Source organism: Larkinella arboricola, assembly GCF_003259745.1.
GTDB classification, from domain to species: Bacteria; Bacteroidota; Bacteroidia; order Cytophagales; family Spirosomataceae; genus Larkinella; species Larkinella arboricola.
The window spans coordinates 1-57671 of sequence record NZ_QLMC01000011.1 but is presented as its reverse complement, the minus strand read 5'-3'; the positions used below and the strand labels follow the sequence as shown (position 1 = coordinate 57671).

At 50.8% G+C, this 57671-nt stretch carries 34 protein-coding genes (1 of these 34 running past the window's edge); 19 read left to right on the top strand and 15 right to left on the bottom strand.

What is annotated here, in order from left to right; genetic code table 11:
- From ggt to LX87_RS26965, 8 genes are all read left to right on the top strand, one after another.
- Positions 1-1121: the 3' portion of a gamma-glutamyltransferase gene (gene ggt, locus LX87_RS27005; RefSeq protein ID WP_111631434.1), read on the top strand. Its footprint begins 649 nt before the window's first position; the window shows 1121 of its 1770 coding nt (coding positions 650-1770); the start codon falls outside the window, past its left edge; it ends in the stop codon at positions 1119-1121.
- Positions 1122-1151: 30 nt separating this feature from the next.
- The gene (locus LX87_RS27000) at positions 1152-2519 is read left to right on the top strand and encodes a hypothetical protein (protein ID WP_111631433.1); all 1368 of its coding nucleotides are present in this window, start codon (positions 1152-1154) and stop codon (positions 2517-2519) included.
- A gap of 57 nt (positions 2520-2576) precedes the next feature.
- Positions 2577-3785 (top strand): aminotransferase class V-fold PLP-dependent enzyme, encoded by a 1209-nt coding sequence (locus LX87_RS26995; RefSeq protein WP_111631432.1) that lies wholly within the window; start codon positions 2577-2579, stop codon positions 3783-3785.
- Positions 3786-3836: 51 nt separating this feature from the next.
- Positions 3837-5090, top strand: a complete 1254-nt coding sequence (locus LX87_RS26990) for an amidohydrolase/deacetylase family metallohydrolase (protein ID WP_111631431.1) — start codon at positions 3837-3839, stop codon at positions 5088-5090.
- Between the two features lie 38 nt (positions 5091-5128).
- Positions 5129-6904: a PQQ-dependent sugar dehydrogenase gene (locus LX87_RS26985; protein WP_111631430.1), complete on the top strand. Its 1776-nt coding sequence runs from the start codon at positions 5129-5131 to the stop codon at positions 6902-6904.
- A 487-nt stretch (positions 6905-7391) separates the two neighbouring features.
- Complete coding sequence (locus LX87_RS26975) at positions 7392-10403, top strand: SusC/RagA family TonB-linked outer membrane protein (RefSeq protein WP_229310837.1); 3012 nt, start codon at positions 7392-7394, stop codon at positions 10401-10403.
- A gap of 39 nt (positions 10404-10442) precedes the next feature.
- Positions 10443-12023, top strand: coding sequence for a SusD/RagB family nutrient-binding outer membrane lipoprotein (locus LX87_RS26970; protein ID WP_111631427.1), 1581 nt, complete (start codon positions 10443-10445; stop codon positions 12021-12023).
- Between the two features lie 205 nt (positions 12024-12228).
- Complete coding sequence (locus LX87_RS26965) at positions 12229-13461, top strand: sugar MFS transporter (RefSeq protein ID WP_229310836.1); 1233 nt, start codon at positions 12229-12231, stop codon at positions 13459-13461.
- Positions 13462-13631: 170 nt separating this feature from the next.
- Here LX87_RS26965 and LX87_RS26960 read toward each other — a convergent pair whose 3' ends face one another.
- Positions 13632-16421: a S8 family serine peptidase gene (locus LX87_RS26960; RefSeq protein WP_111631425.1), complete on the bottom strand. Its 2790-nt coding sequence runs from the start codon at positions 16419-16421 to the stop codon at positions 13632-13634.
- A gap of 711 nt (positions 16422-17132) precedes the next feature.
- Here LX87_RS26960 and LX87_RS26955 point away from each other — a divergent pair.
- Entirely contained in the window at positions 17133-17729 is a 597-nt protein-coding gene (locus LX87_RS26955) for an RNA polymerase sigma factor (protein WP_111631424.1), read from the top strand.
- 356 nt (positions 17730-18085) lie between these two features.
- Positions 18086-19279, top strand: a complete 1194-nt coding sequence (locus LX87_RS26950) for an MFS transporter (protein WP_111631423.1) — start codon at positions 18086-18088, stop codon at positions 19277-19279.
- Positions 19280-19548: 269 nt separating this feature from the next.
- Here the strand turns inward: LX87_RS26950 and LX87_RS26945 are convergent, their stop codons facing one another.
- The 3 genes from LX87_RS26945 to LX87_RS26930 all read right to left on the bottom strand — a co-directional run bounded on the left by LX87_RS26945 (position 19549) and on the right by LX87_RS26930 (position 24321).
- On the bottom strand, positions 19549-20625 hold the full coding sequence (locus LX87_RS26945) for a hypothetical protein (protein WP_111631422.1): 1077 nt from the start codon (positions 20623-20625) through the stop codon (positions 19549-19551).
- Between the two features lie 1019 nt (positions 20626-21644).
- Positions 21645-23297, bottom strand: a complete 1653-nt coding sequence (locus tag LX87_RS26935) for a hypothetical protein (RefSeq protein ID WP_111631445.1) — start codon at positions 23295-23297, stop codon at positions 21645-21647.
- 58 nt (positions 23298-23355) lie between these two features.
- A complete protein-coding gene (locus LX87_RS26930; protein ID WP_111631420.1) occupies positions 23356-24321 on the bottom strand; it encodes an amidohydrolase family protein in 966 nt (321 codons plus the stop codon).
- 530 nt (positions 24322-24851) lie between these two features.
- Between LX87_RS26930 and LX87_RS26925 the strand changes: the two genes are divergently transcribed.
- On the top strand, positions 24852-28040 hold the full coding sequence (locus tag LX87_RS26925) for a putative Ig domain-containing protein (protein WP_170139483.1): 3189 nt from the start codon (positions 24852-24854) through the stop codon (positions 28038-28040).
- A gap of 356 nt (positions 28041-28396) precedes the next feature.
- Here LX87_RS26925 and LX87_RS26920 read toward each other — a convergent pair whose 3' ends face one another.
- The 5 genes from LX87_RS26920 to LX87_RS26900 all read right to left on the bottom strand — a co-directional run bounded on the left by LX87_RS26920 (position 28397) and on the right by LX87_RS26900 (position 33967).
- The gene (locus tag LX87_RS26920) at positions 28397-28828 is read right to left on the bottom strand and encodes a response regulator (protein ID WP_111631418.1); all 432 of its coding nucleotides are present in this window, start codon (positions 28826-28828) and stop codon (positions 28397-28399) included.
- A gap of 294 nt (positions 28829-29122) precedes the next feature.
- Positions 29123-30244, bottom strand: a complete 1122-nt coding sequence (locus LX87_RS26915; RefSeq protein WP_111631417.1) for a hybrid sensor histidine kinase/response regulator — start codon at positions 30242-30244, stop codon at positions 29123-29125.
- Between the two features lie 58 nt (positions 30245-30302).
- Positions 30303-31364 (bottom strand): sensor histidine kinase, encoded by a 1062-nt coding sequence (locus LX87_RS26910; protein ID WP_111631416.1) that lies wholly within the window; start codon positions 31362-31364, stop codon positions 30303-30305.
- A gap of 3 nt (positions 31365-31367) precedes the next feature.
- On the bottom strand, positions 31368-33290 hold the full coding sequence (locus LX87_RS26905) for a PAS domain S-box protein (protein WP_111631415.1): 1923 nt from the start codon (positions 33288-33290) through the stop codon (positions 31368-31370).
- 227 nt (positions 33291-33517) lie between these two features.
- Positions 33518-33967, bottom strand: coding sequence for a hypothetical protein (locus tag LX87_RS26900; protein WP_146624574.1), 450 nt, complete (start codon positions 33965-33967; stop codon positions 33518-33520).
- A 455-nt stretch (positions 33968-34422) separates the two neighbouring features.
- Between LX87_RS26900 and LX87_RS26895 the strand changes: the two genes are divergently transcribed.
- Together LX87_RS26895 and LX87_RS26890 are read left to right on the top strand one after the other, a co-directional pair.
- Positions 34423-34926 (top strand): RNA polymerase sigma factor, encoded by a 504-nt coding sequence (locus LX87_RS26895; RefSeq protein ID WP_111631413.1) that lies wholly within the window; start codon positions 34423-34425, stop codon positions 34924-34926.
- Between the two features lie 2 nt (positions 34927-34928).
- Positions 34929-35549 carry a hypothetical protein gene (locus LX87_RS26890; RefSeq protein ID WP_111631412.1) on the top strand — a complete coding sequence of 207 codons (621 nt, stop codon included), beginning with the start codon at positions 34929-34931 and terminating at the stop codon, positions 35547-35549.
- 200 nt (positions 35550-35749) lie between these two features.
- Here the strand turns inward: LX87_RS26890 and LX87_RS26885 are convergent, their stop codons facing one another.
- Together LX87_RS26885 and LX87_RS26880 are read right to left on the bottom strand one after the other, a co-directional pair.
- Positions 35750-37204: a RagB/SusD family nutrient uptake outer membrane protein gene (locus LX87_RS26885; RefSeq protein ID WP_111631411.1), complete on the bottom strand. Its 1455-nt coding sequence runs from the start codon at positions 37202-37204 to the stop codon at positions 35750-35752.
- A gap of 20 nt (positions 37205-37224) precedes the next feature.
- Positions 37225-40245, bottom strand: a complete 3021-nt coding sequence (locus LX87_RS26880; protein WP_170139482.1) for a SusC/RagA family TonB-linked outer membrane protein — start codon at positions 40243-40245, stop codon at positions 37225-37227.
- A gap of 1401 nt (positions 40246-41646) precedes the next feature.
- Here LX87_RS26880 and LX87_RS26875 point away from each other — a divergent pair.
- A complete protein-coding gene (locus LX87_RS26875) occupies positions 41647-43035 on the top strand; it encodes a replication initiation protein (RefSeq protein WP_170139481.1) in 1389 nt (462 codons plus the stop codon).
- A 1599-nt stretch (positions 43036-44634) separates the two neighbouring features.
- On the top strand, positions 44635-47622 hold the full coding sequence (locus LX87_RS26870; RefSeq protein WP_211325382.1) for a DUF5060 domain-containing protein: 2988 nt from the start codon (positions 44635-44637) through the stop codon (positions 47620-47622).
- A 228-nt stretch (positions 47623-47850) separates the two neighbouring features.
- Here the strand turns inward: LX87_RS26870 and LX87_RS26865 are convergent, their stop codons facing one another.
- Positions 47851-48765 (bottom strand): SDR family oxidoreductase, encoded by a 915-nt coding sequence (locus LX87_RS26865; RefSeq protein WP_111631407.1) that lies wholly within the window; start codon positions 48763-48765, stop codon positions 47851-47853.
- A 122-nt stretch (positions 48766-48887) separates the two neighbouring features.
- Entirely contained in the window at positions 48888-49658 is a 771-nt protein-coding gene (locus LX87_RS26860) for a helix-turn-helix transcriptional regulator (RefSeq protein ID WP_111631406.1), read from the bottom strand.
- A 535-nt stretch (positions 49659-50193) separates the two neighbouring features.
- Here LX87_RS26860 and LX87_RS26855 point away from each other — a divergent pair.
- Positions 50194-53229 (top strand): SusC/RagA family TonB-linked outer membrane protein, encoded by a 3036-nt coding sequence (locus tag LX87_RS26855; protein ID WP_111631444.1) that lies wholly within the window; start codon positions 50194-50196, stop codon positions 53227-53229.
- A gap of 17 nt (positions 53230-53246) precedes the next feature.
- The gene (locus LX87_RS26850) at positions 53247-54914 is read left to right on the top strand and encodes a RagB/SusD family nutrient uptake outer membrane protein (RefSeq protein WP_111631405.1); all 1668 of its coding nucleotides are present in this window, start codon (positions 53247-53249) and stop codon (positions 54912-54914) included.
- A 223-nt stretch (positions 54915-55137) separates the two neighbouring features.
- Here LX87_RS26850 and LX87_RS26845 read toward each other — a convergent pair whose 3' ends face one another.
- Positions 55138-55794, bottom strand: a complete 657-nt coding sequence (locus LX87_RS26845) for a recombinase family protein (protein WP_111631404.1) — start codon at positions 55792-55794, stop codon at positions 55138-55140.
- A gap of 754 nt (positions 55795-56548) precedes the next feature.
- Between LX87_RS26845 and LX87_RS26840 the strand changes: the two genes are divergently transcribed.
- Together LX87_RS26840 and LX87_RS26835 are read left to right on the top strand one after the other, a co-directional pair.
- On the top strand, positions 56549-56887 hold the full coding sequence (locus LX87_RS26840; protein WP_146624573.1) for a hypothetical protein: 339 nt from the start codon (positions 56549-56551) through the stop codon (positions 56885-56887).
- Positions 56888-57052: 165 nt separating this feature from the next.
- Positions 57053-57346, top strand: coding sequence for a hypothetical protein (locus tag LX87_RS26835; RefSeq protein ID WP_111631402.1), 294 nt, complete (start codon positions 57053-57055; stop codon positions 57344-57346).
- A 21-nt stretch (positions 57347-57367) separates the two neighbouring features.
- Here LX87_RS26835 and LX87_RS26830 read toward each other — a convergent pair.
- Positions 57368-57671, bottom strand: a 304-nt coding sequence (locus LX87_RS26830; RefSeq protein WP_146624572.1) for an integrase core domain-containing protein, incomplete at its 5' end; no start/stop codon positions are given.

The window sequence follows — 57671 nt, the reverse complement described above, 5'->3', positions numbered from 1 at the left end:
TTAGCAACAAACCGCTGGCGAAAACGATGCGACGGATTGCCAAAGACGGTATTGATGTGTTCTACAAGGGCGAAATTGCCCGGGAAATTGCTGCGGCTTTTCAAAAAGACGGTGGATTTATCACCCTCGAAGACCTGGCCTCCGTACCCGATAAAGTGCAGTGGACCACCCCGCTTTCGGTGCAATACCGCGGGTATACGGTTTACAACAACCCTCCGCCGGGCATGGGCCTGCAACAGCTTCAGACGCTGAAAATCATGGAAGGGTTTGACGTGAAAAAGATGGGCCACAACAGCGCCGAATACCTGGCGCACCTGATGGAAGCTATCGCCCTGAGCCGTCTGGATTCGGATAAATACATCGGTGATCCGGCGTTTGTGAAGGTCCCGGTTAACGAACTGCTGTCGGACGAATACATCCAGAAACAGCGCGAAAAGGTGGTGGCCAATGTGAAAGCACGGTTTGCCAACCAGAAGAAACAGTCCTTTCTGCTGCGTCCGGAGCCGGTCATGGACGTTGCCAACAACGACAAATACCGGTACGCGACGACCAGCCTCTCGGCGGTGGATAAGTGGGGCAACGTGGTGGTGATTACCCAAACCCACGGGGGCGGTTTTGGCTCCGGGTATGTGGCCGGTAAGACGGGCCTGGTGTTCAACAATGCGCTGGAGTGGATGAGCCTCCAGAAAGGACTCGCCAGCAGTTTCGAGCCGGGCAAAGGCGTTAGCTGGTGCATTGGCGGGATGATGCAGTTCCACAAGGACGGAAAACCGTACCTGGTTGTCGGGTCGCCGGGCAGCTTCGGGATTTTGCAGTCGGTGCCCCAGGTCGCCATGAACGTCATTGATTTTGGCATGAACATTCAGGATGCCATCAGTGCGCCCCGGTTTCGCTGGAAAGACGAAATGGGCAGCGTTCCCGCCAAAGAATTAATCATCGAAACCCGTATACCGCCGAAAACGCTCCAGACCCTGAAAGAACTGGGTTTCAAACTGGATACGAGCCTGGGCGACTGGACGATGACGGTAGGAGGGGCGCAGGGCGTCACCATCGACCCCGCATCGGGCTGGCTCATGGGCGGGGCCGACCCCCGACGCAACGGATACGCCATTGGATTCTAAGTGCTGACTAACCCTTTATCACCGAAAAACGTGGAAAAATCAAATACAAATCAGCGTAGAGACTTTCTGAAAAAATCAATCGGGTTTGCGGGCCTGAGCTTAGTGCCTTTGTGGGATAAGGACCCCGAAAGCGGTACGAAGCTGGAGGACTTTTTTACCACCGGACCCAAAACCGGCGCGGGACCCAAGAAGAAAATTGCTTTTCTGACCAATACGTACCGCAACAGTGCCCACGCCGACGTCATCGGCACCAAGTTATTTGTCGGAATTCCGACCGATGACGGCATGGTGGAACCCGACGTGGAAATTGTTTCGGTCTGGATTGATCAGATTGGCGACAATGATACGGGCGTGCGCATTGCCAAAATGAACAACGTCAAGGTTTATCCGACCATTGCGGAGGCCCTGACGCTGGGAACGGACAAACTAGCCGTTGATGCCGTCATTTATGTGGGCGAACACGGCGAATACCCCAAAAGCCGGTACGGTATCAAGATGTACCCGCGCATGAATTACCTGGAGCAGATTTTCCGGGTATTTGATGCGTCAAACCGGTCGGTTCCGGTCTTTACGGACAAACACCTGGCGTATAGCTGGCTCGACAGCAAGTGGGTGTACGACCGGGCTCAGGAACTGAAGGTGCCAATGATGGCCGGGTCTTCGCTGCCCTACTGCTGGCGCGATCCCCTGCTGGTGCATCCGCTGGGTGTCAAAATTAAAGAAGCCGTTGCCATTGGGTATGCTTCGCTTGACGCCTACGGTTTTCACGTCTGCGAAATTCTGCAATGCATGGTGGAACGCCGGGCGGGGGGCGAAACCGGCGTAGCCAGTGTGCAGGGGCTAATTGGCGATTCGGTCTGGAAAGCCATCGATGCCGGTAAAATATCGGGCGAGCTGGTCACGGCGGCCTGTAACCGCATCAAAGGCCACGCAACCGGCAACATGCGCGAACTGGTGAAACAACCGCGAGCAGTGATTATCAAATACAATGACGGTACGAAAGGCGCCATTGTCATGCTGGATGAGTACGTCAATGAAGGGTGGGCGTATGCCGCTCACGCCGACGGAAAAGTGGTTTCCACGGAGTTTGTGCTGGACCACAGCATGAGCTACTCCCATTTTAGCTACCTGACCCTGAACATTCAGAAGTTTCTCGTCACCGAAAAACCGCAGGGGCCGGTCGAGCGCACCCTCCTGACAAGCGGGGTGATTGACATGGGAATTCGTTCATCCGTAGACGGGCAGAAAGAAATCAAAACGCCCTTCCTGAATATTGCCTACAACGTCAAAGGGATAACGCCGATTTTACCGCCCAACCCCCGGCCCACGGGCCAGAGCATCGGACCGTGGCCACCCAAAGGATACGAGTTTATCATACCGGATAAATTTAAGAAATAAGCAGACTCCCAACGGATTAGGAAGTATTTTAGAGCGTACAATCAAACGAAATAGACCATGCGTAGAAGAGAGGTTTTGAAAAGCATCTCGGCGTTGCCGGTTATCGGTGGAGCGGCCGAATCCCTGACGGGCGCAGGCCTAAAACCCGATGCAACACCCGACTATTTCAAAGAACTGGGCCTGCGGACCTTTATCAATGCCGCCGGTAACTATACAACCATGACGGCCTCGCTGATGCCGCCCGAAGTGTTGCAGGCCATCCACAGCAGTGCGCAGCAGTACGCCATGCTCGACGATGTGCAGGACAAAGTGGGCGAGCGCATTGCAAAATTATGCCGGGCTGAAGCCGCGATGGTGACGGCGGGTTGCTGGTCGGCGCTGGTGATCGGGATGGCGGGCGTTCTGACGGGGATTGACTCGAAGAAGGCGGCCAAGCTGCCCTTTCTGGAAGGCTCGGGCATGAAATCGGAAGTGATTGTTCAGAAAACGCACGCCAACGGCTATCATAACGCCCTGACCAATACAGGGGTTAAAATCATCCTGGTTGAAACCGTTGAGGAATTACGAAAAGCCGTCAACGAAAAAACCGCCCTGCTCTGGTTCCTGAACCGGGAAGCGCCGGTTGGCAAAATCAAACAGGAAGAGTGGGTAAAACTCGGAAAAGAGCTCAATATCCCTACCATGATTGACATTGCCGCCGATGTGCCGCCGGTCGAAAACCTGTGGAAATTCAACGAAATGGGGTTTGATCTGGCCTGTATTTCGGGCGGAAAGGCCATGATGGGACCGCAGAGCGCCGGGATTCTGATGGGCCGGAAAGACCTGATTGCAGCTGCCCGGCTGAACGCTCCCCCGCGTTCGGGAATCGCCCGGGGGCATAAAGTCAATAAGGAAGAGATCATCGGGATGTGGGTCGCCCTGGACCAGTACATCAAGCGCGATCACAAGAAAGACTGGGAAACCTGGGAAAAAAGCATTGCGCTGGTTGAGAAAGAAGTGAAGTCGGTCCGGGGCGTGTATACCGAAACGATTATTCCGCCGGTTGCCAACCACAACCCTTCGCTGAAAATTGGCTGGGACCCCAAGGTGATTAAGCTGTCGCGGGATGAATTGGGCAAGCGGCTCCGGGAAGGTTCGCCGTCCATCGAAGTGATTTCGTGGGAAGATCCCGACAGCATCCGGATTACGGTTTTCATGCTGAAGCCCGGACAGGACCGCATCGTTGCCAGCCGGATCCGGGAAGAACTGAAACGGTCGGTCGTTTAAACAGGCCCTACGGTTTTGCCGGAATACCGTAGGGTGTAACCTTCTATTGTCATGATGAGATTGATCGTTTTTATAAGTGCCCTGTTTTTGAGCGGTTACGTAACCGCTCAGGATTATGACCTGCTGCTGAAGGGCGGCCACGTGATTGACCCGAAAAACAGGATAAACCGGGTGATCGACGTTGCCATCAAAGATGGTAAAATTGCCGCCGTCGCACCGAAGATTGATGCCAAAAAAGCCGCTGAGGTTGTCGATGTATCGGGCTTGTATGTGATGCCGGGTTTGATTGATATTCACGGGCACGTTTTTGCCGGAACGGCCGCTTTTGGCGCGTTGAGCAACGGTTTCAGTTCCTTAAGCCCCGACGGTTTTACCTTTCGGGTGGGCGTAACCACCATTGTCGATGCCGGTGGACCGGGCGGCAAGGAGTTTCTCGTATTCAAGAGAAACATCATCGACAGGTCGCGGACGCGGGTGTTATCGTTTCTGAATATCTCCCGGGCGGGGATGTACGGCGATGAGTATTCAGATGAACAGCAGAACGTTAATTACATGGACCCGAAGGTGGCCGCCGAAATGGCCTTACAGCACAAGGAACACATTGTCGGGTTCAAGGTGGCGCATTTTCACAAGCCGGATTTTGTGGCGGTTGACCGGGTTGTTGAAGCCGGAAAGCTGGCCGGATTGCCCGTGATGATCGATTTTGGCGGCAGCAAGCCCCGGTTATCGCTGGAAGAATTACTGATGCGTAAACTCCGGCCGGGTGATATTTTTACGCATACCTACGGCGAACTGCTGGAAACGAAGGAATCCATTGTGGATGTCGAAACCAAAACCCTGAAACCGTATGTATTAGCCGCCCGCGAGCGGGGAATCATTTTTGACGTGGGACACGGTGGCGGCAGTTTTCGGTATACGCAGGCCCTTCCGGCCACCAAAGCCGGTCTTTTCCCGCATACCATCAGCACCGACCTGCATACGGGCAGCATGAACGGAGCCATGAAAGATATGCTGAATGTCATGTCGAAATTTCTGGCGCTGGGAATGCCGCTGGAAGACGTCATTCAGGCCAGTACCTGGAAACCCGCTCAGGTGATCAACCGGACGGAACTGGGGCATTTGTCGGTCGGGGCCATTGCCGATGTGACGGTACTGAATCTGCGGAAGGGCAAGTTCGGCTTTTTCGATGTCAACCGGGATAAAATGGTCGGTACGCAGAAGCTGGAATGCGAACTCACCCTGAAGGATGGTAAACCGGTCTACGACACCAATGGGATTATGATACCCACCGCACTAACCAAGTAACGCCTGACTAACCCACTACTCATTATCATTTTCTATTCATGCACAAATTTTATGCGCGTAAGAGCCTGAAAGGTAAATCGTTATTTTCAGCGACAGTCCTTGCGGGGGTGAGTGTCTTGTTCTGGGCTTTTTCGAGTTCTTCGGATCGATTGCCAGCCGGTGACGCCGACAACGGAAAGTTATTTTTGCCCGACGGTTTTCAGGCCGTCGTTGTCGTCGACAGCGTTGGCAAAGGCCGTCACATTGCCGTCAACGACAATGGGGATATTTACATGAAGCTCCGGGGTGTAACGCCGGAAGGAGGCAGTGTGGCCCTGCGGGATACCAACGGCGACGGAAAAGCGGACATTATCCGTCATTTCGGCGACTATAAAGACCCGCAAAGCTACGGTACAGCCATGCGAATTCACAACGGCTACCTCTATTATTCGACGGCGACCACGGTTTACCGGAACAAACTGGTGAAGGGTCAACTGGTGCCCAACAGCAAAACAGAAGTGGTCTTGACGGATGATTACCCTTCTAAACCGTACCGGGTCGAGCACGTGGCCAAGCCCGTCACCTTCGATGATAAAGGGTTCATGTATGTGCCGTTTGGCGCACCGGGCGACGTGTGTCAGGTGGAAAGCCGGAAACCGGGTTCACCCGGAAAAATGCCCTGCGAAGAACTGGATTGGCATGGCGGGGTCTGGAAGTTTGACGCCAATAAACTGAATCAGGTCCAGAAGGACGGGGTTCGGTATGCGACCGGTATCCGGAGTATTGTGGCAATGGACTGGAACAAGCAGGACGGCAATCTGTTTGCCCTGCAACACGGCCGCGACAGTTTCACCCGAATCTGGCCCGATCTGTATTCGCCCTGGCAAAGTGCGGTTTTGCCTTCCGAGGAGTTTTTCAAAGTGACCGAAGGCATGGACGGCGGCTGGCCGTATTATTACTATGACCAGATTCAGGGTAAAAAAGTCCTGAATCCGGAGTATGGTGGCGATGGCAAAAAAGAAGGAAAGGCCAGTGAGGTAGCCAAACCGATTATCGGTTTTCCGGGTCACTGGGCGCCCAACGATCTGGTTTTCTATACCGGCAACCAATTTCCGGAGCGGTATAAAAACGGAGCGTTCATTGCCTTCCACGGTTCCACGATTCGCGCCCCTTATCCGCAATCGGGTTATTTCGTGTGTTTTGTTCCCTTCAAAAACGGCCTTCCGAGCGGTCCCTGGGAGGTGTTTGCCGACGGTTTTGCCCAACTGGAAACCATTGTCAGTACCGCCGATGCCCACGCCCGTCCGGTGGGTTTGTCCATCGGCCCGGATGGCTCCCTGTACGTCAGCGAAAGCGTGCGCGGTAAAATCTGGCGGATCATGTACAAAGGCGACAAAAAGAAATTCGGCGCCCGGCAACTGGCGGCTATGGAGAAACGTAAGCTGACCAGCAACAACATCCGGATGCCGGATGAGATCAAAGACAATTTGCAGAAAGATAACCTACAGGCCGGTGCCAAACTGTATAATACCTATTGTGGCCCCTGCCACCTGAATGACGGCAACGGAGACGGGAACCGGTTTCCGCCGTTGGTGGCGTCGGAGTGGGTGAGCGGAAACAGCCGAAAACTCATTGAGGTGGTTTTAAAGGGCCTGTCGGGTCCGATTACGGTAAAAGGAAAACCGTACAGTGGAGTGATGCCCGCCCATGATTTCCTGAATGATGAAGATGCCGCCCAGATTCTGACGTATATCCGTATGGGTTTCAAAAATAACGCATCGGCCATTTCGGCGGCAGAAGTAAAAAGTGTCAGAAGCAGCCTGACGGGTAAATAACCGCGTCATAAGAAAAAAGCTGAAATCGGGGAGCTGGTTTGGTGGACGTTTTGCCAACCGGCTCCCCGAATTTTTACGGGATTTTCCGTAGCCGTCTGCCCTGTTTTTCCTGATTGGGTCTGTCGGTACTGGTTTTCGGCAAAATGAAAACTGGCGTACAGTATAAGTGACTGCTGGGCTTTTGACCTTGTAAAAATTACATATTCCATCTATTGAATTATATGCTTTCCGGACGGCTCTACCGATTCCGGTTATAAATCCAGATCTCCGAAAAATAGTAGAAGAAATATAAAAAAAAGTATCAGATAAGGAGTAGTGCCAGTACTATATTTGATCGCCTTCTTCGGAATTAAATTCTAAAACCACTAACCCATGCAAAACAATGGATAGACAAAATCCTAAAAAGCCAAATTTTAATAGAATACGGCTTTCCTTCACTAGCAACTCCGGCCGCAGAAGCGCCAGCGCCTGGAGAATCCTGAGTTGTATGATGCTCATTGCCCTGTTTATGGGGTCAACGGTGTCGTCGGTATCTGCGCAAAACCATAGAGTAACCGGTAAAGTAGTCGGTAAGGACGGCGCATCCTTACCCGGCGTCAATGTCATTATAAAAGGTACCACCACGGGGGCCTCAACGGATTCGGAAGGCAAATATACCGTGAACGCGCCCTCCGGGAATGCAACCCTGACGTTCTCGTTCATTGGCTACGTCTCGCAGGATATTGAATTGGGGGGCAAGACGGTGGTTAATGTAACCTTGCTGGAAGATGTAACCCAACTGAATGAAGTGGTTGTAACCGCACTGGGTATCGAACGAAGTGCCAAGACGCTTACGTATTCGACGCAACAGGTTTCGGGAAAACAACTGGTAGATGTACGGGATGCCAACTTTGTCAATACCCTTTCCGGTAAAGTAGCGGGTATGGTGGTGAGCCAGGGTTCATCGGGGCCGGGTTCGGCAGCCCGGGTTACCCTGCGCGGAAACCGCTCCATTGCCGGAAACAACAACGCCCTGTTTGTGGTGGACGGTGTGCCGATCGACAACTCGGTGCGCAGTCAGGTCAACTCGGATTTTGGAGGCACCAACCGCAGCGACGGAGCGGCCAACATCAACCCGGACGATATTGAGTCGATGAACGTCCTGAAGGGAGCAGCCGCAGCCGCCCTGTACGGCAGCCGGGCCGCCAACGGGGTTATCATGATTACGACCAAAAAAGGAAAAGCCGGTAAAATTACCACGGACATTAACTCCGGTGTCGTGGTGGAAACGCCTTTCCTGTTGCCTAAATTCCAGAATAGCTACGGACAGGGAGCGGGCGGAGTGTCAAGTGAAAATGCCACCGGGAGCTGGGGCGCTTCCGCGACGACCTACCCCAACAACATTCGGGATTTTTACCGGAACGGGGTTTCGACCAACAACTCAATCGGGATTTCGGGGGGAACCGACAAGGTGCAGACCTATCTTTCCTATACCCACAATATGAATCAGGGAATTATCCCGAACAATGAACTGCTGCGGCATACCATCAACCTGCGGATCAATGCCCAGCCGGTTAAAGGTCTTTCGGTCGATGGAAAAATAACCTATGTCAATCAGGATATTAAGAATAAACCGTATTCGGGAGAGAACAGCGGCCCTATCATGAACCTGCTGAAAGTGCCCCGCAGTGTTGATCTGAACGAATACAAAAACTACCAGACTGACAGAGGCACACCGACGTACTGGACAAGTTCGGGGATTTACATGAACCCTTACTGGACCATAAATAAAACCTTTGCCAACGAGAAACGCGACCGGGCCATCATTCTGGGCTCCGCCAAGTATGAGCTGACCAACTGGCTGAATGTACAGGGCCGGATCAGCTACGATACCTATGTTGACGATTATGATCGGGGCTGGGCTAACGGCACGCTGCTGTACGCTGCCGCTGGCGGAAACTACGAGGCTTTTATCGGTAAGACGCTGGAGCGTAACCTGGACCTGATCTTTTCGGGGAATAACAAAATAGGCAAGGATTTTGGCATCACCTATAACTTTGGCGCGGGCTCCACGTACAACAAATACTCGGAAGTAGGCGCCATTGCAACCGGTTTGTCGGTGGTTGATAAATTTGACCTGACCTTTGCCACCAACCTCACCAAGGTGTCTACCTTCTCGGAAAAAGAACTGCAATACGTGTTTGGTGCGGCTTCGGTTTCATTCCGGGATTACCTGACATTCGACGCATCCCTGCGGAATGACTGGTCGTCTACACTGCCGAGTCCGCACTCGTATATGTACGCGTCGTTTGGAGGAAATTTCATTCTGTCGGATGCCGTCAAGCTTCCCAACTGGCTCAATTTCGCGAAAGTTCGCGGCTCCTGGGCGCAGGTCGGTAACGATACCAGTCCGTACCAGCTGGACCCGACGTACGGTTTCACGGTGGGTGGCACCACGGGTTACATTTCCAGAACAACCACGCTGCCGAACGTCAACCTGAAACCGGAAATTTCTTCTTCAACCGAGTTCGGGTTGGATTTAAGGACCCTCAACGGACGTCTTGGGCTGGACTTCACCTATTACAACAGCAACACGGTAAACCAGATTCTGACCCTGGCGCTCGCCAATGCTTCGGGCTATAACTCGCAGCTAATCAACGCCGGTAAAATCAATAACCGTGGTTTTGAAATCGTGCTGACGGGCAAACCGCTCCGAGAAGGAAAGATAGACTGGCAGACAACGGTAAACGTTGCCCGCAACATCAACAAGGTAGTTTCGCTGCACGAAAGCATCAAAAAAGCGACCCTCGGAAGCGGTATCCGGAGCGCCGGGCCGGTGGTAGCCGAAGGCGGTTCGTACGGGGATATGGAAGGGTATACCTGGCAGCGGGATGGTCAGGGGCGCTACGTGGTGAATAACGCAGGTTTGCCCGTGGTTGGCCCCATCGCCAAAATTGGCAATTTCAACCCCAGATTTACGATAGGCTGGAACAACACGTTCAATTATAAGAACTTCCTGCTGTCATTCCTGGTGGATGGCCGCATTGGCGGAACGATGACCTCCGGTACGGAAGCCAACCTGGCTTTCGACGGCAATGCTGATTACACCACGGCACACCGGGAAGGCGGCTGGGTGCTGGATGCGGTGAAAGCCGATGGTACGCCCAACACAACGGCCATTAAAGCCGAGCAGTTCTGGCAAACCGTATCACAGGGACGGTATTCGTGGGGTGAATTCTTTACCTATGACGCAACGAACATCCGGTTGAGAGAGATTTCGCTGGGGTACAACATTCCGTTGGCTTCCAAATTCTTCACCAATGCCCGGGTTTCCCTAACGGCGCGCAACCTGTTCTTCCTTTACCGGGGGTATACGACCCTGGACATTCCCGGCCTGGAAAAACGCAAAATGCAGTTTGATCCGGATATGAACCTGGGAGCCGGTAACTTCCAGGGCCTGGATTACGGCAACCTGCCTTCAACCCGGACACTTGGTCTGAACCTGAAACTGAGTTTCTAATCTGGAAAACAAGCGTAGCCCATTAAGTCACGAACAATCATGAATACTATTATAAATCAATCCATTAGAAAAACGCTCCAGTTTGTCGGGCTGGGCGTCCTGGGCATCGTAGCAACATCCTGCACGGAGGATTTTGTCGAGATGAACAAGAGTAAAACGGCGGTGGTGGTCCTTAGCCCGAATGAATTTCCCAAGTTGTTTTCGCAGGCATTATCGCAGGGTTCTCACCATCCTTCCTACCAGACGGGACAAAATCTCTTTTCTGATTTATACGCCCAGTATTTTGCCACGACCACCCCGAACTTCCTGTCGGACCGTTATTTCATCAATATGTCATGGATTAACTCCCACTGGAATCCGATTTATACGCAGGTCGTACCGCAACTGAAAACCCTGTTTGAGAATTATCAGCCCAATACCGCTGAATACGCCCTGTCGAGCATCTGGTGGGTGTTTTCGTTTCACCGCATGACGGACCACTACGGCCCCATCCCGTATTTTGATGCGGGTATACCGGCCCAAAGTGTAAAATACGATGCGCAGGACAAGATATACGACGACTTCTTTAAGCGGCTGGATGCGGCTGTTACGGTTTTAAAAGGTAAAACCACTGAAAAACCGTTTGGGGTTGCCGATATCATCTACGCGGGCGATGTCAACAAGTGGATCAAGTTTGCCAATACGCTTCGGCTGCGGCTGGCGCTGCGGATTTCGAAAGTGGATCCTGCCCGGGCGAAAACGGAAGCCGAAGCGGCAGTAGCCGGTGGCGTATTAACCAGCGCGGCTGAAGATGCCATGATGGTCCGGACGGCCGTCAGCAGTGCGGATGCCAACGGTTTGTCCCGGATTGCGGCCTGGGGCGAATTCCGGATGAGCGCCACAATGGAATCGTTCCTGAAAGGTTATAACGATCCACGGATGACGGAATTTTTCCAACCGGCCTTTGCCACCAAAACCTACGAAGGACTGCGCAACGGACTGAGTCCGGCCCAGTTAATCGAGCCGTTGAATACCAACGACAACAACTCGAATATCGGGGCACGCTGGGTCCGGAATACCGGTACCGGGTCGGGCTGGGAGAACATTTTTGCCGTCAAAGCCGATATTATGCACGCAGCAGAGGCTTATTTCCTGCGGGTCGAAGGTGCCCTGAACGGCTGGAACATGGGCGGAGGTACGGCCAAATCGTTCTATGAAGACGGTATTCGGGCTTCGATGGCTACCTGGGGGTTCAGTGGCGCGGCTGTCGACGCGTACATTAACGGAACGACCCCGCCGGTTGCGCCCGGCGATTCGCAGAAATCCCCCGCCATCAGTAACATTCCGGTCAAATGGGGCGCTACCGAAGCGGTACAGAGGGAGCAGATCGGCACGCAGAAATGGCTGGCGCTTTACCCGGATGGGATGGAAGCCTGGGCGGAGGTCCGGCGGTCGGGTTATCCCAAATTATACAATGTGGTAAACTCCGTAAACGCGGATGTGCCCACGACCGAATTCATCAAACGAATTCCATTCATTGATGCGGAGAGACAAAACAATAAAGCGGCTGTCGAAGCTGCGGTTTCCCTGCTGGGTGGCCCCGATAAGGCTAGCACACCGCTCTGGTGGGATAAGGACTAGTATGCTGTAGAGCGTATGAGTTAAAAAGTACATCCTGGGATACTGATTAGGTATACTCCGGGATGTACTTTTTGGTTATGAAGTGTCAGAAAACACGTACCATATTCGCCATAACGGTTTCTTACAGGCTTGTGAAACAGAACCCCGTCCAGGCGTTTCGTAAATCAACATCAGAATGGTAAAGGAGAGATCTGGTTTATATCCAATGATGATCATTGGAATTCTTTTTTTTGTTTTTGGCTTTATTACCTGGGTAAATGGCGTACTGATTCCCTACTTTCAGATCTGCCTGGAACTCACCAACTTTCAGTCATTCTGGGTGGCCTTTGCGGCTTACATCGCCTACTTTGTCATGGCTCTTCCATCGGCCTATATCCTGAAATCGACGGGTTATAAAAAAGGGATGGTGATCGGCTTGCTGATCATGGCGGTGGGGACGTTATCGTTTCTGCCCGCGGCTTATGTGCGGAATTATGCCCTTTTTCTGGTCGGATTATTTATTACGGGTACTGGGCTTGCGCTTTTGCAAACAGCCGCGAATCCCTACGTTGCCGTCATTGGCCCCGCCGAAAGTACGGCCCAACGAATTGGTTTTATGGGCGTTGCAAACAAAACCGCCGGTATTTTGAGTCAGCAGATTCTGGGCGCCATCTTTTTAGTAAATGCCGATTCGATTATTGCTGCGGTAAAGCAGGCCAGTTCTGCCGAAAAAATAGCTATCCTGGATGAATATGTCCTTAAAGTCGTCAATCCCTATCTGGTCATTACGCTAATCCTGCTGGGATTAGCGGTTTTGGTCCGTTTTTCCAGGTTGCCCGAGGTGAAGGAGTCGGCAGAGACCGGTGATGATGCGAGTGGCGATGTGCCCAAAACGTCAATCTGGCAGTTTCCCTACCTGATTCTGGGCGTGGCCGCGTTATTTATGGCATCGGCCTGCGAGGTCATTCCCATTGATTGCATCATTGTCTACAGCCGTTCGCTGGGCATTCCCCTGAATGAAGCCCGGCATTTTACCGAATATACGCTGTATGCCATGCTGGGCGGATATGTGTTAAGCACGATTGTTATTCCCAGATACATTTCCCAGCAAACCGCCCTGCTGACAGTTTCGTGTCTGGGATTACTGCTGACCGCCGGGGCTTATTTTTCTTCGGGTCTGGTTTCGGTCTATTTTCTGGCTTCGCTGGGGTTTGGTGCTGCCCTGCTGTGGGGAACAATCTGGGGGTTGGCCGTGCGTGGGCTAGGCACCTTTACCAAGGTGGGGGCGGCCCTGTTGTTGATGTCGGTTGTCGGTGGGGGCATTTTTCCGCTGCTTTTCGGAAAATTAATTGATAGTTCCCCGGCCCACCCGCAACAGGCGCTGCTGGTCCTGATTCCGTGTTACGTCTATTTAATTTTTTACAGTACGAAAGGGTACAAACTACTCAACTGGGTCTGAATCGAAGGGCTGTTTCTGATAATCCTAAGGTCAAACTACGAGTTGAACCGGGGCAGGCCAGCCGAAAACGTATGGGCGGTACTTGTTGAGGACGGTTTTTAACTAGCTTCCCCGCACCTGCCGAAGCAAATGCGGGGAAGCCTGACTTGAATGAACCGTAGAGCCGGTTGTTAGTGGGTTTTCATGAGCTTGTAGCGTTGCATAGTAGGGCCTTCTCCTACCTGCAACAGATACAGGCCCGGCGCCAGACCGTTGCCCAGCCGAATTACCTGCTCTGGCTGAGCGGCCCGGGACTGCCACACCCGTCGGCCGTAGGCATCGAAGATCGCTACCGGCGATTGGCCCACTCCTTTCGTTTGCAGGGTAAACGACTCGGCAAAGGGGTTCGGAAAAACTCGGATGGAACCGGTGTTTAACTCCGTTTCTGCGGTAAGTCGGGCCGCAGGCGAAGATTTCGAATTCACGAATTGGAAACTGATGGTTAAGGGAATACCCGCCGGGCCCGTGCCGTCCCGTCCGGGATATGGCGTTGCCGTCAGCGTATACGACCCGAGGGCCGGTTTCCAGGTGCGGTAGTTACCCGTACCATCATCCTTGAACAGCGCATAGGGCGCATTATTCTCTACCTGCGTGCGCGTTTGCGAGCCGTCTAGCTGCAAGACAACCGAGGCAACCGTGTCGGGATTGGTGGTGGCCCGAATGTTAAACATAGGGCTGGGCAGGCTGGCCAGATCCAGCACCTGACCATCGGTTATCTGCTGAATGGGTTGCTGGTTTACTGCATCGATCAACGTGAAACTGACCGTTTTCAGGTGATCTACCACCGTAAAGCTGACGGTATAGGGTGTACCAGCCGCCCCCGTGCCGTCAGGGCCGGTGTAAGGCGTGGCCGTCAGTGTATAAGAGCCTACTTCCGGTTTCCAGCCCTTGTAATCTCCGTTGTTGTCTTCAAACAAGGCGTAGGGAGCCACATTTTCGATCTGGGTGCGGGACTGTTGCCCACTGAGTTCCAACACCACCGAGCCGACGATGGCTGGATCGGTAGTGGCCCCTATGGCCAGGTTCCGGGTGGGGAGGCCCGCCAGGTTGATCTCTTCACCCGTTTTCAGCTCCCGGATTGGTTTGTCGGTATGGGCATTGATTAAACTGATACGCTGCACCGCCTGTGGAAACAGATCGCTCACCTGCTGTAAGGCCTTGTCAGCCTGGATCAATCCATACCCCGTCCGGAAATCAAAGCCGGTATCGAAGGCTGGCGTCAGGGGGTCGTCCATATCCATAGCGGTCTGCTGTAAGATCGACAGGAGGGACTGTCTGGATAGCGTATTTCTTGCTTTCTCCTGCAACAAAGCTCCCACGGCTGCGGCATGGGGCGCGGAGGCCGAGGTGCCAAAGAAATTAGGCCAGCCGTCACGCTCAACATCACGGCCAAAAAACGTATTGTTCCCCCCATCAGGCGCTACAATTTCGGGCTTCTGGCGAACTTCGGAGGGGATCCGATTTCCGGCCGGATCAAACAGAACCGGGGTACCGCCCGCCGAGGAAAAGGACTCAATGACCGCCGTGGGTAACGTGGCGTCAAAGGCTGGCGTTTGGTAATACGCAGCAGCGCCTACCGTGATCGCGGTGGCTTCATTGCTGTGCCCAATATTGGAGGAACTTTTCGTATCGTGTTCAATTTGTAAAGGGGAGGAGTTGAGGTTAACCCACTTAATTAGCGTAGGATCAGGCCCGGATGCTTTAACCAGCACCACTTCAATATCCACGGGCGCACTGGTGTTGTTGACAAGACTAATCAGTTCTACGGGGTCATTGCCTCGGTTTACAGCATAAGACGAGAGATTCCATTGTAATATACCCCTGTAATACACCAGTAAATCCATATCTGTCCGGGCTCCCGCCCCTCGGTTCACCGAGTAGAATTGATCATCCCATTGAAAGTCAAGGATGATCCGGCCATTGGCTGGAATTGTTACTCGTTGAAACAAGTCGCCACCTCCAAAATCATGGGCGAAGCCTAAAGGGCCGTAAAACGGATCGACGAGCAAACCGCCTGATCGAAAGGAACTTTGATAGGAAGACCGTTCATTGTTGCCCGCCGAGGTAAAATAAGTGACCTGCTTGTTGGTAACTACCTCACGAATGGCCTGGGAAATGATGCCATCCTGAAAAAACGGTTCATTAGAATAATACACATCATCCGTAATAATCTGGCAGCCAGCGGCCGCTAAATCGCGAATCCCCTTGGCAAAACCGGCTTGTCCTTTAAAAGCCGTATGAAAGGCAATGGCTGCTCCAGGAGCCACATCGTGAATGATTTCGGCCATGGCCCGGCCTTCGTCGGAGGCCGTGGTTGCAAAATAATCATCAATAACCTCCACATTAGGCAAGTCTCCCGAAGCCACGCCCTTCGGAGCACCGCCCAGGGCGTTGAAGGAATCGGATAAGACCCCTACTTTGACGCCCGCTCCAGTAACCCCAAAGTTTTGCCGGCCCACATCCGCCCGCATGGCCCGATCTCCCTGCGAATGAACGGCCCCCAACGTGAGTTGGGGCTTGTAGGCTGGGCGGGCTACGTGAAGGGCGACAATCTCCCGAAGAGCCCCTAACTTGTCAATCGGCAGGTACCCGAATATAAGTTCCTTGTAGACAACACCCTCGGTAAGACCCAGTTGCTGCAATTGATCCAGTAATGCCTGGCCGGTCCAGCCGGGGGCTGCCATCGCTTCCAGGGCAATCCGGTTGTCCGAAAATTGAAACAAGTCCATTTTTTGTAAGTCGCCTGCCAGGCCGGCTATGCCAGGCATTCTGCCCCGTTGCAGGGCTAATAGATCGGGGGTGATCTTAGCCTCCTGGGCGGCTTGTTTGTCAGGAATCTGGGCCATCGTTCGTTCATGAGCGCCCAACAGGAATAGCACGGCCAGACCGCCTACCCACCAAGTGTGTAGTGATTTTGTCATAAATAGGATTGTTAAAGAAAAGAAAGAGAGTAGGCTACGGTTTAAAGCAGCCCCGGTAAACGTATGTGTAAAGCGGTAGGTAAGGGCTAGTTTTCATTTTATATTGGCATAATCAACGGGAAAATTCCCGTATTGACGCAGTCATAGTGGATGGAAAGCCTGACCGGAAATCAGACGCAGAACTTCTTGACCCCTCCGCGTCCCCGCTCCCTAACCACGGTTTCTTTTAGGCTGGCACAAGCGCCGGATACCTTGAATCGATTCAGAGATTTTTATATCTTGGAGCGGATCCATCTTGGGCTGCGCTGCCGACGTCATATCCATTCTTTTTATGATAGGCAGAGCCAGAAAAGCAGGAAACGTTTTAACAATTCTGTCCGGCAATCAGGGACAGTATGGATGTGTAAGACTTAAAATGATACCCTTCGTTGAACCTAGCCGAAGTGGTCTATCAAAAATCTTTTGCAGAGAAAGGGGTTGACTATACAGGCAAGCGGACATGAATAAAGAAGACACTGCTTAGACAGTCCAGTCGGTCGGGGTGATCACGCTACCGTCGAAAAGAGCATACAAAGTAATCCTCGGTTAAAAAGAGCTTTTACCAACTTTAGAGGAGTTTTGGGACTTATTTATCCTATGTTCAGACGATTTAATAGGAGCCATAAGCCATACTCATATACCATTTATTGTACCCTATAACTAAATTTCCTCATGAAAGTAATTGCGCTGTACAATGAAGAGGATCTGCTCGCTCGAATCGTCATGGGTGATGAAAGTGCTTTTGTTACCCTATTCCACCATTATAAGGATAAAATTTATTCAGTCGCATTACGGCTTACGGAATCGACCTTCATAGCCGAAGAAGTTGTTCAGGACATTTTCTTAAAGCTTTGGTTAAAGAGGGAGGCACTTTCCATGATCAAAGATTTTGAAAGCTATTTGTTTATTATGGCCCGAAATCAGGTTTTCTCTGCGCTGAAAAAAAGTGCCCGCCAAAAGCAGTTGGCCGATGACCTGGCGCTGGAAATACCCACTTCAGAAAATGCTACCTATAACGCATTGTTCGGCCAGGAATGTGAAAAAATTATTGGAGAGGCTGTGGATCTTCTGCCCCCGCAACAAAAACAAATCTATTTGCTCAGTAAGGAACAGGAGTTGAAACGAGAAGAAATAGCCAAGCTTCTACAAATTTCTCCAGATACCGTAAAAGCGCATCTATCCAAAGCGATCAAACGCATTCGTGCCTATAGAAACTCTCAGCTCGGCACCCATTTTTTCTGGCTTGTTTTTTTATTCCTGAAGGACTAGCAGCCCTGCACGTTATAGGTCAGCACGCGTGGGCCGACTTCCCAAAATGTATCGTATTCCATAGATTCTTTCCGGTTATGTTGTGGCGTCACTGAGCCAGTAGACCGGTGAAGTCGCTTGCGATGGTAATGAGCAAAGAACCGGTGTAAGGTTTCTTTCGCGTCGTAATACCTACTAAATCCGTGATGCTCCAAAACCTTCTCTTATAGAGACTAATCGCGCCGGCACACCGGCTATTTTTACAATTTTGTCCAACCATTCATTGAGGGGATAAGTGAAACCCGCATTATTGAAGTTAGAATTGAATCCTCCTTTAGTATATATTTGGCTGCACCCCTATTTACCCTTTTTTTTTAATGACTGTAGCAATACCAGTAGGGCAGGTTTTAAAAGCCCGCCTAGCCACTCAATTGATTTTTCTGGTTTGCGGCCTTGGAATGTCCAGTTGGGCACCGATGGTTCCCTTTGCCAAAGACCGCTTAGCCTTGAATGACGCCGACCTGGGCTTTTTACTGCTGATGTTGGGCGGTGGATCTATGCTGATGATGCCCACCTCGGGTTGGCTGGTAGGGCGCTTTGGAAGCCGCATCGTCATGGCCGGTTCCGCGCTGGTTATGGCTCTGGCCTTACCACTGCTGCTCATCCTCTCCTCCACGGCGGCAATGGCCACTACGCTATTTATTTTTGGGGCTAGCATTGGCACCATTGACGTAGCAATGAACGCGCATGGCCTACAAGTGCAGAACCTCTCTGAAAGGCCCATCATGTCGTCCCTGCATGGCCTCTTTAGCGTGGGTGGTTTGCTGGGTTCCTTAGGCTTGGGCTTTTTGATTAAGCTGGGACTCAATCCGGTCTATGCCGCCGTCAGTATTGCCAGCTTGATGATTCTGATCACGCTCACTCAATACCAATCCTTATTCCCTTTAAAAGTTGAGCAACAGGCGGTCGCTCACTTCTCGCTAACCAATGATAAACCAACACCGGGTAACCAGCGGTTGAGTTGGATAGATAGCAGAGTTATCTTTCTGGGGCTGATGTGCTTTGCTATTTTTCTAGCCGAAGGGGCCGTCCTGGATTGGAGTGCCATCTTTCTACGGGATCATAAAGGAATCGACGCGGAGTTTGCTGGCGTGGGCTATTCGGCCTTTTCAATTGCCATGGCCGCGATGCGGTTAGTGGGCGATAAGCTAGTAGCCCGTTTGAAGAGTAAAATGATTGTAGTGGGAGGCTGTTTGCTAGGAGCGGTGGGGCTGGGCATGGCCGTCCTGAGTCCCTGGGCCGTGGGGGCGGTGGTCGGCTTCGTCCTGTTAGGCTTAGGAGCGGCCAATATTGTGCCTGTATTTTTCAGCCAGGCGGGTAAGCTGCCGGGTATTTCGCCGACGGTAAGCCTACCCGCTATTACGACCATGGGCTATACCGGAATGCTGGCAGGTCCGGCGTTATTGGGTTTTATCGCTCAACATTTTTCGTTGGGTATCGCTTTAGGGTGCTTAGCCGGACTGTTGGTAGTGGTGGCACTGAGTTATAGCATGAAAAGAAAAGCGGCTTAACAAGGAGCGGTTTCACTGGTCAGCTTATATTATTCTTTATAAGTATGAAACAAACCTCTTTCGTTTGATACGAACAAACATGCATCGATACGCTTCTTAAAATGGGGTGTTTTAAGAAACATCTGTTAATCATTACGATTCATGAAAAACGTAGGGACTTACCTATAACGCCAACTACGTCTATGTATTCATGCGGTCGTTTCACCTATTACTCCACATGTGTAACACAATTTCGCTTCTTATTCGAATCGAACAATACGCCACTGGCTTCATATGATCGCTCTTTGAGGAAATGACGCTTTCTTTACCAACCGGCTCCTCACCCTGGCTGCATCAACACCGACCGCAATTTTAAGATTAAGCTGCGTCCCGCTGTATTTTTTGATGAAGTTAGAAGGATTGACCGAGGCCCGGATGCGGTAAAAAAAGAAGACATGACCCTTCGGGTTGCTGTTGGTTTTGAAGATTCGATTGAGCTCCAAACCGACGACGGGACTATACCCATCAACTCGGCGTCTGTCATCCTGGCTGGATCGGGCCGGGGAAAATTCGTTGATCCCCAAGCCGACATAAGGCACGGAAAGCCATTTACCTCTGGGAATTTTTATGCCATAGGTTAGTTCTATCGAGGTCCAATGAGTTTTCATTGCGGCTGGCCAGTCCCCTCTACTTTCAAGTCTTTTTCTTGTTTGGTTTAAACCTAAATTCATATCCAGGCCAAATCTAGATCTTTTTAGATCCAGATTGAACCCATAATTAACTCCGGTTGCATCGGTAAAATGGTCCTTCGTTTTTCCGGCGAATATACTCCGGGTGATCCCCGCGAAAAGCCCGATCTGGAAGTTACCGACCGTTTTTTCTTCCATTACTTCCGGCGTAGCGTGCAACAGATCGGCTATTTTGGTTTCCCATTCCGCCATTCTCTGAGCGTAATCCCGTCCGGAAAGCTGTTCAATCATATCTTTTCTGAGTCGCGAAATTTCATTCTCTGCTTCAAAAAAAATACGGTCCATAGCCGTTTTAATGGAAGCATCTTTCCCGCTCAGCTCGCCAAGTTCAAATGCCTTCCATTCAATCAACCTGCTCTGATAACCCGATAGATCAAAAATAAGCTGGGCATAGCGAAGTGACCACTCACTGGAATCGGGCAGTGAAGCGGTTGCTCGGTTCAATATCGCAAAGGAATGAACGATCGGTAGGTATTTTCCTGCTTTTAAAGGCTGAACGGTATATTCGTAGTGGATTACCACATCAGCAAACACCTGTGTTGTAGCAGGATTGATCGAAAAATGGCTAGACTTGAGTTTTAATCCTTGATGCCATCGCAAGGTATCCGATTGAGCCATGCAGAGGTTAAGGACGAACAGAAGGAGAAAGGTTGAAAGCGTATTTTTTTTTATCACAGGCCTGTAATGGGTTGATGGGATGAAAGTCGCCCAGGAGATGGCTACTTTTCAGCCGACTATTTTCGTGGTGCAATTTAGCTCCGTTTACCTAGCTTTACACAATCGGCTTGTATTCTCTTACCAGTATCGTTATAGCTGTCAGCATGCGTGGGCCGACTTGTCTGCCTAACTCCTGATTTCCGCATTAGACAAACTCAAAAAGGCTCAACTTCATTCTATTAGTCAATCACTAAACCAATACCCACGCCACCCCAGGGAGCCAGTTTGCCCGAAACAAGGGGCGTAAGCTGAACTTTCCAGAAACCAGTGGCACGATGATTACAGGCATAGTAGCCTCGAAGCCCTAAAAGTGGACTCCAGCGATAAACCACTTCGTCTATAGCTCCTGCCAAGTAGGAGCCACCAAGCCCAACTTCGGCCATTAATGAGTTGCGAGGATTTCGGGGAGGGCACCCTTTCACTTTCCCGTTGAGCACCCGATTCCACGTCAGCGAATGAGGTAAGGTCAGCAGGCTATACCCCGTGAATAAGTGTCCTACTCCGGCTCTGGCTATAAAAAAGCTCTTCCTGGATTGGAGCAGAGCCCATTCGGCATTGATGGAGAAAACAGGACTAACTCCTCCTACCTCAGCGGTCACAGCCCATTGGCTAGGCTTTCCATAGGGCTTACGAAGTTGAGCTACTGCTACCAAAGGCAGCAGTAGGAGAATGGAGATAAATCGGGCGAGTGACAAAGCAAACCATCTTTTATCGTCTCAACGCTTCATAGAACAAAACAGTATATTTCTGTCAACCCAAGTCCTGCTTTTCACAGGTTAAAAATAACCTTACAATTCGCACTATTAATTTTTCTGAACCTGTACAGTGGAGCAGGCAAGTCCAAAATAAATCAGTCAGAAAAAGGTCCCGACCGATTGCCGGAACCGCGAAGGGCCCCAACGTCGGCAAAGATGGATACCTCACTGAGCGGTAGTAACCTTTACATCCCGGAACATAAACGGGTTGTCGCTGATTCTCAGCGCCTTGCCACTGGCAGTTGTTATGTTTTTGAGAATCACCTCTTTCGTAATGACATAGGGAAATTTTTCCCGGTAAGAAGCGTCTGTCATTCCCGGATTGAAATTGGCGAAAATGGCCGGACCCCGGTAATTTTCCGGATGTCGGGAGTCGTCGATACGGAGATTTTCAATCGTGATTCGTTCCGGCATATAGCAGGTGTAACCGAAGTCGTGCTGACCGGAATTGGAGCCGCCGATCAGATCGGCACTGACGGGTTTACCACCTGCGGGTACGAAAACACAGTTGCGAATGACGAGCTCTCCCTGCCAGGTACTGCCGTAGTCGGAGCGCAGGTTGACAAGGCTCCTGCCGCGAATGGTCGAATTTTCTATCAGTAAGACCCCGCTGCCAATGGCATTGATTCCCATGTGCCCCAGGGTCGAATTACGGATGGTGGCATTGGCAACCCCCTGGTGGGCATCAAACCGCGAGAGGGTACAATGATCATAAAGCAGATTTTTGCAGAAGTTAGAACCCAGAATGCCCCAGTACGTATTGTCGTTGATGTCATTGGTCTGGCTGCAATTCACGAACGACACGTTCAGCGCGCGGTTGACAGAAAGATCGTATGTACCCATAGAAACCGGCTTACCGGCTGCGCCAATGGTGCTATAGGTCCGGTGTCCGGTCAGGATGGTGTTTTTCACCGTTATATAGGAGCAGTCACCGACGTTGATAAAACCGCCATAGGGCGCACCGTGGTCTTCTTCGCCCGTGATGCGGTGTTCCAGCCCGTCAACCAGCACATTGGACCGCCGGATGGCGATATTCCGGTTATAATACGTATACTTTGATTCGGCTTTATTGGCCATGGTGGTAAAACGCCCGCCGGTGATTTTCAGCGGTTTCTCGTCGATGGGCAGAGCGTTTATCTCCGTGATCTGGTCGAAATCCCAGATGATCGGGGCGTTTTTATCTACGTTGCCATTTTTATCCACGACAAAGATATCGGTCTGCGCAGATCCATTGTTTTGGTTAAGTCCAAACCGGATGTAGTGCTTTACGTTGGTATTCGTCACCGTGATCAGGCATGGCCCCGGCAAAGCCGCATCGATTTTCTGCTGGTTCTTCTTCAGAGACGGTATCGTTTCGAGCCTGAACGGTTTGAGGTCTGAACTAACCGTAAAAACAGAAGCATTGCGATTTTGCACCTCCGTGTCGTCAATCAGGAAAGCGGCCGTGCCGAAATCCGTGTCAGTCTGGATAAAAGCCGTGCGCTCCTTTCCTCCAATATAGTAGGTGGCACCCTCATCGGCTTTCACCAGCAGGCCGTGCCGGTTGGCAAAGGCATGGGTGGCCGCGATGGCGTCGATATCGTCCGTTTTGCCGTCGCCTTTGGCCCCGAAATCGCGGTAACGAACCAATCCGGCGGCTTTGTACCTCGCCACATCCTTCGGGGATACATTCACCTGCAACGCCCCGTTTTCGTTCGTGTATACCCGCGTCTTTCCCTTTTCGGATGTGATCACTACCGGGTCAAGTGGGCTTTTAGGCTGCCCGTTGGTCACCAATGCAAAAATTACCAGGAGGAATGTCAGGAGCGTATACTTCATCATACTCTGAGTTGGGTTAGGAGTCCTTACCTTCCGAAAAGTCAGTGGAGCCCCGTCTCTACTCAGGCTGTAAAGGGTCGCGCTTTTGCCACTTGTAAGCAGCAACGGAGTTTTTCCAAAAGTACTTTTCGGCTACCCTTCGACTTTTTGCGTTGAAGTATTCTTTAACCAGGCCCAATCCGGCGTGAAAAGGCAGCCACCGGTCACTATTGGGCCAATCGCTTCCGTACAGCAACCGATCTTCTCCGAAGATACCAAAAAGCTCATCCAGCCGCGCCCGGTAGAAACTAAGGTCCCGGGGAATCGTTCCGTTGTCCACTCGGCGCAGGACTTCCGAAATTTTCACATACACCTGGGGCCGCTGGCCTAACGCCTTCAGGTGGGCTTCCGTGGCCCTTCGTTGCGCAGCCGCTTGCGAAGGGTTCATTTGGGGTAGATGATCAATAATCACCCGCAAATCCGGCACCTGATCGGTGACCCGCACCAGAGAAGCAAGCAGGGCGGGATTGGGGTTTGCCGCGTCCAGCGTTAGCCCGGCCTGGGCCAGAAAACGAAGGTCCGATACAAATTGCGGATTCGACAGTTGCTGACCAAGATCACGTTCCCAGAGATTTCCGTTCCGGATTCCACGAAACAGCGGGTTGCGCTGGAAGCGTTCGAGTTGTGGGCGAAAATCGCGCTGGCCGGGTTCGAGATTACCCACTGTTCCAACAATAATTTTGTCCCGGGCAGCCACATCGAGTACCCACTGGTTGTCTTCCAGCCAGGGACTGGCTTCCACAACAATGGCCCCCACCACGCCCAGCGGTGCCGCGATCTGGCGATACCGTTCTGGCAAGGCAGGTTGGTAAAGAACGGTATCTTGTTTGGTCGGCCACGGCACCCCCTCGGGGCGATTTGTGTCGAACAAGTGAATGTGGGTGTCAATAATGGGAATGGCCGTTTTATCCCCCTGGTTCAGGGAGGTCAGCCCGGTTGCAGCAGAAGCACCGGCGGCTATGGCTAGAAAATTCCTGCGGTTCATTGGCCTGAAATTAGTGATTCCGAACAAACTTAAAAGGATTGTCCAGTACTCTTTTAATCAGCTAAGCAGGCACCGCTCCTGCACAACCTGAACTAGTTGAATTAACCGACAAAGGGACTGTAGCGCTAAAATAAAGCGATTAACGGCTATGGGCACACGATCAATACCGAGTTAGACAACGCACGTGAGAACCAGTTTTTTACCGGGACGTCAGTAACCGTCGATTGAATTCGTCTTTCAGTACCGGAATTGGTACACCTAAAGCGTGAAAACGCTAAAATTATCATTCTATTTTCAGCACATCTTTTAGCGTACTAAATAAAAAAGAGCGTATGAGATTAACTTTTTACCAGACTAAACGGATTGCTCTCATTTTAGCCTTATTCTTTCTTCATTTAAAAGCCTGGCCGCAGCTAATCCTCACGTCCCCCAGCCACCGGATCGTTTATCAACGGAATCAAAATAACACAGCCTATATTCCCATACGCGGAAATTGGCCAGACAACACAAGGCGTATTGACGCCCGGGCAGTGGCCCGGGATGGACAGGGCCAGACAACGGGCTGGTTTACCATTGCAACCAGTTCACAAAACGGACAATTCCAGGGTAGCTTGCCGACCACAGGCGGATGGTATAATGTGGAAGTACGCGCCGTGGCCGAAAACGGGCAGTCTGGAGCGGCCATGATCGAGCGCGTGGGGGTTGGTGAAGTCTTTCTGATTTCGGGCCACTCGGTTGCGCAGGGGCAGGACCTCAACCTGGGCGGCAGTGATGATGATCGGGTCAACACCGCACCGGTTTTGCCGGGTACCCAGACCTACGCCGACTATGAGAGAACCGCAAATCAGGATTATTTGCCCCGTAATTTTAGTCATTATAGCTCCGGCGTAGCACCAGCCCCATTTGCGCATGGTACGTACTTTTGGGCCAAAACGGGCCAATACCTGGCGCAACGGCTCAATGTACCCATTCTGATTTTTAATGCCGGTTTTGGCGGCACGAATCTGGAACAATGGGCAAAATCGGCGCTTGGACAGCAGTTTGACCATCCATTCGTCAATTCCTCGATCGGTATGCCCTACCGTAATGTACGGAATGCGATTGAGCTTTACATTCGCCAAACCGGTATTCGCGGTATTCTCTCTGATCACGGACAAAACGACTGGGCCAATACCAATGAAGACCAGGTACTGCAATACTACCAGACCTGGGTTAATCAGGCCCGTTCAGATCTGAATTTCCCGTCGCTAGCCGTTGTGGTCAACCGCAAGACCCCGTTTAATAATGCGCCCGTAATCCGGCGGGTTCAGGAACGGATGAGCCGTCTGGAAAACAGTTTTCCGGGTCCCGATTATGATTTGTTATCGGCAAGCGACTTTAGCGACGGCATTCACCTGAGCTGGTCGGGCACGGAGAAAGCGGCCCGTTATTGGTCGGATGCCCTAAACGATGCGTTCTTTGCCAATGCGCGTCCGTATGTCCTGACAGCACTTTCTTCTGCCCAGCCGGTTGACGAAAACCCGCCTACTGATCCCGGAAATCAGCCCCCCGTAGCACCCACGGTTTCGGCCCTGTCCGCTACGGTCAATTCCTTTTACACCTCACCGGCTTTACCTCATTTCACGGACCCGAACAACGATCGGCTGACCTATTCGCTGACGGGTCTACCTGCCGGATTAAACTTCGACAGCGGCACGCGGATTATCTCGGGCACCCCTTCCCAACAGGGCACGTTTACACTGACGTATACCGCCGATGATGAAAAAGTCAGAAGCAGCGTAAATGTCACCCTGACTGTGAATGGTGGCACAACGGCTCCGGCGGCTAATTTTGACGGTTATCTGACGCAGGAAGCCAATTGTAGTACGCTTTCGGGATGGGCTTTTAATCGCAATGAGGTCAATGCGCACGTAACCATCGATTTTTTTGAAGGCCCAAGCATTGCCGCTGGAGTGCCAATCGGTTCTATTTTAGCCAGCAGTTTCCGCCAGCATTTGAAAGACGCCGGCAAGGGCAATGGTGAACACTGGTTTGATTTTCCGATTCTCGAAAGCCTGAAGGATAACCAGCGGCACACGATCTGGGCCCGTGTGCAGGGGTCTGAGTTTGTCTTAAAGTGGGCTCCCAAAACCATCCAGTGTGCGGGCAGCGGTACACCCCCGCCAACAGGCAATGCCGCCCCCGTCGCCCCGGCGCTGTCGCCCTTATCAGCCACGATCAATGTGGAGCTCCCAACCACGGTTTTAGCCGCCTTCACCGATGCGGAAAATGATCCGCTGACGTACACACTCACGGGCTTACCCGAAGGCTTAAGCTTCAATGCCAGCAACCGCACGCTGTCCGGTACACCCCGCAACAGCGGGAGCTTTACGCTCACGTATGCCGCCAAAGACCCGACCCATGCACCGGTCAGCGTCAGTTTCAGCCTGATCGTAGCACCGGCAGACGGAGGCCCTGGTCCAATTGTTAGCGGCAATTTCGATGGTTATCTGGATGGCGTTAACTGCAATTCACTTTCCGGCTGGGTCTGGGATCGTGACAAACCCAACACGCCCATAACCGTTGAATTCCTCGATGGGGCCACTGTGGCGACGGCCGTTTCCTTTGGTACCGTTGTCGCTGATATTTACCGGGACGATCTGAAAAACGCGGGCAAGGGTAACGGGGCACACGGATACAGCTTCGCAACGCCCGAACACCTGAAGGACAACCAGCGCCATACGATCTGGGCCCGTGTGCAGGGGTCTGAGTTTGTCTTAAAGTGGGCTCCCAAAACCATCCAGTGCGCGGGCAGCGGTACACCACCGCCAGCAGGCAATGCCGCCCCCGTCGCACCGGCGCTTTCGCCTTTATCGGCCACCATCAATGTGGAGCTTCCAACCACGGTTTTAGCCGCCTTCACCGATGCCGAAAACGATCCGCTGACGTACACGCTCACGGGCTTACCCGAGGGCTTAAGCTTCAATGCCAACAACCGCACGCTGTCCGGTACGCCCCGCAACAGCAGTACTTTTACGCTCACGTATGCTGCCAAAGACCCTACCCATGCGCCGGTTGCGGTCACTCTACTGCTGACGGTGGGTACTGATACCGGCACACCACCACCCGCCAATGGCGGCAGTGGACCTGGTAATTACGAAGGTTTTCTGGATGTAGTGGAATGCAGCAGCATCGGGGGCTGGGTTTGGGATCGTAACCGGCCTACCACGCCGATTCGGGTCGAATTTGTGGAAGGTAATACGGTCATTGGCAGCACGGAAGCCAATATTTACCGGGATGATCTGAAAAACGCTGGCAAAGGCAACGGAGTGCATGGATATAGCTTCGAAGTACCCGCTTCTTTGAAGGATGGTCAGCCTCACTCAATCAGTGGACGTGTGCCGGGCAGTAATTATACCTTAAAGTGGTCCCCGAAAGGATTAGTCTGTCCTAGCGGAGCACGGAAAGGGGTTGAAAGTGCCGCTCTTAACTTTGTAAATGTAAGCCCTAACCCCAGTAAAGGCCAGACGCAGATCCAATACCGCATCAATACGGGTCAGCAGGGTGAAATTCATGTAATCGACATAATGGGTCGATCAGTCTGGAAGAAATCGGTAATCGGCACGAGCAAAACCGAGCATGAAACCATCGATTTAAGTGCGTTTGGAGCTGATAATTATTTGATTCAGTTACAGACCGATCAACAAATCTTTTTCAAGCGCCTTCTGATCAATCGCTAAGTTTGTTGAGCCTCCTCAGCCGGGGCTATTCATTAAAAGGTGTCAGGAGTAAGGTTAACGCTTTACTCCTGACACCTTTTTTTGTCCGTTGAAACCACACATCTGACGGGTATTTAGGCCAAAGGCAACCGGCAAATCCGGCAAAGGTATTTCACGGAAAAACCAGGGCTGGTTTACAAGGTTAATCGCTCGGTCAGGACGGGTTAGCAGAAGTAACGGAAAGCCGTGTAATCGGATGAAGCTGGTGAATATCCGATTAAGGGCCGTCCAGCTTGACAAGTCCTGAGCGGTATCTGCTTTCCGTAGTGGAAGAAATGGGGGTGGGTGCGTTAAACACTCACGGTTCATGGGTCTGTTTACTGACCTATGCCAGCAATCCGGACCGTATCTAACCAGTAGCTGCTCGTAACCTCAATCAGCCGGGCCAACTCCTCAAATGAGCCCGGTTTGCGAATATAGGAGCTGGAGCCAGCCTGATAACACTCGACCATCCTCCCATTCGAGTTAGCCTGGGTAAAAATTACAACAGGAACCTGATTAAGCGCGGGATTGCTGCGAATTTGTTGCAGCAGGAGCAGGCCATCCATTTGAGGCATCAATAAATCCAGCAGAATCAGGTTCGGAATCGGCGCATTCTTTTGCATCAACCGGTTTACTACTTCCCGACCACGGGTGTAGCATTCCAATTGACAATCCGGGCGTACTTTCGAAAACGCAATCAGCAGTATGGTGCAGTCGTCGTCATCATCGTCCACGATAAAGACAAGCTTTTTTGAACCGGTATGCATATAGTGACAGAGTTTGGAGATGTCTGATAAAGATAACCTTTCTTTGACACTCTTGTAGCTGCCGCTTAATAAGTTAGCGTTTTACAGTTGCCGTGTACCTCGGCCAGAACGCTCTTCAAGAACCGCTTGAGCAAGCCCGTTACCCGCGCCGTTCAGGCTTTTTAGCGCTATACAGCAGCAATACGGTTTGCGAAACAGCTTCAATACGCAATCCGTCACTTCGAGTGAAAGCCGTTTCTTGCCGAACGGTTTTATTTGCCATTTGCATACGTCAGCGATTAGCCAGGTAACCGACTATCTCGACCCGAAGGCCGCCTGTTCAGTAATTCCCTGAAAAGTCACCGTAACCGCAGTGGTTGCGTCAGGCCGGGTTTCAATTGCCAGCGTGCCTTGATTTAATTCCAGCAGCTTGTTGACGATGGCCAGACCCAGACCATCTCCTTGCTGGTCATACTGCTGGCGGTCAACCTGGAGAAAAGACAAAATATGGGTCCTGTCTTCCGGCGTAAACGGCAGCCCCTGATTCAAAACCGTCAGTTGGTAATTCGTTCCCTGCGGGTGACCGATGATTTCGATGGGATGGAAACCCTCCGAGAACTTGTGAGCATTGTCAATCAGTTCGGCTAAAATAATGTTCAGGCTCCATTCCGGAAGTGCAAGCCGGGTTGTTTCCACCGCCAGCCGGACCGTAATTTCCTGATCGTACCGTTCATTGACACTGCGGATCGACTGCTCAATCACCCGGGTATCCAGTTGAGTCGTTCCCAACGTATAAAAAGAGTAGGCAGAATGCGCAGGTTCCAGATTCCGCAACTCATCCATTAACCTCCGGTTATCCAACGACCGCTTTAAGCGTAAACCATTGACTTTAATCATCGTCAGCATGAACAGGTTGTCTTCCTGATCGTACTCGTGATAATGGTTGATCAACAGCGAAACGAGCCCCAGAATCCCATTGAGAGCCGTGTTGTATTCATTACTGGTTACGCTGGCGATCATCTGGCTGATTGCTTCCAGCCGATTTTTCAGGTCGGTTTTTCGCTGGGCTTCGCGCTCCAATCGGCCCTCAATAGCCTGCAACAGGCTGTCCATTGTAAAAGGCTTTTTCAGGTAGTCATCCGCTCCTGAAACCATTCCCCGGCGTACATCCAGTTCTTCGGTACGGGCCGTCAGAAAAATAAACGGAATCGTAGCCAGCGAACGGTTTGAACGAATGACCTCCAGTACCTGGTAACCATCCATCTCGGGCATTCGAATATCGCAAATAATCAAATCCGGCGGGTCTAGTATCGCTTGGATAATGCCATCCCGACCATTGCCGGCCGTTGCCACCTCATAGCCGTACAACCCCAGAATATCCGAAACATTGTCCCGAATCTTGGTCTCATCTTCAATATACAAGATTTTAAGAGCCATGCGATCAAACGGTTTTTAAACGTAAAATCAGAAGAATAGGCTTAACTTCATCGTTTACTTAGTCGGATTGATTACGGGGTAATCTGATGGTAAAAGTAGACCCTTTGGCTTCCTGGCTCTGCACCGTCAGCGTCCCACCGTGCAACTCTACATACTGACGGGCGATGACCAGCCCCAGACCGGTGCCCTGAATGGTGGTCGTATTGCAAGCCCGGAAAAACGGTTCAAATAACTTCGGAAGGTCACTGGCCGGTATGCCAATGCCGGTATCAATAATTTCCATGACCAACCTCTCGGGTTCAAATCGAATTACCAGACGGGGTTCTTCCTGAGCGAATTTAAAGGCATTAGCCAGCAAATTGACCAGTACCTGAGTGATCAGTTTTTCGTCCAGGTAAGCACAATACGGTTGGCCTTCAAACGAAGTCTGAACCTTTCGACCATCGGGCCGGTGGCTAAAATGGCTGCCAATAACCTGCTGACACAGGGTTGGCACATCGACCCGGTGCGGATGGAAAGAAACCTTTCCTGCTTCAAGGGCACCGATGCTGAGCAAGTCCGAAAGCAGCTCGTTGACGTTCTGAACCTGCTGTTCAATCAGATTCAGGTGCTTATCCATATGGGGTCGGGCAATTTCTGATGGTTTATCCAGATACAGTTTCATCAGATAGACGCTGGTAACGATTGTTGTCAGGGGCGTCCGGAATTCGTGCGAAGCCGTCGAGACAAACTGCGATTTGAGTCCGTTCAACTCCTGCTCCCGCTGCAACGCTTGTTGCAGCGCTTGCTCGGCCTGCTTGCGCTCGGTTACATCCCAGGCCACACCAATAACCCGAACTGGCTCCCCTTGCGGGTTCCGCACCACCAGCGCCTGGTGTTCGACGTAGATCAGCCTTCCATCAGGCCGGATAATGCGGCTCACATTCGCCAGCCGGTCCTCGGGCGAGACATGGTGCGTACCGGCCAGAAAACTCGCCCGATCGTCGGGGTGAACCAGGTTTATATACTCCCGCAGGCTCCAGTCAGGTCCCTGGGGTTCAATACCGTGCAATTCCCACAGCCGGTCATCCCAGATCAGTTTACCCTGCTCCAGATCATCCTCCCAGATTCCCTGACCCACGGCCTAGGTGGCCAGCTCAAACCGCTGATTCAGGTTCCGTAGCTGGATTTCAGCCGCTTTCAGAGCGGATATATCCGTAACGATCCCCACATACCCAATCAGCGCCCCACGGAAATCCTTTAAACTACTGATGACCAGAAGAATCGGCACCTGCCGTCCGTCTTTCCCGATGATTATACACTCCAGATGCCAGTAAGACTGGTTGGCTAAGGCCGCATCAAACACAGCAGAAGGCCGGTAGCCGGATGTAGGGCCCTGGAATGTAATAATAGGCAGAGGCTGGTCGGCAACGCCCTGGTAAAAGCCGGGAATGCGGCCAATCAGCTCGTCGGTGCGGTAGCCAATTAATTTTTCAGCCGCCGGATTGGCCGTCTGGATAACTCCGTGGATGTCGGTTGAAAGAATGGCCTGACCGGCGTGCTCCAGAATAGCCTGATGCAGGGCCGACAACTGTCCGATTTCGCGGGTACGGGCTTCTACTCGTCGCTCCAGATCTTCGTTCTGTTGTTTTAGTTCCTGATCCTGCTGCTGTTGATTCAACACAAAGGCCAACTGACTGGCCACTTCCTGGGCAATCTGCCGGTGCTCCTCGGTAAAAAAATCAGGAACCGTGGACAAGAGCGTGAACGCACCCATACACTCATGTTGACGGTACAGAGGAATAATGATCATGGAGCGGAAACCCTGTTCGAAAGGGTTTAGCTCAGACGGAAAATCCAGTTTATGAGCCTTTAAGTCAGGTATGTATAGGACCTGGCTGGCCAGTGGAAGCCGATCTGTCAGGTAATGCGCAGAAAAAGTAAGATTCGGATTCACCTCCAGCACCCCCTCCGCTAAGCGGTACTCGGCCGTTGCCTGATCCGATTCTTCATTGATCCGGAATATCGTCAACCGTTCACAAGGCACCAGGGCATTAATATGCTGCAAGGCGGTCAGCAGGGGAGACTGTCCGGCGGAATAAGGACTTAATAGGGCCTGATCGATGGTGCGCAAACCGGCTAAACGCTGGTTCGCCCGCCGGATGGCAGCCTGTTGCTGTTGACGGTATTGCGCGTTGATTATCAATGCGCTGAATGTTTTTAATAAATAAACATCCTTTTCGTCCCAGGCTTTTGGTCGGTCGATGGCATAAAACCCGATAAAGCCCTGGGGGTCGCCGTCCCGAATCATGGGTACCACAATCAGCGAACGAACCGCAATGGAATCAAAAATGGACTTTTCATGGGCGGCTTCGGGCGGCATGCTTTCGGTATTCAGCTGAATAACCTGCTGTTTTCCCAGTTGCTGATTCAGCCAGGCGAAAAGAGTCGTCGGTAAATTCTGAAATTTATAACTGCTGGAACGGATGCCGGGAGCGCACCACTCGTGGGTACAGCTACCCCGTTGCTGATCTTCCGAATAGCTAAAAATGGCGGCCCGGTCCGCTCCGGTAAATGCACCGATCTGCGCGAGCGCATCGGTAATGCAAGCCTTCAACTCGCTGTCTTCCAGGGTCAGGAGCCGACTTGAAAAGGTGGATACGATGGATTCCATCGCCAGGCGTCGCTGAAGTTGCTGGTCTGCGTTTTTTTGCGGGGTAACATCCTCAATTTCCGCCAATACCTGGCCATCAATTGAACTTAGACTCAGGTGGAGCCAGACGTCCTGGTTGTTGTATCGATAGCATTCTTCAAACTGCTGGGGCTTTCCGGTCTCCAGAACAGCAATTAAAGGCTGAAAAACCCGATCCATCTGGTCGGTTGAAACTAACTCACTGAGTAATCTTCCCGTAAGTTCATCAACGGTTTGGCGGAAGATCTGGGCAAAAGCGGTATTGACCAACCCGAACCGAAAATCAGTATTCTTTTTCCGGGAATTGCGGACTGGCTTTAAAAAGGCCACTCCTTGTCGGGAACGGTCAAACCAGGTATCGATAAGCTTTACCATGTACACATTAATTCATAGGACCTTACAGGGCAAGCCTTACAGCCATCAGCGGTAATTGTTGACGAAGAAAATTTGGTTGAAACAATAGGTAAGGTATACCGGCTCCTTTGAAAGCAGGTTAAATGCGCTACCGGGTCAACCCCTCCTTTGCCATCCGATCCAGTGTCCCGGTTTCAGTTAAAATCTCCTTGCTAAATATAGTTTATTTTCAAGAACTAATATAATTTTTAATAACTGACTTTCTTCTGCGTCGATCGGATCAAAAACGTCTTAATAAACAGGGTATCAAGAAAAAGGAAACACAAAGGCCGGGTCGATGTTTCGGAAATAGTAGAAAAAGTAAGAGAATTGGGGCCGCCTGGCTCACGCTGCAATGGAGTAGCCAATGGGCGTTGTGCAACAGCCACGGGTGGATAGGTGATGGCCTGAATCGCCCGGAGCGTCTCCAGAATCATTTCGTAGGGCTCACCGGGGCAGAAGGTCGTCAGCACATCAACGGTCCACTGGCGGTTCCGGGGTGGGGCAACGGCAGGCACAACATTCCAGTAATGATACCACTCATGCAGCGTTCTGGGCAGTTTATAGACAATTAAAATACTGAGTAAAACGAAAAGCCAGGTGTACCCCCGGTTTTCCGGCTGAAAATAAATCAGTGCGAAACAGCCAAGACACACCACGCCGGTAACGATCGGGTAAATTGGGTTATGGGGGGTTATTTTCTACAGGCAGCTTTTTTAGGTTAATACCCTGGTACAACACGTTCTTTGTACCGGTTCCTGGAGCAAAAATCACCGCAAATAAGACGCCTAGTGTTGAAAAAAGTACCCGATGGCGCAGAATATGTCAACAAAAGGTAATAACTGCCAAAATTCCATCTAGGATTCCGATTCGTTGGCGGCTGAGGGGATGAAAACACCGGGCCGTTTTTTGATCAAACCATTTTATACACCTACCATCGGGAGGCCCGTTGACCAGTTGTTTTACCAAACGAAGCGATCGTAAAAAAGACACCATGCTGAGACGAATTTCAGCCGTCTCCAGCAGCGTTGACAGATTCCTTAAATTTTAATCGATTTGGGTGTAGTTTTTTGCGCCTTTCGGCTACTTATTGAGAAAGAGCTTTCGAATCGAAATGAACACATCCATCGAAGAAAGGTTTCTGGCGCAACTCAATCAGCATCTGGCTATTGCTCACAAAATCAGCCGGGTCTATCAATCCGATGCCGATGAGCGGGCGGATCTGGTGCAGGAGATGATCTACCAGTTATGGAAAGCCTACCCTTCTTTCAATGGGCAGGCCAAGTTTTCTACCTGGATGTACAGCGTCTGTCTGAACACGGCCCTGACCTATCAGCGCAAGGCCAAACGGTGGCAACACCAAACGCTGATGCCGCTTCACGAGCAGGTTCCCGATGCGGCCCCCAACGACAGGGAAGATATTTCCTTGCGGCTTTTCGAAGCCATTGCTGACCTGGCCCCCCTCAACAAAGCCGTTATCATCCTGCATCTGGACGGACTGAGCTACGAGGAGATTGCCACGGTCCTGGGAATATCCCTCTCCAACGTGAGTGTGCGATTAGTACGCATCCGGAAAGAACTGGAAACGCGCTTAAAGGATAAACTTAAAACTCAATAACCATGTCCGTCATCGACGATCTGAAAAACCAGTGGAACCAGGCCAACCCGGTTCCGGCAAGCTTACCCTCTTACGATCCATCGGCCCTTGAGGAACTTGTACGCACCCGGGCTCGCCAGCCCATCAACCGGGCAATGCAGTACTTCTGGGGGGCTTTTACGCTGCAAATCATCGTGTATGCGCTGTTCAGCCATGTGTGGATCCGGTTCTGGGGAGAACCCCGTATCCAGTGGCTGTGTCTGGCCGGCCTGCTGCTCTACCTGCCGTTTACAGTGGTGCTGTTGAAAAAGTTCAAACGGATCGCCCGGGCCAGCCCGTCCAGCAAACAGCCCAGCGATTCGGTTCAGAAACGAATCCAGTACCAATACCTGAATCTGGTGTCGTTCTACCGGTTCAAGAAGCGGTATGAATACGGGTTGATTCCCATCAGTACCGGCCTATGCATCTTTCTACTTTTTGAGTTATATGTACCGGGCGGTCTGGAGCACTATCCGACGGCAGCGGCTGTTCTCTACGGACTTACCCTCCTGTCGTGTGGGTGGGCCATCCACCGGGAAAACCGTAACCAGTTCGAACGACCCATTGACGACTTGCAGCAACTTCTTAGCGAGTTCAATCAATAACCTCTGCTAAAATCCCTACACGGCTTTTGCAGGTTCATTCCGTGATAAAGATTGTATGGCGGCAAACATCCCCTGTGGGTCGCCATTGCCATCAGCCACTGACGGCGGCCCGAAGGATCATTTGGCATTACCACCCTATCAAAAAGGCTGAACCCGATGAAGGGTTCAGCCTTTTGCCGTTTGTTTTATGCAGCCTCTGGCTAGTAGCCGGAATTCTGGACCAGCGCCCTGTTGATATCCATCTCGCTCTGGGAGAAAGGCCACACATAAAATTTATCGTCCCATTTCAGGTTAATATTGCTGTGAATCAACTTGCCGTTGATCTCCTTTCCGATCTTCCACCGGACGACATCAAAGTAGCGGAGTCCTTCAAACGCCAGTTCTTTGCGACGTTCTTTCCGGATGGCGGTTCGGGTCAAAGACGTGATGGGGGTTAGGCCCGCCCGTTTCCGGATGGCGTTCACATAGCTGATGGCATTGGCATCGGCCGTTGTACCACCGCCTTTTTCAACCTGCGCTTCCGCATACATCAGGTACACATCGGCCAATCGAAACAGAACAACATCATGACCCGTGATGATATCCCGTTCGCTGGGGATGAACCTGGAGGGATCGTTGGCATCCAGAAATTTAATCAAACCGTAATTGGTGGCCGTAAATTCCGTCTGGAATTTAAAGCCGTCTTTTCGGGTGAAGGTGGTTTTATCGGGCGCGTAATAATACCATTCCGAAAGCCGTAAATCCGCGGGGTCATATTCGTCAATCAAATCCCTGGTAGGCGTCAGCCCTCCCCAACGGAAGAATTCAACCTCCTGCCCTCCATCATTCGATTGCCGCCCATCGCGGGTTTCCAGGTATTTCACCGAAAAAATAATCTCCGGACTGGTCAGTTGCCCTGCCCCTTTGACAAAGGGAGATTTCAGATCAGCGGATAACGCATAGTGAGATGACTTAATGATTGCCTCCGTATTGGTAATCACCTTGTCCCATTCTCCTTTAAAAAGAGCAATACGGGCCTGTAACGCCAGGGCGCTGGTCTTCACGGCATGTCCGGACTGGTAAGCGATATCCGGCAGGTTTTCGGTCGCAAAAGCCAGATCTTCCTGGATAAATTGATAGACCTCCTCGGCACTCGACCTGGCTATTTTCAAGTCATCGATATTTACCGGCACCTGTTTGTAGATCACCACTCCGCCCCAGCGCTGTGCCAGTTCAAAATAAAAAAAAGCGCGCAGAAACCGGGCCTCCGCTTCGTACCGTTTGGCAGCCGCGTCGGCCATAGGTGCTTTTTTGAAGTTGGCCAGAAAAACGTTGGCCGTGGCAATTCCCTGATAACAGGCCGTGTATAACGAGTTGGCGGAACCGGAATTGACGGGATCGAGCGTACCGGACTGCATCAGCCGAATGGGGGTTTGGTGCTGCGCCCATCCGTTGTCTACCGCAGCGTCAAAGTAGCTCCGGCTCCAGGTCAGAAAGGAGCCTTTCAAGCGGGCGTAACAACCGGCTAATGCCATCTCAACGTCGCTCTCCGTCGTCCAGAAGTTACCGGCAGCAATTTCCTGCTGGGGGACTTTTTCTAAAAAGGTATCGTCGCAAGCGGTTAATAAACTGCCACCCAGCAGTAAAAAACCAATTTTTCGAAAGCTATTTTTCATGTTCTTGGATCCTTAAAGTTCTAAAAGCCTACGTTTAATCCCATTGAAAGCACTTTCAACTGGGGGTATTGCGCGTGCCATCCATCACTGGCACGCTCGGGGTCCAAATCCGGATATTTGGTGAAGGTCAGCAGGTTGTCGCCAGCCACAAACACCTTCAGGCGATTGATACCCACCCGTTTAGACAGAACCGTCGGAATGGTATACCCCAGGTAAATGTTTTTCAACCGCAGGTAAGAAGCATCTTTTAAAAAGTAGGTAGACCCCTGCGCGGTGCCGCCCGTCATGGGCGCATAGCCCCACCCGTAGATCGCGGGAATATCGGAATCCGGATTGGTGACCGGGTCGTAGGCATTCAGAAATTTAGGGTGCGGAGAGGAGCCCTGTGAGAAAGGGTCTTCACCAAAGAAAATGGTTTTCACCTTTTGTCCTTCAACACCCTGGAAGAAGAGTGAAAGATCGAAATTTTTCCAGGCCACATTTCCGCCAAAGGAATAAATAAAAGCCGGATAAGCCCCTTTAACGGGGATACGGTCTTTCCCGTCAATGACACCATCGCCGTTTTGATCCTTGAATTTAATATCTCCTAACTGCGGGTTGCCGGGCGTTACCACCGCCTTCAACTCTTCCTGCGACTTAAAAATGCCGGTGTACTCATACAGGTAGTAGTCATTATAAGGACGGCCTTCCTCAATGATGCGCTCTCCATAAACCGGTGCCGGAAATTTCATGACCTTATTCCGATTGATAGAAGCCTGGGCATTTACGCCATACTGGACCCCGCCAATCCGGTTGCTATGACCCAGTTCGATTTCAACGCCATAGTTCTTGAATTCACCAAAGTTGACAGTAGGGGCCGACATCCCCGTGCTGGCCGGGATAATGGCACCCGCTAGAATACCGGTGGTATATTTGTTATACCATTCGACGGTTCCGAAGAAGATGTCGTTTTTGAAGTTAAAATCCAGTCCCAGGTTCGTGATGGCCGTCTTTTCCCATTCGATATTTCGATTGCGTAAGGCGGTCTGGTAAGCCCCCTGCACCAAAGCATTATTAAAGGCGTACGAGGTTGTAACATACGTCTCCTGATACGGATAATCGCCGATATTGGCGTTGCCCAGCAAACCGTAAGACGCCCGCAGTTTCAGGTTACTGATCGCGGGAAGACCGTCTTTTATAAACGCTTCTTCGCTGATGCGCCAGGCCGCAGATGCCGACGGGAAGAAACCCCAACGGTTGTCTTTAAAAATCCGGGAGGTTCCGTCATACCGGAAGTTTCCTTCAAATAAGTACTTGCTGCTGAATGCATACGTGGCCCGCCCAAAAATAGACTGGAACGCCCATTCGGTCAGGCTGCCCCCAACGACCTGGTTTAGCGAGCCCATTCCGTTGAGTTCATACATCTGCTTGACCGGGAAAACGTTCCGGCTTCCGGTGAGCGTACGGTATTTCTGGTCTTCCTGACTGTACCCCAGCAGGGCCGTCACGTCATGTTTCCCTTTGCTCCAGTCCCAGTTTAACGAAGAGTAAAAGGTGTTCAGGATGGTTCGGTAGTTGTTATTGAAAACGCCCAGGGCTTCGGGGCCAAACGGGGTTCCTTTGCTATGCACGTCAGTTCCGCCGGTCTGGTATTCCTTATCCGGCAAATAATAAAACGCGTCGGCACCGTAGTGGTAAATCCGTTGGAACTGTTCGGTAAACCGGGTGGCAAGTTTTGTACTCAGTTTTAGCCGCATATCCTTTCCGTGCAGGAAATTAATGTCGGCATATCCCTGTAGGTTGGCCTGCCAGTCTTCATAATCCCGAAAGGTTTCGTTGGCAATCCAGAAGGGGTTCCGGTTGTTCTGGGTTCCGCCGACGCCCGTGGGCATAGCCTTATCGGTATAGCGTCCGCTTCCGTCGGGCAAATACGGTTTGACCAGCGGAGCCTGCGTCATTGTCATCAGCACAAAGTTCTGATTCTCATAGTAGGGCGAGTGGGACTTTCCGTTCAGAAAGGTCATGTTTGTGCCCACGGTAATGTATTTATTTACCGTCGCCGACACGTTTGCCAGTCCATTAAACCGCTTGTAATCATGGCCGATCAAAACCCCGTCCTGCTTGAGTATTCCGGCAGACATATTGTACCGCACATTCTCCGAACCGCCACTTATCCCAAGGTTATGGTCCTGCATGGCCGCATTCCGCCAGACGGCTTTGGTCCAGTCATAATCGGGAAATAAATTCAGGTCGCGGTTGGGCGCTTTGTATTTGTCAATCAACGTTTGCGGGAATGGAACGGCGCTAACGGCATTGCGTGCGACGGCCCGGTTGAATAGGTCCATGTATTGCGCCGAGTTCCAGATTTGATTCGGGACACCCGTGGGCGACTGAGACCGAACAGACATGTTATACGAAACCCGTGGTTTACCGCTTTTTCCCTGCTTGGTGGTTACCAGAATAACCCCATTGGCGGCCCGGGCACCGTAAATCGAAGCCGAGGCCGCATCCTTCAGCACGGAAATGCTTTCGATGTCCGTCATGGGCAGGCCGTCCAGCGAACCGACAACCCCATCCACCAGCACAAGGGGGGTGGTGTTGGTGCCCCAGGAACTGGCTCCCCGCAACTGAACCGAAACGCTTTCACGACCGGGCATCCCCGTACCCTGGGTAATCCGTAAGCCGGGAACTTTACCCTGGAGGGCCGAGGTGCTGTTGGTCACCTGGCGGGTTTGAACATCCTCCATAACGACCGTCGCTACCGAACCCGTCAGGTTGGCTTTCTTCTGGGTGCCATACCCCACCACGACCACTTCATCTAGGGCCTTGGTATCGGCAAGCAGCGTGATGTTCAGCGAAGAGCGGTCGCCTACAGTGACTTCCTGCATCCCATATCCCACAAAAGAGAAGACCAGGACGGCCTGCGCATTAGGCACCATGATCTCAAAATTACCGTCTTTATTGGTCACAGATCCTCTTTGGGTCCCTTTCAGCACAACGTTTACACCAGCAAGCGCATCCCCTTTGTCGTCGGTTACTTTCCCCGTTATCAGGGCATCCAAACGCGGAGACAGTAAACTTCGGGTTACAGGCTTATTCAGTACTAAATCATTTACAGGGGTTTCGGCATGAGCCGAAGAAGTTCTGGCCCATAAAAAACTAAGAAACAAGAGGGCATAAGAAGCGTGCTTCAACGCCCAACCGTGCATTGGCGTACAATACTTACGTTGCATCAGATTCTAAAGTTAAAGGTTAGGAATAAGAGTAGATTGCAGGTCGCATGACTGCTTTCCGGGGCAGATTATGAGCAGGGCTCCGAAAGCGTTTGCCTGCTGTTCAAGATGTAAAGACGCTAGTAGATTTTAGATTTTTCCATAGGCAACGATGAGGTTTGCTAGTTAAAACGATAAGAACGACATCACGGGATCACTTCGGTAAATCCTATGATCTGAAGCCTGCTTTTCTCTTTACTCCTCTCCCACGCAAATTTGCCCCTTCTGTTTTCGGCTGTTCGAAGCGCCGAAAACAGGTCTTCCTCCCCTTTTCACGGTGGTTAGCCCGGTATCTGGACCTAGGTTTTCACTTTGTGAATAAAAAGTTTAAAAATCCCGATAAATAAAGCAAACAAATACCATTTACTAACTTAAAGCGCCGGTATTTATTAACGCATCAGTGCCAGACTGACAGTTCTCATATGCCGCCTATCGCTTACTCACCTGTAACCTGATTCACGTTTATCTATAACCTATTTCACGTAGCCGCTTCTTTCGTTTTGTTTTTTATGAGCTCACGTAGGGAACCTGTCTTTTTTATTTTACCCCCTTTTTTCCTTAAAAAATTAGACAACACACGCTTTGTGTGTTTATTTCTTTTATTGTTTTAAAAAGTTTCTTTTAGGCCCCGCAAACGATTTGAAAATCAACAGGTTACAACCTTAGCTATAACCTGTTTCACGTCTAACTATAACCTGTCTCACGTATTTGTATAACCTGATTCACGTGTTTATATAACCTATTTCACGTATTTGTATAACCTGATTCACGTGTTTATATAACCTATTTCACGTAGTCTATAACCTGTTTCACGTACTATAACCCATTTCGCGTACTATAACCTGATTCACGCATTTGTATAACTCAGTTCACGTGTACGCTGTCAGCAAGCTGTGAAAGCATGAGGCCGCAATAGAATAATTTTTTTCAGTCGTTACACCGGCTTTTTAGGAGTATCACTTGCTCCAATCGGTGTGTTTTCGAGAGTGACAGATCAGGAAAGAGGCATTCGTATTCACGGCCTCAATGTTACTATAACCTGATTCACGTATCTAAATTTGGTTGGACTAATCAACTATAACCCCATTCACGTAGAGCCTCTGTTGTTTTTAACGCTCCTTCTTTGAATCTTACCCACCAACTTTGTAACACCGTCAAAAATGCGTATGTTGACGTATTAAACAGATGCTCATGAGAGAGGTAAAAGTTCGCAAACGGAGCGATACAGGGGAACAATCCATCGTTCGGATGAAAGCCGGCCGGAGTGGAATTGTCGAAGCTACTTACCGCATGGATGTGACCGAATTTAGAGTTTTCTTCACCATGCTTACGATGATCAGCCCCGATGATGTGACGTTTTGTGAATACGAAATCCGGGTTGCGGATATCATGCGGCTTTTTGATTTGAGCAGGGACGGGCGCAGTTACGAAATAATCAAGGAGGCCGCCGAACGCCTGGTCAATAAAACGCTCGTACTCTACCACACCAAGGAGGATGGACGTCGTTACCGGACAGTTATTCCTTTTCTGACCAGTACCAGTACGCAGATCGACGATGCGCGGGGAGAATCTATTCGGGTTACCTTCCATCCGGAACTGAAACCCTTTCTGTTGCAACTCCGGTCAGAGTACCTTGAATTTGACGTTAAAAACCTGGCCCGGGTTCAAAGTCAATATTCGATCCGTCTTTACATGATGTTACGGCACATGATGAATCTCAAGCGTTTTACGGTGCGGTACACCGTAGAACGACTCCGGGAGATCTTCGAAATTGGTGAAAAGGAATATCCCCTTTATGGGAACTTTAAACAGAAAATTCTGCTGCGTGCCTGCAACGATTTAAACGAAACAACCAACATTCGCATCGACCAACTGGAGGAGGAGCGTTCCAACCGGAAAATTGCCGCTATTGTTTTTCATGTATCCGAGCAGAAACGACCTATACAAACAACCCGGAAAAACGCTAAGAACAAACTTGATGAACCGGTTGAACCGGACGTAGCGGTTATTCGCCGAAAAGCGCCGGTGGTGGCCATCAGCAGTGATTCCTCGCTGGAGCCTGTTGTTGACGAGTTGTTTTCGTCCGTTCAACCGTATGTTTCCCGGCAGGTCCTGCAGGAATGGCTTACCCTGTATCCGGAGGAACAGGTCCGGATTGCGATCCGACATACCCTGAAACAAATAAGCCAGGGGATAGTCATTAAAAATGTAGGAGGGTATTTGCAAAAAATGGTGACAACCTCATTACCCTTATCCTTTGAGGCCCCGCCTGCCAAAACGGCTGATGAGAAAAAACAAAAGGAACTGGAAAAGGCCCGAAAAGCTCAGCAACAGCAGGAAGAGCGTCTGGCTGAACAGACGCGGGCACAATTTCAGCGGGCCGTACAAATGCTTCGTGAACATCCGGAGTGGGTTCAGCGGGTAGAAGAGCATCTGCAAACAGGATTGTTTGGCCATTTTTACCGAAAAGAACGCGATCTGGCGGAAAATCTCCAGAACCCCGCCCTGGTGGGGCCTTTCTTTCAAATTATGACAACCTTGATGCCCACTATTTTCGAGCAGCTTGACCTGCACCAATAACCGGCCAGTCGGTAGTGTGAAAACGGCTTTTCCAGCTTCAACAGCAAGAGCGGGCAGTCAAAAATCAGCCGGAACCGACAGCGCCCGGAGTCTTTGCCTGCGTTTCAATTATAGCTTTTAAAAGCTGATTCGTGCTGAAAAAAAACGGGTGGTACGCTGTTACGATGAGGAGTTATAGCGCAAGGAACGCCTTTATTTTATCGGTCAATTGATGTAACTCCGGCGATTTAAACGACGCCGGGCTTTGTTGCATACGATCTTTTCCCTTATTCCCGGTTCATTAGCGGATTGTCGGGGCTTCCTGGTTACCTTTCGTACTTGTTTTTTAGCCGACCTGGGTAATTGCTTACTCCTCGAGCGAAAATCTTTTTTAACCGTGTTTAAGTGCCCCATTAGCAACAAACTCGCTACTTCCGTTTAATTGTCCGGCTACTAAGTCTGTATTCTTTTAGGTTTGCGGGACGGTAAAAAACCAGGGTTTGGACGGTATACTGTACAGGTCAGATGCGAAACGACGCCCTGCAAATTGAATCACACTGCTTCGCTAAATCCCGCTGGCACAGTTCGGTGCATATTCTTCCTGTCACATTACTTTAAAATAACCATCGTTTGATCGTGGAATTTTTTTCCAAACGTGGCAAACTTTCTACGTCTTTGGCTTTAAATGCAACCATTCTGCGTATAAGCTTAATTGATAGAAATTATTTAACCTTTCATATGTACAAATCCGCTGATGATCAGGATTTGACTGCTCTATAGATGGCAGGTTTTAGTATGTTAATGAGGTTCCCCGGAAGACCTTCGCCACAGCTACTCAAAGAAGGTTTGCTTTATGGTACCCAAACCGCCTTTTTCTTACAAAACCATACTAAAAGCTATCAATCTCGCTAATAGAGCTGCTGGTAAAGCTGGTTTTGTTGAGCCAACGCTTACTGCGAAACCGTTGCCTTTCCTACGTGGCAATCTAGGCCAGAAGTATAAAGGTCAAAATATTCATTCTCTCCTTTTTATAGTAAATAGCCCATAGTTCGCTTCTTGTTATCCAACTGTTATTTGAATATAAATACTTATTGATATAATAAGAAAATCCTGTAGTAGTTACAAAAAGCAGACTTGCTAACCGTTTCCGAATAATCACAAAATAAAGTTGATATCTGGTCCTGGCATTCTTAATGACCCTTTTTTTTAAGGATACAATTCGTTTATGCTTAATTATAGGTTAAAATCATCTTATGAAACGATTAAGATGTTTATAATAACTGTGTCTGACAATTGTCGGTTGCTGAAGATGTAATGGAATGGCAAGGCTATTCAAGTATGTTTTAAGGCAACTCAATACTATTTATTACTAAATCTGTCCATATGGTACGTTAGCTTATGAAACATCGTTCTTCCCTCCCTGATTACTACTTGTTGTCTATTAAATAGCAATCAGTGAGGGCACGTTTATTGTTCTTACTAATCTAAAAGAATGCTCCTGTAAACCCATATGAAAATGGGTAAATTAAAAAGCTTGTAGTAGTCGTATTGGTGTTCATGACAAAGAGACTAAATGACTATAAAATTACTTGTAGTATTATTAATTTAATTCACACCACAATGAAAACACGTTGTTTACTTATATGGCTGATTAGTTTTTATATCTGCCAATTTGCCAGCGCTCAAACGGCTTTTTTTAATGCCAGTCTAGCGGCTCAATCTGGTTTGGTCATCAGCCTGACCGATACCCCTTACACCCCGGCAGGCGGAAAGGGATTAACACCGGGTTCTGCTAGTGTGAACCAAGCTCCGATGGCGGCCCGTACCACGAGTGGTAACCTGGACCAAGAGTCTGATGACCGGGTTGCTCTTACCGGTTTCACACTGATTAACGCTGCGACCCATACCGACTTATATGCCTTAAAGGAGGGCGATGAGGTCAATCTGGCAGTGACGGGTACTCAGCTTAACATCCGGGTCAATACCCACGCAACGCTTAGCAAAGTAGTCTTTGATCTAAATGAGAATAAAAATGTTAGGACCGAGAGGGAGGCTCCTTATACCTTAGCGGGAGATACCGATGACAGACACAAGGCCTGGACCCCTTCTCTAGGCAGACATACACTGAAAGCCACGCCCTATGATGCTTCGGGGCAAGCCGGTACTCCGCTGACGGTTACTTTTACGGTCGTTTCCAGACCCGTCGACCAAGTTACGCTCACTGGCTTCACGCTGATTAACGCTGCGACCCATACCGACTTATATGCTTTAAAGGAGGGTGATGAGGTCAATCTGGCAGTGACGGGTACTCAGCTTAACGTCCGGGTCAATACCCACGCAACGCTTAGCAAAGTAGTCTTTGATCTAAATGAGAATAAAAATGTTAGGACCGAGAGGGAGGCTCCTTATACCTTAGCGGGAGATACCGATGACAGACACAAGGCCTGGACCCCTTCTCTAGGCAGACATACACTGAAAGCCACGCCCTATGATGCTTCGGGGCAAGCCGGTACTCCGCTGACGGTTACTTTTACGGTCGTTTCCAGACCAGCCGACGAAGAGCAGCCCGGAGAAAATCCATCCTCTACTCCGGTTGCTATAGAGGGCGAATTAAAAAAATGGCATAAGATCACGCTCATCATTAAAGGACCGGCTACTTCGGAAACCGCAGGCGAAAACCCCTTCCTAAACTACCGACTGAATGTAACCTTCGCTAAAGGAGCCAAAAAGTATGTGGTGCCGGGCTACTTTGCCGCCGACGGCAACGCCGGTCAGACCAGTGCCACTTCCGGAAACATCTGGAAAGTACACTTCTCGCCCGATGAAACCGGCGAATGGTCTTATGCTATTTCCCTGCGGAAAGGCAACAATATCGCCATCAACGATGATCCCAATGCGGGTTCGCAAGTCAAACCCGTTGATGGCAGGTCCGGTACGTTTAACGTAGCAGCTACCGATAAAACAGGCACTGACCTGCGGGCGAAAGGGCGTTTACGCTATGTGGGCGAACATTATCTACAGTTTGCCGAAACCGGCGAATTTTTTCTGAAAGGGGGCGTGGATTCGCCCGAGAATTTTCTGGCCTACGACGATTTCGACAATACGCCCAACAATGGGGGTAGACGCAAAAGCTGGAGTCCGCACGTGCAGGACTGGCGGTCGGGCAACCCGACCTGGAAAGACGGTAAGGGCAAAGGCATTATTGGGGCTGTCAACTACCTGGCCAGTCAGCAACTCAACGTCTTCTCGTTTTTGACTATGAACATCAACGGCGACGATAAGAATGTCTATCCGTATGTGAGTTCGGACGAATATACCCGTTTTGACTGCTCAAAGCTGGACCAGTGGGAGATGGTGTTCGAACACGCTACGAAGCTGGGAATGTATTTACACTTCAAGACCCAGGAGCGGGAAAACTGCAACCTGCTGGATGGAGGCCGCGTTGGGATTCAGCGGAAGTTGTATTACCGCGAGCTGATCGCGCGCTTTGCGCACCATTTAGCCTTAAACTGGAATATAGGCGAGGAGAACATTCAGACCACCCAGCAGCGTAAGGAGATGGCTCAGTACTTTCAGGAGCATGACCCGTATAATCATCATATTGTTATTCATACGAATGTTAAGGAACAGGATGAGGTCTACACACCGTTGCTTGGAAACCATTCGGCTTACACTGGGGCGTCTATCCAGACGGATTGGAATAACGTCTACAGAGAAACCAAACTGTGGGTACAGGAATCGGCTAAATCGGATAAGAAGTGGGTGGTAGCCAACGACGAACAGAACTCCGTAGGCGTATCCTGTGATGCTGATTATCAGGGGAACAGGGGGAATGTGGCCGATAATCAGGACGATATGCGCAAAGAAGCGCTCTGGGGTAACCTGATGGCGGGTGGTGCCGGGGTTGAATATTATTTCGGAGGCAGCACCGGAGAGACGGACCTGGCCGCCGAAGACTTCCGATCACGGGCCAAGATGTACCGTTACACCCGCCATGCCCTGACCTTTTTCAGGAGCTACGTACCCCTAAAGCAAGTGCGTGTGATGAATAATGTCAATTCGGGGTGGGTGCTGGGCCAGGAAGGAGAGCTGTATGTGGTTTATCTGAAAGATGGCGGCAGTGCCGATATCACCATCAATACCGGTGCTGCCTACACGGTTCAATGGTACGATCCGCGTAATGGTGGAAATCTCCAAAACGGATCGGTTCGTTCGTTTTTGGGTGATGGCTCCACCTCGATTGGTTATCCTCCCAATAATAGCAGAGAAGATTGGGTTGCATTGATTAGAAAGGCATCTGACCGGTCCAATCGGCTTACCCAGAGCGGTTTATCGCGGAATGAAACGAATGATCTTCAGGTGGTACTCTTAGGGAACCCCATTAAAAACGATGCCGTTGAAGTGGCTGTACACGGGGCGGGCGACGGGCCGTTACGCTTGCAACTGGTTGGGGTCAGGGGTGAAGTGGTAGCCGATAAACAGATTTCGAAGGCGGATCCTTTAGAAAAGCAACGAATCTCGGTTTCAGGTCAGGCTGCGGGTTTATTCCTGCTTCGGGTCAGCACTCCGAGGCAAAGCCAAACCCTGAAAATAATGAAAGACGAATAAAGCCAACCCGTATTCCAGGAGTCATTTCAACGGGTGAAGGCTAGGTTTTGACAGCGAAACCCTTCCAGACTTCGTGCAGGGCGGCTTGGACCGACCGAACGACTAACCGGAAGGGTTTCTGGCGTATAAAGATTCCGTAAACTGGGCATCTGTTCCAGCATCAGGGCGGTACATAAGGCATCCGGCTGGCGGTTTTGACCAATCCGGGAGGGCGATACCTATCGTAACTCATCGATACCCGGTAGCATCCGCTGGTAAACCGGCATCCTGGACCTCTACCACATAACGCCAGGCATCGGGTTGGGAGCCATCAACATCCGTAAAACCGTACTCCTTCGCCAGTTGGCCGCTGGACGTCGATACGCCATTCCAGCGATGATGGTCCGGATCGGTAGCCAGGGCCACCACCGCCCGGCCAACAAAATAAGGCGTCTCCGAAATCACAAAATGCGGCTCTTTGCTTAAGGCATCTTGCCAGTTCGCTTCGCTGACGCCAAACAAATCAAGCATAATTTCGGAGCGTAACCAGCCCGGCGTCAGGGCAATTACGGTGCAGCCAAAGGGCTGTAGTTCTTTGGCCTGCGCCCAAGCTAAGCGAATCACCGAGGTCTTCGCTAAATCATAGAATAAGGAGAGTCGATAGTGGGACTGGTTGTACTCGGCCGTGCCATCCGTTAGTTCCAGAACCAGCCCACCCGGTTTACGAATCAAAAGCGGTAATGCATAGTGACTGGTGATAATATGGGTATCAATCGCTAAACGAAGCAGCCGCAATCCGTTTTCGAGCGAGTGTTCCCAAACGGGTTTATACCACTCGGTTAGAAATTCTCCTCCCCAGATGTCATTGACCAGGATATCAAGCTGACCCTGTTCACGATCAATTCGCTCAACCAGTTGTTTAACCTGTTCGGCTACCAGATGATCCACCTGAACGGCAATGCCTTTCCCTCCGGCCTGGGTAACCAGTTCAGCCGTTTCTTCGATGGTTTGCGGTAAACCGTATTCGGATAATTGCGACCGCGTTGTACGACCGGTTACATAAACGGTCGCACCGGCTCTTCCTAATTCCACGGCAATGCCTCGTCCGGCTCCCCGCGTAGCGCCAGCCACCAGGGCTATTTTTCCCGTAAGCGTTTTTTCCATTAGACTGTCTCTCAAAAAGTCGTTCGAACAAGTGAAAGGCGGTTTTCAGCCGACCTGCGGGCAAATATAGAAGCCGCATGGTCGGTAAACTTTGTACAAAAACGACAAAAACAGCTTTGTTGTCAGCCGATCCGGGAGGGAAGATGACCCGCATACCGTTTAAAGTGCCTGGTCAGATGGGCGTGATCGTAATAGCCAGCCCGAAACGCAATATCCAGTAGACTCTGCTGGCGTTCCCTATGGCTGATTAGCTGGTAAGTGTACTGGAACCGGATCAGGTTACAGATTTCTTTCAGCGGAACGCCCAGGTGCTCCCCAAATTTCCGCTCTAACTGTCTTTCGGTTGTATGGTATTGCGAGGCTAGTTCCCTGACGGCAATTTGCCCCCGTATATCGAGCAGGGTGCCAACCAGATTGTTTATCAGCGTATTATCTTTTCCGTGGAGATGCCGCCGTAACAACGTATTGATCTTCTTCCAATCAGCTTGAGGTTCCGGCTCAATGCCTGAGGGCTGGAAAAATCCGTAATCCCACGGGAACGTAGTCGGGTCAAGCTCCTGAATCTGGTTCGCCATTCCCTGTTGGCGAATGCCCAGAAGCGTACTCAGGCCAAACGGTTTAAAACGAATGCCCGCCAGGTTGGCACCCGCTGGCAGCAGCATATCCTGAAAAGTAGTCATCGTACCGATCAGGTAAGGCTTTCCAGGTTTTAACCGATGCGTTTTTCCGTTCCAGATCTGAACTTCCTCCCCTAGATTGAAGATAACATCCGTGCAAATATCGGGTATAACGCGTCGGGGGGACGCCATCGGTAGGGTTCCTGTCCGCAAGGTCCAATAGCAGTCCAGGTAGGGAATAAGGTCTGTTGATGGGGTGTATTCCTGGTAGTGCATTCCTGAAGTAAGGTAGGTTTCCTTTTAAAGATAAATAAGTCAGGGGTCGGCGCTTGGCTATGCTCGGACTTGCGCTTATTTTGAATTGATAGGGCACTTTATGACCTCATAAAAAGACCCGAAAATAAAGAAAAAACTCTTTTTGAACCGAGGTTTTAACCACCATGACGGATTGTCTAAGATCAAAATTCCGGCCAGGCTTCAAGGTGATTGATGAAATGACCCACTCCTGCTGTAGCAATCCTATAACGCTTCCAGAAATTTCACTTTCTTTTTTGGAAAGTAAAAATGGCCTCGCCTACCTTTGCAGCGGTATTTCAAATTCTGTTGGTCGGCAATCCGGCCAGATGGCCGTGTTTATTTTCCAGGTTCACGACTATTAATCTATTAATTATATATACTTTATATACTTTATTTTTCATCCTTTTAAATCCTTACCCCTCCAATTCAAACATCCACTATGAGAAACCGATTACTCTTTAATCAAATTCAGCTCGCCATTTTCCTTTTTAGCCTGTTGGTTATTATACCGGCAATGGCTTTTCATCCACCCCAAACGGTGGCAATTACCATCAGCGGGCGCGTTACTGACCAGGAAACGGGTCAGGGCATCCCGGGAGTGAACGTACTGGTGAAAGGCACCGCTCAGGGAGCGTCAACCAACGTCGATGGAAATTATCAGATCAATGTCCCCAACGCCAGCACTACCCTGGTGTTTAGCTTCGTGGGCTATGTCACGCAGGAAATCGTGGTCGGTTCGCAGACGACGCTCAACGTCACGCTGGCATCCGACAGCAAAAGCCTGGGTGAAGTCGTGGTCGTGGGTTACGGTACACAATCAAAAGCCAAACTGATTGGCTCGGTAGCCCAGATTGAATCCGATAAGATTAACAACCGGGCGGTGCCGCAACTCTCCCAAAGCCTGACGGGACAATTGCCGGGGGTTTCCATCATTCAGCGGTCGGGGCAGCCGGGCAGCAGTGGCGGAACCATCCAGATTCGCGGGGTGGGGTCGTTCGGAGCGGCCACCAATCCGCTGATTCTGGTCGATGGGATTCCCACCAACTCGTTTAATGACATCGACCCCAACGACGTGGAGTCGGTTTCGGTCCTGAAAGATGCGTCCTCGGCCGCTATTTACGGTGCCCGGGCCGCCAACGGGGTTATTCTGGTGACCACCAAACTCGGCAAAAGTAAAAAGCCCCGCATCAGCTACAACGGTTACGTGGGTGTGCAGCGCATGACGGCCACCCCCGAAATTGTTAACTCGGCCGAATACGCACAACTCATGAACGAAGCCGTGCCGGGTACGTATACCGATGCGCAGATTCAGAAGTTTCGCGATGGCTCCGATCCGGACAACTACCCCAACAGTGATTTTATAGGGGCCGTTTTGAAAAAACAGACCCTACAAACGGGGCATAACATCTCCATTTCCAACGGGGGCGACAACACCCAGTACCTGTTATCCGCGGGTTACCTGCGGCAGAATGGTATTGTGGCCAAAAACGATTACACCCGCTATAACCTGCGGCTTAACCTGACCAATACGCTGACCCAACGCCTGAAGCTAACAACCCGGCTGTCGGCCATTCAGTCGGTGGATCACCAGCCCGCAGCCCCGCCCACGCTCGACTTTAACGATATGGTGACGGCCATCGGGCAGGTGGTTCGTTCAGCTCCGGTTTACCCCATCCGGTTAAGCAACGGCGACTGGGGAACGGGTCTGGTCAATAAAGGAACGCCCGTTTCGTACCTCGACAATGAATCCTCCTATACCGGCAAATCAACGGATCTGCTCGGTAATATGCGCTTGGACTGGCAGGTTATTGATGATCTGACGCTCTCGGTATTGGGCGGATATACGCAGACCACGGGACGCGGAACCCGTTTTCTAGCCACCCAGCGGTTAAATTCGGCCATTACGCTGGGCCCCTCATCCCTCAATGAATCAACCAACACAACCACGTATCGAACGCTACAGGCCTTTGCCGATTACCGCAAAACAGTTGGCAAACACGAAATCAGCGCCCTGGCGGGTTATTCCTTCGAAACCTCGCTGATCGAATCGCTCGGACTCAGCCGTTCTAACCTGCCTACCAACAACATAACCGTTATCAACGCGGGTGATGCCAGTACGCAGACCACCAGCGGAACCGCCGACGAGTGGGCGCTCGAATCGTACTTTGGTCGCCTGCAATACAATTACGATAACAAGTACCTGGCCGAAGGAACCCTGCGTTACGATGGGTCATCCCGCTTCCCGACAGACCGCAAATACGCGGCTTTCCCGTCGGTGGCTGTCGGCTGGCGATTGGGTCAGGAAGCGTTTATCAAAGACCGCTTTACCTTTATCGATGAATTGAAGCTGAAAGCTTCATATGGTACGCTGGGAAACCAGAACCTTCTGAATACGAATGGATCGGCTAACTACTATCCGTATCAGAACGTTCTCAATACGGGTTATAACTACCCGTTTGGGGGTGTCATCACGACGGGTGTGGCCCGCACCACCATTACCGACACCACCCTGCACTGGGAATCGACCCGAACAAAAGATATTGGTCTGGAAGCCAGTTTCTTCAAACGCCTGATTAGCGTCAGTGCTTCGTACTTTCACAAAAAAACCTACGATATTCTGGTCAGCCCGTCGGCCAGCGTTGCGAAAGTGCTGGGCTTTAATGTCGGCCAAAAGAATTCGGGCAGTCTGTTGAATGAAGGCTGGGAATTTACCCTCCAGCATCAGCATAAACGGGGTGGGTTTTCGTACTCGATAGGCGGTAACCTGACATACCTGAAAAATACCGTTCTGGACCTGGGCGTCGGCAACGTAACGCAGCCGAATGGCCTGGTTGGTAACGGCAGTACCTTATTTATTGGTTATCCGTCCAGCCTTTACTACGGTTACGTAGCCGATGGCCTGTTTGTCAATCAGGACGATATCAATACCTGGGCGAATCAGACGGCCATTGCTCCCAACCCCAAACCGGGCGACATTCGATACAAAGACATCAGCGGTCCCAACGGTGTTCCCGACGGAAAAGTGGATGCCAACTACGACCGCACCTACCTGGGCAGCACGATTCCGAAACTAAACTACGGTATTAATCTAACGGCGGGTTTCCGAGGATTCGACCTGTCGGTGCTGTTTCAGGGCGTTGGCGGGGTGGGTGGCTCCCTGAGCGGGTATGCCGGCTATGCGTTCTACAATACCGGCAATGTGCAGCGCTGGCAGGCTGATGGTCGCTGGACGGCTGCCAACCCCGACCGGAATGCGCTGTATCCCCGGCTTGAGTTAATCACCAACAGCGGAACCAACAACACGCTGACGTCGTCGTTCTGGACGCTGAACGGATCGTATTTGCGGTTGAAAAATGTGCAGCTCGGCTATAACGTACCGAAGACTCTGACCCAAAAACTGAACCTTCAGTCGGTTCGGGTGTATGCCAACGCCGAGAACCTGCACCTGTGGAGTAGCTACCGGAAAGGCTGGGACCCCGAGATCAATACCGGGGGAGCGTATTACCCGATTCTGGCCAACTACACCTTCGGTTTAAACCTTACTTTTTAAGCACCGTCATTCCTCTCATGAAAACAAGATATTTCAAGCTTCGAACAACCCTATTGGCCCTGACTCTCTGTAGCGTATGGCTGACTTCCTGCCGCGACCAACTCGATAAAGCCCCCCTGAGCAGCTACGTGAACGATTCGTTCTGGACTACGGAAAGCAACGCCATGCTGGCGCTGGCGGGAATGTACCGGGGCAATATTCAGATGACGGCGGCCCCATCGACGGCGGCCGAATTTGCGGCCACGGACTGGTGGTCGTACCACGGTTTGATTTGTCTGGAACTGGCCAGTGACAATGCCTACGACCGTCGGGGCGACAACTCAGGGATCAACCAGTTGACCAACGGCAACCTGATGCCCACCAACGCCTACCTGTCGGACTACTGGACCGCCAGCTACAGCCGCATTGCCCGGTGCAATTACTTCATTGAAAATGTGGGCCGAACGCCCATCAGCGCCGAAAAAATAAAGCGAATGACCGCCGAAGCGCGTTTTCTACGGGCCTGCCAGTATTTTTATCTTTCGCAGTATTTCGGAGCCGTCCCCATGGTCACGAAAACGCTGAGTCTGAACGAGGCCAATACCGTTACCAAGTCGCCCAAAACCGAAGTCCTCAAGTTTGCAACGGATGAACTGGCCGCCAGTGCCGCCGATTTGCCCCGGAACAAAGACGTATCCGCAGCCGAACGCGGTCGGGCAACGCGGCAGGCGGCTCTGGCCTTTTTAGGGCGGGCCCAGCTGGCCGCCGGGGCTTTCAACGAAGCCGCCACAACGTATCAGACGATCATCGACTTCGGAGACAATTCCATTGATCCGAATTTTGCCAGTTTGTTCAACGGAACCAACGAAGCGAGCAAAGAAATCATTTTTGCGACCCAGTACGTCAAAGATCAGGCTCCCAATGCAATGGCGCAGCATTTGTTCCCGGCGGTGGCCGGCGGCTGGCACCTGTTTAATCCGCTGGGGAGTCTGGTAGAATCGTATGAATTTACGGACGGAACACCGTTTTCCTACGCCGATAAACGGTACAATGCCGCCGATCTGACGGCAAACCGGGATCCACGGCTTGGGTATACGGTTTTGGTGAACGGACAGCTTTTCCAGAATCAGCGCTACATTACCCACCCGGATTCGACCCGCTCGGCCGACCAACTGACCACCTCGAAGCAGGCGACGCGCACGGGTTTTGGGATGAAAAAATTTAACTACGATGGGGTAACGGGCGATTTGCAGAATTCGGGCATCGACCTGCCCATTATTCGGTATGCGGAAGTGCTGCTGAGTTATCTGGAAGCCCGACTGGAAGCGGGAGCCGGTATCAATCAGGCGTTGCTCGACCAAACCATCAATGCGGTTCGGGGACGGGCAACGGTAAATATGCCCAAAGTAACCGAAACCGACCCCGCCAAATTACGGGTCATTCTGCGTCGTGAACGTCGGAACGAGCTAGCGCTCGAAGGGCTTCGACTCTGGGATTTAAAGCGGTGGAACCTAGCCGCCCAAACGCTCAACGGCGATTTTTACGGGGCTCCATTCCCGGGCGCTGTCAATCTTCGCCGGAAAACCGCCACTACCAACGACCCGAATAGCCGCTGGTATGTAACTTCGAAAGCATTCCGGGCCGGCACCGACGAAACCTGGCCCATTCCGCAGAGCGAAGTAAACATCAACCCGGCATTGCGATAGTCCGGAGGATAGCTGATTGAGGAAAATTTTCGTTCGGCAGGGTAAAATTACTACGTTGATCTGCGCCGACGAGATGGATTGTATTTAATAAGCTGGTAACCAGCCCGGTGTCATACTAAAATGGCACCGGGACCTGGGTGATTGGAACGGCAAGCTGAAATACCATCCCCTCAAACGGGAGTTTATCTCTTATAATAAGGCTGTTTTCACCACCGTGACTGCTTCAGCGAACCCGCTGAAGCAGCCGGTACACCGCTTTACCATCAAAGGACTTGTTGCGCCGGGTCTGGTAATGAGTTTGATTGAGTTTTTCGGCAATCTGGGTATACGTCATGCCTTTGGTCCGGTAAAGCAGGGCCAGTTCGGTGGCCTGCACATTGGCTTTGTGGGTGGCCGCGTTCTTCCGTCTGATTTCCTCTCCTTTCCGAATGGCCTCCCGGGTTAAGTTCTCGGGTTTACCCAGCGGAAAACCCTGACTTTTCTTTTGGGCCAGTGCAGCACGGGTCCGCTCGGAAGTACGCTCGGCTTCGTACTGGGCAAAAGTTACCATCATGCCCACGGTCAGCGTGTTTGCGTCGGGCAAATCACAGGCCACAAAGTCCACCCCCGAATCCCGCAGCGTCATCACAAAGGCGACGTTACGGCTAAGCCGGTCTAACTTGGCAATTAAAAGCTTTGCTCCCTGCTGCTGGCAGATACGAATGGCATCGACGAGTTTAGGCCGGTCACTTTTTTTGCCCGATTCTACTTCGGTCAGTTCCGCAATGATCTCATCGGTTTCCCGCAGGTAGCGGCCCACAATGGTTTGTTGATCGCCCAGCCCCAGGCCGGACCGCCCCTGTGCTTTGGTGGAGACGCGGTAATAGCAAACGTACTTCATCGATAAAATCTATCAGGGAAAAAAGCTTCTTGGGCAAAAATAGCTATTTATGGCATTTTATGAACGAGCGTTTGTAATACGCCATAAACAAATTTAGTCTCAAACAGCATAAGTGGTGGGAGAGGGGTGACAGGGCTGAAATGAACGTTTAAGCCTTGTAATAAGATGGACCGCTTGCCTGCCCGATCCCGTGGAACACTTTGTGCATTATCACCACGGTCGTAGTGCTCTTGTGATTTTTACAAACAGCGTAAAAACATGAAGGCACTTATGGCTCGTTCAACTTTTTGAACCACTCATTTCTAAAATATTTCAAATGTTGGAAAGGGGAGGAGGGACTTTATCAAGCTCGGCTCTATCTTTAAAATTTAATTTGCTTAATAAAAAACCACATAATCCAACTAAAAATATCTCCCAAATGGTATGAAGAGATTTGTTATATAAAATTGCACTTTCTCAACAACAGCTGTATAAGTATTCTTATGTTATTCGACTATTCCTAGATCAACCGCCCTTTACAGGCCCTCAAAACAAGCCCCATTGTAGGTTGGAAAGGGAAGATAAAAGCCGGTATTAAGTTAAAGGAATATTCGTAGATTCACCCCGCCCACTACGAGTAAAGGACCTTGAAGATGGCCTTAACATATACATTAGATTATACAATACTTTTTGCTGTATGTGCTACTGCGTTTACATTGCAACAATTGAACCCCAGGAAAAGAGTACGTTCATTCCAAATGAAACCGAACTGTATTTGGAAGAGCCTATTCAGAAAGAGCTGGAAGATTTGAGAGATAAATTTTCCAACCCGCACATCTATTATGTAGGCTCTTACACCAACTGTTCATGTGGGTTCGATCTACCATCAGACCAACTTGAAAATCCTGTCTGGGAAGATGCCAAGCGTTCAGTAGCACGACTTATTGACTTGATTAAACTGAAATCTCGGTGGGGAAATCTTGAATTCTATTGTTGTTGGGCCGGCAACACCGCTTCAGCAGTTGAAGAACATGTACATTTAAAGGCAGGCTCAACTTCACTTGACAGTTATTTTGGATTAACTGAAAATCAGTTGATTATTTTTGAAGCTTAACATAAGTACAGTGGCTGTTGCAAAAGGTCTCCGGACTGCTTGCTCCGGCAGCTAGCCCGCTCAAGATGGGTACTTTTGGGTTTGGAATTAAGAGACAAATGGCCCGGCTGAGCGGTTGATAGACTTTTGAAACAGCCACATAGTTTTGATTATACAACAGTAAAAATGACGGTTGAAGACTTGGTCCCGCTAAGCGGTGATTCGATTTTAATGGCTTGGCAGTATGTCGAAGACAAACTTATAGTGACGCTTGAATTAAGCGAGACTGATGCTACCGTCTCGATTGCGATCAAGTCCAAGTGGTTCGCTATTGATGTGCCTAACCACTCCAGTAGTGATGCATTTCGAACTTGTTATATTGAAATAGCTAAACTTAAAGATTCACTGGCTGAAACAAACGGGTTTTATGTGCCAGCCAAAGAGTTTGTGTACGTCGTCAGCAGAAAGTGGACAACTTAAGTTGGAAAGGGAAGAGAGGCTTTAAGCGCTTTGTGCTTGCTGACAAATATAATTTTTCCGCCGTTGCAACAGCGTTAAGTGCTTGACTTTTTGCCGTTCCGCCAACAGATCCTGCTGGCGGCCCCAGTAAACGTCAGCTGGTGTCACATTATTAAGTGATTCATGGTAGCGATGATTGTTATAATAATCGACCCATTCACCAATCCGCCTACTCAACTCATCGGGACTGTAATAGTGTTCAAGCAAGACAACGTTTTTCATTGACCGGTGATAGCGCTCAATTTTACCCTGGGTCATGGGATGGAAAGGGGCGCTTCGAATGTGG

Coding starts and splice junctions, on each gene's coding strand:
- LX87_RS26950 (WP_111631423.1), top strand. CDS start 18,086: ATGACTGTAGCAATACCAGTAGGGCAGGTTTTAAAAGCCCGCCTAGCC.
- LX87_RS26850 (WP_111631405.1), top strand. CDS start 53,247: ATGAAAACAAGATATTTCAAGCTTCGAACAACCCTATTGGCCCTGACT.
- LX87_RS26945 (WP_111631422.1), bottom strand. CDS start 20,625: ATGGCTCAATCGGATACCTTGCGATGGCATCAAGGATTAAAACTCAAG.
- LX87_RS26965 (WP_229310836.1), top strand. CDS start 12,229: ATGATGATCATTGGAATTCTTTTTTTTGTTTTTGGCTTTATTACCTGG.
- LX87_RS26995 (WP_111631432.1), top strand. CDS start 2,577: ATGCGTAGAAGAGAGGTTTTGAAAAGCATCTCGGCGTTGCCGGTTATC.
- LX87_RS26860 (WP_111631406.1), bottom strand. CDS start 49,658: ATGCACTACCAGGAATACACCCCATCAACAGACCTTATTCCCTACCTG.
- LX87_RS26885 (WP_111631411.1), bottom strand. CDS start 37,204: ATGAAAAATAGCTTTCGAAAAATTGGTTTTTTACTGCTGGGTGGCAGT.
- LX87_RS26895 (WP_111631413.1), top strand. CDS start 34,423: ATGAACACATCCATCGAAGAAAGGTTTCTGGCGCAACTCAATCAGCAT.
- LX87_RS26975 (WP_229310837.1), top strand. CDS start 7,392: ATGATGCTCATTGCCCTGTTTATGGGGTCAACGGTGTCGTCGGTATCT.
- LX87_RS26985 (WP_111631430.1), top strand. CDS start 5,129: ATGCACAAATTTTATGCGCGTAAGAGCCTGAAAGGTAAATCGTTATTT.
- LX87_RS26915 (WP_111631417.1), bottom strand. CDS start 30,244: ATGGCTCTTAAAATCTTGTATATTGAAGATGAGACCAAGATTCGGGAC.
- LX87_RS26990 (WP_111631431.1), top strand. CDS start 3,837: ATGATGAGATTGATCGTTTTTATAAGTGCCCTGTTTTTGAGCGGTTAC.
- LX87_RS26855 (WP_111631444.1), top strand. CDS start 50,194: ATGGCTTTTCATCCACCCCAAACGGTGGCAATTACCATCAGCGGGCGC.
- LX87_RS26845 (WP_111631404.1), bottom strand. CDS start 55,794: ATGAAGTACGTTTGCTATTACCGCGTCTCCACCAAAGCACAGGGGCGG.
- LX87_RS26890 (WP_111631412.1), top strand. CDS start 34,929: ATGTCCGTCATCGACGATCTGAAAAACCAGTGGAACCAGGCCAACCCG.
- LX87_RS26970 (WP_111631427.1), top strand. CDS start 10,443: ATGAATACTATTATAAATCAATCCATTAGAAAAACGCTCCAGTTTGTC.
- LX87_RS26870 (WP_211325382.1), top strand. CDS start 44,635: ATGAAAACACGTTGTTTACTTATATGGCTGATTAGTTTTTATATCTGC.
- LX87_RS26865 (WP_111631407.1), bottom strand. CDS start 48,765: ATGGAAAAAACGCTTACGGGAAAAATAGCCCTGGTGGCTGGCGCTACG.
- LX87_RS26920 (WP_111631418.1), bottom strand. CDS start 28,828: ATGCATACCGGTTCAAAAAAGCTTGTCTTTATCGTGGACGATGATGAC.
- LX87_RS26935 (WP_111631445.1), bottom strand. CDS start 23,297: ATGAAGTATACGCTCCTGACATTCCTCCTGGTAATTTTTGCATTGGTG.
- LX87_RS26930 (WP_111631420.1), bottom strand. CDS start 24,321: ATGAACCGCAGGAATTTTCTAGCCATAGCCGCCGGTGCTTCTGCTGCA.
- LX87_RS26960 (WP_111631425.1), bottom strand. CDS start 16,421: ATGACAAAATCACTACACACTTGGTGGGTAGGCGGTCTGGCCGTGCTA.
- LX87_RS26905 (WP_111631415.1), bottom strand. CDS start 33,290: ATGGTAAAGCTTATCGATACCTGGTTTGACCGTTCCCGACAAGGAGTG.
- LX87_RS26835 (WP_111631402.1), top strand. CDS start 57,053: ATGACGGTTGAAGACTTGGTCCCGCTAAGCGGTGATTCGATTTTAATG.
- LX87_RS26955 (WP_111631424.1), top strand. CDS start 17,133: ATGAAAGTAATTGCGCTGTACAATGAAGAGGATCTGCTCGCTCGAATC.
- LX87_RS26875 (WP_170139481.1), top strand. CDS start 41,647: ATGAGAGAGGTAAAAGTTCGCAAACGGAGCGATACAGGGGAACAATCC.